The sequence below is a fragment of the Pedobacter duraquae genome (assembly GCF_004362245.1).
In the GTDB taxonomy this organism is placed as follows: domain Bacteria; phylum Bacteroidota; class Bacteroidia; order Sphingobacteriales; family Sphingobacteriaceae; genus Pedobacter; species Pedobacter duraquae.
In genome coordinates this window covers 403,094-460,764 of the sequence record NZ_SNWM01000003.1, presented here as the reverse complement: position 1 = coordinate 460,764, position 57,671 = coordinate 403,094, and the positions used below count along the sequence as shown (strand labels likewise).

The following is a 57,671-nucleotide window of genomic DNA, read 5'->3' as shown; positions in this document are numbered from 1 at the left end:
TTTTCGTCTTGCCGAGATTATTCAGTTTCCGCAGTGAACCTGCTGCAGCTTCTTCAGCAGAAGCGTGAAAAGGCGGATTACATAACGTTATATCAAACCGGTCAGTTGACTTAACAACATTCTTAAAAATATGGTTTGGATTAGGCTGTAACCTGATCTGTATGGCCGTACTTAATTCAGGATTGGCACTAACGATGTTACGTGCGAATTGTATTGCTTTTTTATCAACATCGGTACCGATAAAGCTCCAACCGTAAGTCTGATGTCCGATAATTGGATAAACGCAATTTGCACCAGTACCTATATCTAAAACTTTGACACGCTTTCCAGTAGGAATTATTCCTCCGTTACCAAGAGCCAGAACATCTGCCAGATAATGAACATAATCTGCCCGTCCAGGAATAGGCGGACAAAGATATCCTTCCGGAATATCCCAGAATGTTATCTGATAGTCCATTTTCAATAAAGCCTTGTTGAGTGTCTTGACAGCCGACGGATCTGCAAAATTTATTGACTCGTCCCCATAAGGATTTAACTTCACAAAATCCCGTAATTCAGGCAAATGCTTAACCAACGCGGCAAAATCATACCTGGATTTGTGTTTATTTCTGGGGTGTAAAAGTTTCTTTTCTTCTGCCATACTTAAAGATGTGTTCCTATCTTTACACTGCAATAAACGTTTTGTTTAGCGAATGCGTCCTGCAAAGGTAATATAAAAAGATATGTCCAGATTGACAAAGAGTTTTGGGTTTGCAGCAGCGGGTATCAGACACACCTTTAAAACGCAACCTAATTTTAAAATTCACACCATTTTCTGTATCCTAGTGATATCGGCCGGATTATTTCTAAAGTTGGCTACCATTGAATGGCTTTGGATTCTAGTTGCAATATCTATGGTTCTTGTTTCTGAACTCATAAACACTGCGATTGAAGTTCTGGTAGATCTGGTTTCTCCCGAATACAATAAGAAAGCAGGGATTGTTAAAGACGCAGCAGCCGGTGCAGTACTTGTTGCAGCTATTATTGCCGTCGCCATTGGACTGACTATTTTTCTTCCAAAAATTTTCTAATGCTTCATAAAACACGTGGCATCGTCTTAAAAACAACACTCTACAGCGAAAGTAGCGTTGTGGTACAAATTTTCACAGAAAAATTTGGCATTCAATCGTACCTAATTAACGGTGTTAAAAAGCCTAAAGCCAAGATCAGGATGAACATGCTGCAACCTCTGCATCTAGTAGATATGATTGTCTACCATAAAAACAACAGTACTATACAGCGCGTTTCCGAATTGCGCCCCTCACCTATTTTCAAATCTATCCCCTACGACATTATTAAGAGTACTATTGTGATGTTTTTGAATGAAGTGTTATACAAAAGCATCAGACAGCAGAATACCGACGAACGACTATTTGACTTCATCTTTAATGGAATTTGCTGGTTTGACGAATCAGAAACTAATAATGTAAACTTTCATCTCGCCTTTTTGCTCAAATTGACGCGCTTTCTAGGTTTTGCTCCAAGCACCCAGACAAGGAGCGACCAAAGCTATTTCGATTTACAGGAAGGAGAATTTAGCTCAAGGGTACCGGTTCACTCAAATTATATCGAAAAAGACGATGCATTTCTTTTTATAGCACTATTAAATTCCCCTTTTGAAAAAATATCTGAAATAAAATTGAGCAATATGAGCAGAAGGAATATACTAGATAAAATATTGGTTTTCTACAGGTTACACACCGCCTCATTTGGAGAAATACGCGCTCACCAGGTACTAGAAGAGGTATTGTCTTAAAAAAAGTTGAAAATATTTTTGCAAAACTAAATTAAGGATGTATATTTGCACTCCCAACAACGAAGAAGTCTTCTAAAAAACTTCAGCGAGAAAAGGAAAGAACCAAAGGGAGATTAGCTCAGCTGGTTCAGAGCACCTGCCTTACAAGCAGGGGGTCACTGGTTCGAACCCAGTATCTCCCACCAAAAAAAGCCTTTCAGTACATACTGAGAGGCTTTTTTCGTTTACCGTATATTTCGGAGTGGCGCTCGCCGCTGGAAAATGGATCAAGTCCAAATGTTGTGGAGCAAGGGTAAAAAATAGGATCAAGTCCAAATATTGCATTAAAGATAGTGCACAGATAGTATACGAAATGAAGACCGTTCTTTCTTTTGTATCTGAAAAACATTAAGAATTCCGCCTGATCCAAAAAACTATAACATAAAAAAAGACCCTGCCGCTAGACGGCAAGGTCACTATATCGTATCTATAATTCTATTATTTACCTTTGAATTGCTTATTAATTCCCGCTTGCACTCTTACAGCGTCCGCTTCTATTGCTGATTGTACAGCAGCATCAAGCGGCTTATCAAAAATTGGACTCACAGAAATCCGGTCTACTCCGTTTACAACCACAACCTCAAAAAGGTGATCACCAAACTTCAATCTGATCTTCATTTCCTGAACCTTACGTTCAACCGCTCTTACAAACTCATAACTGCTGCTGGCTTCGTCAAAATGATCCCTTACTGCATAGAGTACCAATTCTGCTTCAACATTTAAACCATTGATGATAAATGAGGCCGGCGCTTCATTTTTTTGAATCCTCAACAAAGTCTCCAGTAAATCTTCACTGTATATAATGTCTTTTTTATCTGTAATAAGAATAACAGCTGTATCACCGTCAAATTCCTGCTCCAGACGGATAAAATCATTCCCATCTTTCAAAACCGATGTATTTTCTGATTCCTTTTGAACTTTTGAATCAGCTATTGATTCTTGAAGCACACTCACTACTAATTCCAGAACCTGGTAATCTTTATTTTCAGCCATTGATATTATTTTTTTTTGCAAAGGTACACCTTGTCCCCAATTCATAAAGGATCTGCTTAAGAAATATTAATGTTATTTGCACTGACGGGATTTATAGCAGAAAAAACAAAAAAACTATAACCTGTTCAGTGCAAGTGACCTGCGAAATATAAGATCAAATGGTTTACAAAAAAAACATCCCTGAAATAACAATCAACAAAAAATAAAAAAAGATTTGGAATGTGATTTATAAAAGTGTTACTTTATATCAGAGCGTTAATTCAGGCGAGGTTCAGGGGATGAGAGTCCTGACCTCGCCTACCTTTTTTAAAAGACCTTAGTCTTTTCTTGACTCACCAAAATATTGGGGTATGGTCAGTTGCCAGTCGATCACCCGAATGTGAAAGAAATTCAAACACCAGCCAGCCAAAAATATTTGTTTTAGTCCCCTCGCTTAGTAAACGAATAATATTTTCCAGTTGGTAGTTATGTCTTTTAGTATGGCATACAATAAAGTAAACAGCTTCCATCCGTGTCAAAAAACCATATCCAGGAAGCTCACACTCCACACAAGTCTTGGTCAGATCCAGATTTTCAATCACAAATCTTAAACCAGCGTAAATGTGCTGCACCTTCTGGAGTAAAACCGCTGGCTCATACAGTATATTTTCAGGAACAAGAGATTCAGGCGCATCCATTTTAGTACTGAAATCCAGAAAGTCAGATGCGATCCTTGGAACTATCAAATCGGACGGACGGCCGGTATCTGTCATCTCCCCGTTTAACATTTCCAAAAAACCGCCATTAGCCATGATGGTATGTTGTACAACCTGCCCCGCAGTCCAGCTTCCATCAAACGGAATACTATTCACATGTATAGTATCAAAAGCAGCGACTAATTTTTCTTGCTGATCAAACGCTTCGCTGCATGCCCTGCAAATTTCTATCCTGTCCATCGTTGATCCTCCAACATCTTGTGTCTAGCAAAAACTAAGTTAGCACAAAACAGCAGCAGCTTAAACGCCCAAAAGAGTCAATCTTAGGGGGTATTTAGGACAATCGATACAACTAACTGATGGTTTGCTCAAAGAAATAGACAATCAGCATCACCGCCTTCACAGCTGTCGGATTCTGCGGTGTATGCGGCAACCGCCCATCGAAAAGCATAGAATCACCCTCATCCAGGGTATATTTTTCATTTTCGAAAAGATAATCGACTTTCCCCGACAGTATGTATTTATATTCAAAAGCCTCCGTGACAACCATAGGACGACTGGCACCAGGCTCCAATTCCAGTATTACTATATCTACAGTAGACTCTTTAATTGTTTTAGTTAAAATACGGTGATAAAGAAAGCCCATTGCTTGCTCTTTTTCAAATGCCTCGTATGCTGTCCTTCTTTTAATTAAAACCGGTGGTAAAGGATTAGCAGAAATGTCTTTAAAAAACTGATTCAAGTCAACTTCCAGTGCCCGTACGGTGTTCACCAACACCAGTAACGACGGCACAGTACGGTTATTCTCAATCTGCGAAATCAGCCCCTTGCTTACACCAACACGATCTGCCAATTCCTGAATCGTAATGTTTTTCTCTCTTCTAATCTCTTTTATCCGTGCACTGATTTCAATCAATGTATTCTCTTCCATATTCTTTTCTTACCCCGAAATTAACAAAATCTGTTAATTCCCAAAGATTTTGCCAATGCTGTATTCCGCATACCCCGCGCTGGCCGTCATCCCTTTTCCACCAATACAGGTGCGGATGTGGATGCGCTCGTCTACTTCATGCTCGATAATATTCTTTGTTGGATGTTGCGGATAATAACCAGCCCAGGCCGTATCAATTTTGCGGACAGGAATAGCTACAATTCGCTCAGCCTCCATCAACATCAGCTTATTAATTGATGCGTTGATCTTAAAGCCCAGATCGTCAAAATGGTTAACATCGGCATATTCGTGCGAATCACCGATAATAATACTTCCATCAGGAGCCGTCTTGAACAGCATATGGATGCCATTAGCTTTCAGTTCGGCGTAATGCTCAGGTGTAGCAATACTTTTAAACGACGGACAATATTCCTCGAAACTCTCGTATCTCCTTATTGTTAATCCTGTTAAAATATTTCCTTCCAATCCACCAATAGGCAATGGTACAGTACGCATCATCTGAAGCTTACTGATCACCTGCCCGCTGGCAGCGAAAATATCGGGAAATAACAGCTTAAACTCATATCCGTTACACAATACAGCCTGATCAGCAGTAAAAGTTTTACCATTGGTTAACTTTACACATACCTCATTTCCGACGGTTGCGCAATCGATTACCGGTGCATTATAGTGCTGGGTAAATTCTAAAAATTTTGTACGCATGTATTCATGCACCTGATGAATCATCAATGTGGGCTCTACACTAATTTCCTGCTCAAAAAAAATAGCCTCCTTTGCATAACTTTCCTTTACTGAGGTGTAGTTTTTTAATACCTCTTGTTTACTCAGCATTTGATGCGCATAACCACGCGTATCATAATGTGCGCTCAATTCATGAATTAACAGTTGTTCGTCAGGGTCCGAAGCAATATAAACACTTCCATTTTTTCTAACAGTGATATCAAACTCCTGTTGAATCTGCTGATAGATTTCCGTTGAACGAACACCATAGTCAAACCATTCCTTGCTCATACCAGATGCAACAACCTGCCCGAAATTCCGTACTGTAGCGCCTACTGGATAATTGTCTTTTTCCAGCTGCAATACCTTTTTCCCCATTAATAAAGCATGATAAGCATGAAAGGTTCCGAGAACACCACCTCCGATTACCACAAGGTCATATTTTTGTGTCGACATATTTAAGTATAGTTAAGTTGAGTTGGCCCCGCTACAGCGGCCACCGGTTTCTTTGTTAATGTTTCGTTACTATTTGGATAATTTCTTCGCTTTCTAAAGAAATAAATCATTGATATTACACCGCAAACCGCGCCCACAATTGCGACAGTATAAACCGTTTGCTTAAAAAACAAGCCCCAGCTGAGCTCAGTATTATGAAATTGTTTAAACACCAATATTGACGCACTGCCAAGGTAGCCCATAGAATCTGAGATATACATCGCGAAACCTATGTTGTTCTGGAGGTGAAAATTAGCGATCATCCTTTCATAAAAAATGGCATTGTAAGGTATGTAACCCATGTAAAGCCCCATACCAACTATACACATCCAGGATATGGGACCGATATAATGCTGATCAAAAGCCCAGGTGGCCACACCTGCCATTAAACAGCCACTGATGATAATCAGATGAATTACCATAAAGGCTTGCTGATTATTGCGGATTAGAATTAAAAGTCCCATAATCACAAGCACAACTAAAGATACGATTGTGTCGATCTGTGTATAAATATGGTTATCATGTATATCAAATGCCGCCCAAATCTCTACCTCAAAATTATCGCGCATGTCCCTTAATATGGTCAATAAAACATAGATGATTAACGTGACCAGAATACCAGGCAAAAAACTCATCAGGAAATTCTTGCGTTCCATCGCATTCATAGGCACCCGTTTAGTTCTAAACTGCTCATCTTCATTACTCGGTGCAGGAATCAGCTCCAAACAATAAACACTTAATAAAAAGGGAATAATAAAAAGCAGCCCGGTACAGAAAGGCATCCAGTATTCATTAACCGGCAATAAAGTCATCATTGTCCGCGCAACAGTTTTCACAAACCCTGAAGCGAAAATCAGGCTGATAGACATTACTGCTCCCATAAACTCTGTCGTCTTTCGCCCTTCCAGATAGCTAAAAACCAAACCCCAAATCATTCCCAATGGAAAACCATTCAATAGAAAGAAAAGAATGTTCCATGGCGCAGGCACCAATGCAAAGGCCAATAAGGCAGTCCAGGAGATCAGAATTAATCTGACCAGATAGATTCCTCTTTTTTTTCTCGATGCTTCCGCAATAAATCTAATTCCATAGAACTTACTCAGGGTATAACCAACCATTTGCGTTAATACCAGCCATACTTTCAAATCAACATGCAGAAAAACCTGATCATCAAAGGTTCCAGCCGCAAAGGCTTTCCTAAAAGCATACATACTGGTGTAGCAGCAAAACGCAGCAATTGCAGCAAACAATGTTACGGCTAATACCGGCCAGTTAGTCAAGTTTTTCCGTCCGCGCTCAATTAATTCCATACGATCTAACCACAATATTGTATAGCAAAACTATACTTTGTTTATTAAATGTATACTAAATCGATGTTAAGCATTCATAAACTTATCTGGAAAACAACGGAAATAATTGCGCATTACTGGTACAAGGAACGGTTCTAAATTACCATCATTTCCCAAGGTTTCATTCCATTAGCTTATTTTTGCTCGAAATAACAATACATGTCAAAAACAAAACTTACAATTAACAATAACGGATCAGTGAAGATTGAGGGCGATTTTGAAATCGTAGATAGAGATGGGAATGAATATGGCCTTCAGGGTAGGACAGTGTTATCTATCTGCAGATGCGGCTTATCAAAAAACAAACCTTTTTGCGATGGTGCACACAACGGACATTTTGAACACAACGCTGTAGCGTTTGACCTTCCTCCCAAAAAAGTATAAATTACTTTTCTTTGTTCCGGGAATCTTTTAATTAAGATTCCCGGTTTTGTTTAATACCGATTATTGGCAATACCTGTTAAACATCATTAATTCCCAGACAGTTCCCTGATATATTGATTAGATTTTAAAAAAAACACAAACAAAATACGAGAATAATTCAAAAAAAGCATATGATAATTAGTTAAATCATAAAATATCAGCAGGAGATCACCCTACCAATCTAATTTTCAATCAACAATAACTACCTAGAAACAAAAATTAATTCAAAAAACAACAAATTTCACTGGAAATCCACAAAATTCTCCTGAATTTATGTTATTAAAAAAGTTTTAGCTAGTAGCAAAGGTGATCTTAACCTAAAAATTTTCGTACAATACTAAAAACAGGCCTTTAAATTATCACGAAAGGCCTTTCACATGTAAATCATTGCCAATTTGGCAATTCGTTATAGTCATAATATTGTCATATTCAAGTACATGCTCGCGTTACAATTATTGATTCTGAGATAAAGTTATAAATTAGATTTATTAACACTAAACACTAAATTAACTTTTATGAAAAAACTACTACTCAGTATGTTTGCCGTACTGCTATGGGCTAATCTCGCCCTGGCGCAAGAGCGGACGATTTCAGGAACGGTTATTTCCCTTGGAGATAACCAACCCGTACCAGGAGCAACGGTACGTCTCAAAGGAACAAAAGTTGGCACCCAAACCAATGCCAGCGGTAAGTTCAGCTTGTCAGTTCCTAATGGAGTTCGTTCTTTAGACATTTCATCAGTGGGCTACACTGCCCAAACTGTAGCCATTACAGGATCAGAATTACGAATTTTGCTGGAAAGCGAATCCCAAACCCTAAATGATGTTGTCGTAGTTGGTTACGGCACTCAAAAGAGAGGTGAAACTACTGGGAGCACATCTTCTGTTAGTGGAGCTGCCATCGCGCAAAAACCTATACAAAGTTTGGAATCAGGTCTTGCTGGTAGAGCCTCAGGAGTACAAATTACTGTTCCCGCAGGTGTATTGAATACCCCGCCTGTTTTTCGTATTCGCGGAACAAACTCTATTTCATTGAGTTCACAACCACTTTTCGTGATTGACGGAATTGTTGCAACTACTGGAGACCAGGGACTAACCGCTTCGGCAGGAAATGCTTTATCAAGTATCAACCCAAATGACATCGAAAGCATCGACATCGCTAAGGACGCTGCTTCAACAGCAATCTATGGTAGCCGCGCCGCCAATGGTGTTGTTTTCGTAACAACGAAACGTGGTAAAACCGGTGCCCCAAAAGTAAATTATGACACCTGGATAGGTTGGTCCAAAGCATACCGTTTACCAGAATTGCTTAACGCCTTCCAATATACCGACTACAAAAACGAAGCTCTGGCAAACGCCAACGCAATACGTCCCGGAAGTGTAAATATCACCGTCAATGGAGTTTCTCAATTACCTAAATTCGCGTTACAAAACGGACCTGATGGTCAACCCATCAACACCCGTTGGTACGACTATGCCTATCGTACAGGCTTTTCGCAAAATCACAACGTAAATGTATCTGGCGGTACTGAAAACACCAAATATTACTTAGGTGCTGGTTATACAAATCAACAAGGTATCTATCAGAAAAACGATTTTAAAAGAATGAATGCGCTATTTAACATCGATAGTAAGTTAAACAGCTACATCACAATCGGTGGTAAACTCTCATTCTCAAATGAAAAAAACTTGGCAGCCATATCTTCCGGATCACTTAACGGTGAAGCCTACGGAACAGCAGGTTTAGCAAGAACGGCACTAGTTAATGCACCAAACGTATCCCCTTTCAATAATGATGGAAGTTATAACCTAGGCGCAACATTTGTTGGTCCAGGAAACAACGTGGTTAGTGGAAATCAGGTGGGCTTCTATAACTTCGCGCAAGTATTAGCCAATAACAGAGAAAACAATGAACTGGATCACACACAGTCCAATATCTACCTGGCCGTAAACCCCTTCAAATGGCTTACCGTCAAATCCGTTTATGGTATAGACTACATTAATAGCGACAATGATATTTTTTACAATCCTATTCATGGACCGGGTCAGGGTGTAAGCGGCGAAGGCATAGGCATCTTCAGAAAAAGAAAAAACTGGACATGGACAAATACCGCACAAGCTAACTACGACATCAATAACCACAATTTCAATTTATTGATTGGACAGGAACAACAAAGAAATACCGTTACAGGTTATGGAATAGACAGACAAGGTTTAACTGACCCAGCTTATGATGTTGTACAAGCGGGCTATACATTAAATAACTCTACTGGTGCTGCCTATGGCGAAAATTACCTATTATCTTATTTCGGTCGTTTAAATTACAACTACTCAGGTAAATACTTTCTGAGTGGAAACTTAAGGCAAGACGAATATTCGGCCCTGGGTGTTAAAAAAGGAACTTTCTGGGGCGCTTCGGCAGGATGGGAAGTCACCAAAGAAGACTTCTGGGCAACTTCTAGCCTCAGCAATATTTTCAGTAGCCTTAAGTTACGTGGAAGTTACGGTAAGGTGGGTAACATATCCGGAATTGGTGATTATGCCACCTTTTCCACATTTGGTTCAGGATTATACGGCGGTATTGCCACTTCAATCTACTCTGCCGCAGGGAATAAAGAACTGACATGGGAAACTAGTAAAAAAACTGACATAGGTATCAATTTTGGGTTACTAAAAGACAGAATCACTTTGGAGGCCGCTTACTACAGAAATAACATCAATGGCTTAATTCTAAATGTTTCTCAATCTCCTTCAACTGGTCTGCCATCAAGTGTACTGGCCAACGTTGGTTCAATGTACAACAAAGGCTTCGAATTTAATTTGAACTCAACGCCTGTACAAACCACCGAGTTCACATGGAATAGCAATTTCAACATCTCATTCAACAAAAATGAAGTTACGGCACTGGCGCCTGGGTTAACTGAAATCATTACAGCCACAGGATCAACAGCCACTGGCGAGAATGTAAACAGAACTGTTCCTGGATATTCGGTTGGGTATTTATATGTAGTTAGAACAGCAGGTGTTGACCCGGCTACAGGACGTAGGATATTCCTGAACGGTGCTGGCCGTGCTGTTGCTTATCAGCACATTGTACCAACAGGGGCATCAAACTGGACTTATCTTGATAACGGCGCAACTGCACCAGCAATCACACAAAGCGCTGATGCGAAAATGTATAAAAATAGTACACCAAAAATCTACGGTGGTTTTGACAATACATTTCGTTACAAAGGATTTGACCTAAATGTAATGTTGACTTACCAACTTGGTTTCTATGTATCATATGGAACAAATGCAGGTCTACATGATCAACGCTATTGGAATAACGCCGTTGACGTGTTGCAACGCTGGCAAAAACCAGGTGACATCACCGACTTCCCTAGAGCAATCTATACAGATAACGTTTCTTATGGAAATACTATTCCACTTGACATTAATGTTTTTAAAGGAGATTTCCTGAAACTTAGAAACGTTGGCTTAGGCTATACCATCCCTAAATCAGTTTTTGGTAAAGCCAAAATCAATAACTTAAGGGTGTATGCTGCGGGTCAAAATCTGGCCATCTGGACCAAATACCCAGGACCAGATCCAGAGGTTTCTTCTAACGGAACAAGTGCAACTGGTCAAGGTTCTGACAGGAACTCTGGCCCTAACGCCAGAACATACACAGTTGGTTTGAGTCTGGGCTTTTAATTATTAATACGACAATCATGAAAAGAAAAAATTTATATAGCATTCTATTATGTGGCGCAGTGGTCTTTTCAGCTTCTTCCTGCAAAAGGGAATATCTGGATCCTACACTTAAAACATCAGTAGCGGCAGATAACGCATTTGACACACAGTTCAGAATAGAAAGCCAGGCCCTATCTCTATATGGATCATTAAAATCTGGATCATTCTACGGAGGACGGTATATTGTTTATGGTAACCTCAGGGGAGAAGATTTCTTCAACGAGACAAGTAACCTTGTTACGGCATCAGACGTTTGGAACATGAACCTTGCCAACAGTGCCACCTCCGTAAAAGGAGCGTGGGCACAAGGCTATGCAACAATAAACAGGTGCAACGTTTTCATCGATGGAATGAACGCTAAAGGCACCTCTATTGTAGGTGCTACAGCCGGCGCTAAATATATCGCTGAAGCAAGACTGATCAGAGCACTCTCTTATTACAGTTTATTACAATTGTACGCTCGTCCTTACGCCGACGGTGCCGGAAGCAAACCCGGCTTACCATTACGCTTGAGTGGAATTACTGGCCCGGGATCTTCAGACCTTGCAAGAAGTAGTGTTGCGCAAGTATACACTCAAGTTCTGGAAGATCTGAACTTTGCAGAAGCAAATCTTGCTTCAACAAATGCAAATGCACTAGCCAACACCACCAGAGCCCATAAAAATACAGCAATTGCGTTAAAGACGCGCGTATATCTGAGTATGGGAAGATACGCTGATGTGGTGACTGAAGCAAATAAGATCGTTCCTGTTGCAGCCCCGTTCAAGGCATCTGCCAATGTTCCTAACGACTTGGTTACAGATATTACAACAGTTTTTAAAACACCATACACTACCGCAGAGTCAATTTTCTCATTACCAATGAGTACCTCTGCCAGTCCGTTGGATTACCCGGGAACACAAAATTCTCTGGCATCGTATTTTTATTTCACCAATAACACACCAGGAACTACAGAATATTCTTTGATAGCTACAGGAATTGTTGGTAACGCCGGATGGAAAAGTACCGATAAACGCAGATCGTTGTTGTTTACTGCGACTGGCGGAAAGCAATTTTTGGCTAAGTTTACAGCGCCAAGTCCTTATACAGACTACGTTCCTGTGATCAGATGGGCAGAAGTGCTGTTAAACCTTTCAGAAGCACTGGTGAGAAGTACGAACACGATAGACACCCGTGCATTAGCCTTGTTAAACGCTGTTCGTCAACGTTCTGATGCAACCACCACACTTGCTCCTGCTAGTGTTGCTGATTTTACAGATGCCATCCTTACAGAAAGACGAATAGAGTTCTTAGGCGAAGGCTTGAGAGGTCCTGACCTCACGCGTTTATTGCTGACAATCCCTGCTAAAGGCGGCGCACCAGCAAAAGCTCCAACTGAAACTGGCTACATTTGGCCAATCTCATCCGATGAGCTATCGCTGAATAAACTAATGACCGACAATTAATCACCATTACTACAACAGACGCGTTAAGCCTAAAGCTTAACGCGTTTTTTTCATAATCAAAAAATATCTGATATCTTCATCATCTTAACTATTGAAGAGGTTATGAAAAAAATAGTACTCCTACTTTGCCTGCTTAGCTCGACACTGACACAGGCTCAGGAAATCTGGCCATTATATCCAGGGGCAGCACCTGGCAACAACCCTTGCGACATTCAGGAAACCGGCCAATTAGGCCTAACAGCAGCCAACGTTACAACCCCAACATTGGCTATTTTTAAACCCGCAAAGCAGGATAAATTTAAGGGAGCTGTATTGATTATTCCCGGAGGCGGATATCAGCACCTGGCAATGGGTCATGAAGGTTACGCAGTTGCCAAAGCTTTTAATGATTTGGGAATTACTGCGTTTGTGCTTAAATACCGTCTCCCTAACAACAGCAGTTGTTTTGACAAAAAGGAATTGGTTCCTTTAATGGATGCCCAACGGGCAATGCTAATCATCAGAAATAATGCAAAAAAAACGAATATTAATCCGCGCAATATCGGTATTCTTGGCTTTTCAGCAGGAGGGCACCTTGCAGCAACACTGATCACTAAGTTTGACCAGCAAGTCATAAAAAGTAATGGCACAAGCCTTAGACCCGATTGGGCAGTACTAGGGTATCCGGTAATCAGTATGCAGGATAGTATTACACATGCCGGTAGTAAGAAGAATTTACTCGGGGAACACCCAGATCAAAAACTTGCCGACCTTTATTCTGCAGATTTACACGTCACCAAAAAGACCCCACCTTGCTTCATTTTCCATGCTCAGGATGATAAAGTGGTTCCAATTAAAAACAGCATTGCTTTTTATGACGCATTGCGGAGCAAACAGGTTGCTGCAGAGCTGCACATTTTTCAAAACGGAGGCCATGGCTTTGGATTAAACAACCCTACTACCAAAGAATCCTGGCTTGAAGAGTTAACAAGCTGGCTCAACAGCAACCATCAATTGAATTATTTAACCTTAACAAAGCGGTAACGACAGCCTTCAAAACAAACACCCTCAATTTCCAGGGTATTTCCAGCCAATGCGTAAACAAATGTGATGATCTGCTCAGTGTGTGCCCCTTTAAGCTGCACCTGTAAATGGGTACTATCTACAACAGTAAAACTTTCTACTTCTGTAAACATATCTCCAGATACCGAGCCATTCTGGTTGATGGTTAATTTTACCTCTGGACTTTCGGGTACTTTACCCCAATTGCCTGTTCCATTGCCTATACCCGACCATACTTCAGTAAGTTTCCAGGTACCCGGTAACGTACCCCGTTCAGTTCCAGGATCTTTTTTACAAGAAAAGAACGACGAGCTGATCGTTAGCAAAAACAGGAATGCAGCAAATAATTTTAATGATCTCATGACAGCGTTTTAATGGTTTACACAATGAACGCATCAAAGTACTCAGGTGCTACAACCAGCTGATTTATTTAGTTATTTAACCATATCGAGATCAAACAACTTTGTAAGCCCGGTGTTTTAACTGTAGAAATTAGAAACTATGGAATCTTTACAATTAAAAGAACTGCTAGAAATGATCGATACCCAGGTAAGTTCTCCAATATTAGGTGGAATGGAAGCTGAATATGAAGAACTGGAAGCTATGGGATATGTACATATTAATCGTGATGAGATCCAGCATACTGGCACGCTTACGCCAGCGGGACTTACCCATCTTGAAGAGCTCCGCCATCAACATTAAAAAATGAAGCTGGACTAGCAGTAGGCGATATGTTAACGCTTACTGTTGTCCAGCAAATTAACAGCAATTACTTCATCCGCATTCTTTAATAACAACTGAGACTCGGGGCTCAGCTGGGTAAGGTATAATGTCTTTCCAAGCGCAGCATATTTACCGGTAAGTGCATGTAAGGCATCTATTGCCGACATATCTGCTATCCTACTCGCTTTAAAATCAATAATCACAATAGCAGGATCGTCAGTCACATCGAATTTTTCCGTAAAAGTTGCAGCAGACCCGAAAAACAAGGGCCCATGGAGTTCGTAATGTTTCGCTCCCTCTGCATCGATAAAATGTTTAACCCTGATCCGTTTTGCACTATCCCAGGCAAAGACCAAGGCCGAGATAATTACACCAATCAAAACTGCAAGCGCCAGATTATGTAGTAAAACTGTGATTACAGCAACCAATATGCCGACTACAATATCTTGTCTGGGCATTTTATTGATGATGCGGAAACTTGCCCACTCAAAAGTACCGATTGCAACCATGATCATTACTCCAGTTAAGGCTGCCATAGGCACTAAGCCAATCACCGGGGCACCAAAAATGATGATCACCAAGATCGTAAGCGCCGCAACAATGCCTGATAGCCTTGCCCGGGCACCTGCAGAGATATTCACCAATGTTTGTGCAATCATCGGGCAGCCACCCATGCCGGTAAAAAATCCATTTAATATATTGGCCGCACCCTGTGCGATGGATTCTCTGTTTCCATTCCCTTTAGTTGCTGTAAGCTCATCAACCAGATTCAAAGTGAGCAATCCTTCGGTAAGCCCAACGCCCGCCATAATTAACCCGTAAGGAAAGATAACCTGTAAAGTAGCTAAAGTTAATGGAACTGATGGAATGTGAAAAGGGGGAAACCCACCACTTACTGAAGCGATGTCTTTAACCGTTCTGGTATCAATATGAAATCCTAAAACAACCGCAAATACAATAATGATAGCCGCCAGTGAAGCCGGTATAACCTTAGTTACCCGCGGCATCAGCACAACTAATCCAATGGTCAGCAATACCAAACCTCCCATAATCCATAATGGCGGACCTGTCATCCAGCTAAGCTGCCCGTTAACAACAGTCTTAAACTGTTCTAACTGGGCCATAAAAATTACAACGGCCAAACCATTGACAAAGCCATACATTACAGGTTTTGGCACCAGCGTAATAAATTTCCCGAGCTTAAATAGACCTACTATAATTTGAAAAAAACCTGCCAACGCCACCGCAGCAAAAACATACTCTATGCCATGCGACTTCATCAGGGCGATGAGCACAATCACAGTTGCACCTGCACCACCAGAAACAAGTCCCGGCCTGCCACCAAAAATAGCGGTAACCAAGCCCATAATGAATGCGGCATATAGGCCGGTCAGGGGTGGAAATCCCGCAAGGATCGCAAAAGAAAGTGACTCTGGAATCATCGTCATCGCTACCGTAAGCCCTGCCAAAATCTCAGTCCGGTAATTCATTTTTTGCTTAAAATCAAAGAGGTTCAGAAATACCTGCATGTGGGATAGATAGAAATTATGTTGCGCGAAATTAATTAATAATCCATGAGTTAGCGGATCCTAATTAATATTTCAACAATCAGACTTCTCCCTACCTGCCCATAAATGGATCTGTATGACTGGATTTACCTGTTTCAACACGCCCTGCAAAGCGATATTCGAAGGCGTCATACCCAGAGATAAATACGCTGAAATCATACCAGCCGTAACTTTTGCCAGTATTCCATACTATGTTTTTTGGTTCACGTGCTAAGAGCTCCAGCTGCATTGGCTCCGCATGGTAGGCATTATCACGTATCAACACCTTTAAAGGCTGATCCACTGAACCCATCAATTCAAGCAAAACATGACCGGTTAATTGGTTCAATTGACCAGACAATTCATATTTGCATCGGATCTGTACATCAGGATCACTTCCCAAGCCACTAAATTTTCGATAAAAACCATTGGGTCCATGTACTTCAAAGGCATAAGCACGGTCAGCAATTTGATAAGCATCTTTTAGCCATTCACCAGCAGAAACAGCATAACTGGCTGGCGCAAGCCCGCTTCGGTAAATGGTAAAGGGAACACCTGAACTTGTTTTGCCAAACAGTTTATTTCCCGCCGTTAACGTTAAATCAAACTTCCCTGTATCCCGGTTTACAAATCCGTCAGCATATATTTCATAAGGCAGCGCAGTAGATTTCCTGATCCCAGGCTCCTGCTTGGGAAGCACTGAAGATATTGATGGATGCGCATTGGCCTCAGCGATTTGTGCAGCACTCAACTGAATATATCCCAAAGGATCTGGCTTAAACTGACTGTTGTAAATCTGCTCCATAAAGCGCTCCTTTACAGGTCTGACTGGAAATTTAACGGACTCGCCATGGTAGGGCTGAAACACAGACGATAAATCCCCGCAAATCGTTCTTCTCCAGCTGGAGATATTCGCTGCCTCAATTTTCTTTCCTGTTCTATGGCTCAGCAGTTTCTCCATCAACTGCAAAACAGATGTATGGTCAAAAACTTCAGAACATACATTTCCTCCCCTGCTCCAGGGCGAAGCAATAACTAATGGAACACGATATCCCAGGCCAACCGGACCACCACGATGTGACGATCCGGGATTCCATTTCTGATCTTCCGCCAGACTGCAGAATTCTACACCTGTGTCAATCCCAGCGGATACTTTACCTGTCGACGAATCCGCCGGATCAGGTGCTACAAATGGAGGTACATGATCAAAGTATCCGTCATTTTCATCATAACACAAAATAAAAATGGTCTTTTTCCAAACCTCAGGATTCTTTGTCAATATATCCAAGGCCTCAGAAACATACCAGGAACCATACCATGGTGCCCCCGGGTGGTCAGAGAAATTCTCTGAAGCCACAAGCCAGGAAACTGCCGGAAGTTTACCCTGAGCTACATCTGTCCGAAACTGATATAACGGGTCTCCTTTTGGAACCAGCATTTTCCGATCTTCGGCACCATCTTTATAAGTCAGTTTCGTTAGTGAACGGTAATCAGGATCATTTTTATTAGTCGTAAATGCTTTATCATGCATGTTCTTTTCTTTCTGAGAAAGTTTTGCATATTTTTCGGCTGTCCAGAATTGGATATCCTTACGTACCTGAATCAATTGCTGCTGCTTCTCCCCGATTGCTTTAAGTACACTGTCTTTTTTCTTACCGGCATCCATCGTAGTTAACGAACTTTCCAGCGCTGCAATCTCCGTTGGTAATACCAGATCCAGTTTTTTCAGGTTTTCCCGATAAGCCGCAGCATACCGCACATTAAACTGACTGAACCATTCGATCGGATTATCTGTAAAATTGGCCAACCAGGCATCTTCATCTCCGTTCAACCCCGTTGGCAGACTCAGCTCGTTCTGGTAAATCTTCCAGGAAACAGCATGATCTTCCAGCACCTCCGGAAAGGTTTTCCAATGTGCTTCACGGTCATAATCCAGATTTTCATTCCGCAGAAAAGCCGGCGCCTTTGCTGATTGCTCTGGACGCACTGTTCCAGTCCACAAAAACAACCTGTTTGGCGTAGTACCGGTAAGCGATGAACAGAAATTCTGATCGCACACCGTAAATGCATCAGCCATGGCATAATAAAAAGGAAGGTCTTCCCTATTGTAATAGCCCATGGTTAACGGTACCTGCTCAAATCCTTTCCGGCCCGAAGCCTTCGAATCTAGCCACTTGTCATAATGCCCGTTATTACGTGCATCAACCTGATTGGTCCAGGAATGTGGAAGCGAGCCCAGCCAGGTAGAACGCGTTTCTTTAATATTAAGCCTGAAAGGCGCATAGGTATGTCCTTTGGCATTTTCCTGCATCCAGACCAGGTTTTGATTCGGCAAACGGATCGCCCGCGGATCGTTGAAACCACGAACGCCCTGCAATGCCCCGAAACAATGATCGAACGATCGGTTCTCCTGCATTAAGACCACAATATGCTCAGCATCCATAAAGGTACTGCCTGCTGCGGGATTGATTGTCATCGCCCTGAGTACTGAAGCTGGAATCATGGCAGTAGCACCTGCCGCTCCGGAAAGTATTGCCGCTTGTCTGATGAAATCCCTTCTGGTCTGCATATCTTATATCGCTATCTTTTTAAAGTTCTGATAATTTTCTTAAAAATCTCTGTGTTCGGATAAACACCAATGAAATTTGCTGCTCCGGGTCCATACGCAAAAACAGGAACCATAATATTCGTATGATCGTCAGTACTGAAATTACCCCGTACCGTACCCTGCTTCGCATTTGCATCCAGCAGGCTAAGTCCCCCGGTCTCATGGTCTGCGGTAACAATGACCAGTGTCTCACCGTCTTGATCGGCGAAACGCAAAGCCTCAGCAACGGTCTGATCAAAATCGTGTAGTTCGGTCACGGCATATGGCAAATCATTGGCATGACCGCCATAGTCAATTTGCGCCCCCTCGGCCATAATAAAAAAGCCTCGCTTATTAGCCGACAATAGGTCAATAGTTTTCAGCAAGGAAGTCCGCAGCATTATACCCCGGCCCGCTTTAACCGGCCTGGTAACCGAATCATCAAGTAACACCAATTGTTTGCCGGATTTAGCAGCCTCAAATTCCTTTAACGTTCTTGATAGCGTAAAGCCTTTTTTTGCGAGGGTATCCAACAGGTGCTGATTTGCACCTTCCATAAAACTCCTGCGATTGGATCCAACCAAAATGTCTACCTTGCTTGTGCCCAGGTCGGCAGCAATCTCCCTAGACATAGACCGCTCGGGCTGATGCGCATAAAACACTGCTGGTGTAGCATCGGTTATATCGCCACTACTAATAATTCCCGTTTTCATGCCATAATCAGCAATTACTTCCGGGATAGATTTCAGTGCTTTACCTGCAGGATCTACACTGATGTATCGGTTATTAGTTTTCTCTCCGGTACCAAAAGCAGTTGCACCAGCCGCGGAATCTGTAATGTCAGAATTTGACGCTTCGGTTCTGGACAGCCCAAGGTGTTTGAAAAATGTAAGATTTAACAGACCAAAGTTTGCCGTTAGCGCTGCTTGAATCTGCGCTAAACCCATCCCATCACCGATCAGTAAAATCACATTTTTCACCTTCCCAAGTCCCCCGTCAGATTTATATGTAGGACGATAAGGGGCGTAACCTTTAGTTGGATTGATAAAAGTTGTTTTGGCGCGCTCACTGTAAAAGTGCTGCAGCTGTTCCGGATGATCTGTACCAATCCAGTCGGCACCCAACTTCTCCAGTTCAATCCAGGTATTCGGACTGTCTTTGGTAGCCCAGAAGCGGAAAGGCTTCTGCTGGTGATGTGCTTGTTGTATCAGTGCGGCCAACTTGACTGCGTCTTGTGGTGTCGGCGTACCTTTACCATTCCATTTGGTATAATCGCTCAGCGAACCACTGATCATGGCCACGCGTTCCAGCTCAGCGGCAGTGTATTTCGTTTCAGGCCTCCCGTCAAAATAAATATAATCCGGATATTTCTTAAAATCTGCAGGGGCGGGCATATCTCCGCTGATTACAATTTTAACCGCGTTTGCATTGTGCTTGGCGTCGAAGATTTCCAGGTACGGTTTGAGCGCTTCAATCAATGCAGGGATTGCTGCCCCGTAGTTTTCCTTAATATCAATAACCAGCTGTAGCTTGCTTTTTTGATCTGGATAGACTGAACCCTTATGTTTGGCGAAAAAGCCTGCAATGGGTTCCAGGTACATCTTTTGCAATGTGCTGTTCGCTGTTACTTCCTTAATATCATGCGCAACGAGCAGTTTGCCGTTCTGCAGAAATACATCGGCTTCAATAGAGCCCATTCCTGCGTAATAAGCCCGCAATAGCGGAATATTTTGATTGTAGTCATTATGACTGTGCCCATTCAGGGCAGAATGTATTGCCGTTTGTGCCTGAGTGCTTAAAAAAGACAACAGGGAAATTAAGGTAATCAGTATTTTCTTCATCAGTATTATATAAACAAGTACTGCCGGCATAACCGGCAGTACATCAATCATTAAAATCTACCAGCCCGGAGTTTGTTTATAAGCTCCATTGCTGCGCGATATCTCGTCAGGACTAATTGGCCATGCGGCATGTTTGTTTGGATCAAACTTACGTGCAGGCCATACGGTCTGAATCGTATAAGCTGAGTTTGGGTCTGTGCTGTTCGCATGGATTCTGCCGTGTAATGGAGCATTGATCTTGGCAACATCTCCCCAGCGTTTCAAATCCATAAAACGGTCAGTCCACTCACAGGCAAGCTCCACCCTGCGCTCATGTTTCAGGTCGTTCATCGTCGGACTTGCAATAGCGGCCAGTCCGGCTCTGCTTCTTACTTCGTTTAGTGGAGCCGCAGCTTCTCCATTTTTACCCTGTTGAATCAAGGCTTCGGCCTTGAATAACAGAATCTCAGCATACCGCATCAACGGCAGGTTGAGCGACGTAGTCGGATAATCACCACTTGGATTGATATAGGTATTGCTACCTGCATTACCATTGGTACCGTAGGTATACGGTTCCATGTACTTGGCAATCTGGAAACCAGATAAGCTGTTTGTAGAGAAGAAAGTACGCTCCTGACCGAAGAAAGTAAACTTATCGCCAAACTTGAGGATGGTCACTTCTCTTCTTGGATCATTGGCTTCATATTCCTCATATAGTTCTTCTGTAGGTTGGAAATATCCCCAGCCGTTGTAAATGCCCCAGCCTTTATTTTCTAAAACTACACCAGGAAATTCCGATCCACCGGTAATGCCCGAAGTTACAGACCAGATGTATTCAGAACTCCAGTTATTGGCTACTTTAAATACAGAACTATAGTTTTCTTTGGCATTGGCCTTACCCGTAATGAGGGCCCTGTGTCCTTCGTTCTTGATTTTGTCCGCTAGTTCCGGAATCTGCGCCCATTTACTGGCGTCATATTGTGCCCAATAAGCAAGCGTTTTAATCATATAGCCCCATGCTGCAGCCTTGTGTGCACGACCACGATCGGCAGCACTATAACTTTCGAATAAAGGCAACAGGTCTGCCGCTTTCTGGAAATCACCTACAATCTGTGCATAATTATCCATTACGGTAGGCAACTGCGGTGGCATGCGTTTTTCGTATTCCGGATTCTCAGGTTTATCAAAAGGAACACCCTGCGTTTTGGTGCCGTACATATAAGCAATCCAGAAGTGTGAGAAGCCGCGGATAAAATAAGCTTCACCAAGGGCACGGTTACGTACCGCATCAGAAACGTTTACCGCCGAAGGAGCAAACTGAATCACCTGGTTTGCCTTGTTCAACATCCAGTAGAGATCATTCCAGCCACTGGTCAAATAACCTTCCCGACCAGTAGGAATAAAGTTTTTGATATTCTCTGCGTCTGCCTTTACACGGCCAACAATTAAATCGTCACTTGCATTCTGCGTCCAGAAGAGATCCCTTCCCCAGGTAGATTCGTAACGCATTGGCACATAAATAGCCGCCACCGCTTTGTTAACGTCCTCTTCGCTCTGCCAGAAATAAGCAGTAGTTGGTGCTCCATTGGGTTTAGTATCTACCCAGGTTTCTTTACATGCGCCTAAGCTGAGCACAGCCATAAGCATCGGTACAATATACTTTAGTTTCATCTTTTTTAAATTAGAATTTAACACTTACACCTACTGAATATACTCTTGCCAATGGAAACTGACCGCCGTCAAAACCTATTCCGCCAACCTCAGGGTCCATGCCCGAATATTTGGTGAATGTCAACAGGTTATCTCCGCTGAAATACACACGGAAGCCTGAATTCCATTTCATTTTAGGCAATGTGTAACCTAGTAAAAGGTTTTTCATCCGTAGGTAGTTTCCATTTTCCAGGAACCAGTCTGATGGCTGCTGAAAGTTTTTGTTCGGATCGTTGGCTCTGATTCTAGGAATATTTGATCCGGTATTCTCTGGCGACCAGGCTTCAAGGATTTTATCCCATCTGTTATAACCTTGTTCTGCGCCATTTAAAGTCGATTCTTTAAAGGCATGGAAAAGTTTAACCCCGCCAACACCTTGCATAAATATGCTCAGATCGAAGTTCTTCCAGGCAACATTAGCCGTAAAACCATAAGTCAGTTTAGGAAATGCGCTACCCATATAAGAGCGGTCACCATCATCAATTTTTCCATCGTTATTTAAGTCGATAAATTTAAGATCGCCTGCTTTAGCCTGCGGCTGAATTCTGTTGCCATCTTTAACATAGGCGGCAGCCTCTGCATCAGATTGGAAAAGTCCATCTGTTTTAATCAACCAATATGAATATAATGGTTGGCCGACAGTTGACCTGTAAGGCGCTAAAACGCCTCTCCAGCTATCCCCATCACCCCATGTAGAGGTAGGGTTTTCATCAATATATTGAATTCTGTTTTTCAGTGTAGCGATGTTTCCAGAGATTCCATAGTCAACACTACCCACGCGGTCTTTCCAGGCCGCAGAAAATTCAAAACCTTTATTGCTGATCTGTCCCTGATTGATGTAAGGCCGTCCAAGTCCGTATGTATTTGGCCAAAGGTTATCCTGTTGTTTGATCAGGTCGTACGTAAGCTTATCAAAATAGTCAGCCGTAAATGTCAGCCTGTTCTTCATCACGCTCAGGTCCAAACCAATATCAGTTTGTCTCGATGTCTCCCAGGTAAGATCCAGGTTTTTACGACTATCGATATACAAAGCAGGGGTCGATAATGCACCGTCACCAACCTGACTGGTTCCATTGGTGCTTAAAGTAGCATAACCGTAATACCTGCCTATAGAGCCCAGGTTTCCGATTTTACCCCAGCTGGCACGGAGTTTCAACAGATTGATTGCATCAACCTGGAAGAACGGCTCCGAACTGATTTTCCATGCTGCAGTAACACCCGGTAAGCCTTTAGATCTGCGTCCTGCAGGCAACCTTCCCGCAATATCAAAACGATAACTTCCAGTCAGGAAATAGCGGTCTGCCCAGCTATAGGAAACACGACCAACGTACGATGTATTCCTGTCTTTCCAATCATCACTACCCGGTCTGTCAATCCCAAACGCCGCAGCATTCTGGAAAAATTGCGCCCAGTCGCTCTCGTTTTCAAATCCCTGTGCCCGTGCACTGAATGATTTGGAGCCCTCTTCCTGAGAAGTGGTAGACAACATAGCACCGATTGAATGTCTGTTAAATACTTTACTATAGTTCAATGTATTTTCCCAGATGTATTGATAGCCTTTATTTGTGCTATATGACAAGTAATTCTGACTGCTTGGTTTTCCTGGTTCTGTTCTTTTTGGCTCGAAGTTCTTGTATAAATTATTACTCTGACGATAAGAAAAACGGGAAACAAAGGATAATCCGTCAATAATATCAGCAACACTTAATTCAGTTACTGATTGGAGATCGTTTGTTTTATTAAAGGGCTGATTTCTCAACAACGAAGCTACCGGATTGATTGCATCACCGTGGATACCCAGGTAATTGGAATCTCTCGGGCCAACACCGCCAAATGATCCATCGGCATAATATACAGGAGCCGAACTGGGCATATAAATCGCAGACAGGATTGTTCCACTGTATCCGCTTGAAGTTGAAGTACCACGGTTATCATTATTATTCCAGAACACATTTTCAGAAAGCTTGATGTGCTTGTTAAACTCGTAGCTAGTATTAAAACGTAATGACGCATTTTGGTTGTAGGTATTTAACAGCGTACCTTCTTCCTTTTCATAGCGCCCTTGCAGCAAGGTTTTGAATTGCTCATTTCCAGCGTTAATACTCACATTGTGTCGTTGAATAACGCCAGTTCTGAAAACTTCATCTACCCAGTCAGTGCGCGTCACCTGTGCATAGGGATTTTTCGTAATGTCCCATCCTGCAAGTGGCGTAAGCCCAGCATTTGTATAAGCCAGGTTTGACACCTTCGCTTCATCCGCAGCATTAAGTGCATGTGGCAATCTCCACGCCGTCTTAGCACCAGTAAAAGCAGTATATTCTACTGTCGGTTTTCCTGCTGCCGCCTGCTTAGTCGTAATTAACACAACACCAGCAGCACCGGCAAAAGCACCGTAAATGGCTGCAGAGGCAGCATCTTTCAACACGGTAATAGATTCCACATCCGCTGGATTGTATGGTGCATTAGGTACACCATCAACAACGTATAATACGTTCTCACCAGACCGTGATCCCATTCCTCTGATGGTTAAGGATGGGCCGCCGTTGGGGTGTCCTCCATTGTTCACAACAGTAACTCCGGGAACCTTTCCCTGAATCATTGCAGGTACATTAAGCACTGGTCTGTTCTTTACCTGATCCATGTCAGGAACGGTAGACACAGCTGCGGAAAGATCCTGCTTTTTTACCGTACCATAACCGATTACTACCACTTCATTGAGATCGTTCATCTCTGCTTTCAGCACGATATTGCTGCTTGCAGCATTGCTGGCTGAAATTTCCTGAGGGGCATAACCTGTGTAAGAAATAACCAGAATAGCTTTAGCATCAACATTATTGAAGTTGAACGTGCCGTTTTCATCTGTCGTCGTCATCATTGTGCTACCCTTTACTTTCACCGTTGCACCGCGCAAAGGACCTCCTTTTTCGTCAGTTACCTTCCCGCTTACCCCAACGAGGTTCAGAATAACGGCTGTGATTACTGCATTCTTTTTGGTGATAATAATGGTTTTGTTTTCGATCACATAGTCGAACGGCTGACCTTTAAAAGCTAGTTTCAGGGCCTGATCTACATTTACGTTTTTCAGGTTCAAACTAACAGGCGTACCTGTTTTGAGTTCGTTGTATTTATAGAAAAAGTAGTAACCACTTTGTTTTTCTATAACCGACATCACTTTTTCAAGTGCAATGTCTTTACCCGAAATACTAATATTCTGCGCAAAGCTGTTGGCACTAAGCTGTAGACAGAAAAGGGTTAAAAATAAAACCGTTAGTTTCATGATCCGAAACATTTTAGTTAATGAAAATGGCGCGTCATACGTCATTTTACAATGAAAATTTAATTGCATACTTTTGTACAGTTGGGTTAATAGCGTTTTCGTTAAAAGAATTTTAGAGATCCAGCTTCCCGTTTCGGGAGCATGTCCGGAAGTGTTGCAACCACTTTCGGATTTTTTATGGATATTGATGTGGCTGAAGTAATTATGTGTCCATAGTTTTCTTTTTAGATGAATACCTGATTATTTAACAATGATCTTTTTTCCTGAAAATCTAAAGTTGACTTTGCTGATTTCAAGCACGCGAAGTACATCCGCAATATTTTCACTCCGTTTGATTTTACCCACAAATAAGTCTGACGACACTGCTCCTGCATAAGTCACATCCACATCATACCACCTGGAAATCTGCCGCATGATTGTTTTAAGGTCTTGCTTATTAAATTTGAAGTACCCATTCTTCCAGGCAACGGCAGATTCAAGGTCTGCTGCTTCAACATCGATATCAGCCTTGTTTTTTGAGACCAGTGACTGCTGACCGGGCGCCAGTATTTTAGCCAGCTGCTTTGAGCCTCCTGCAACCTTCACTTTGCCTTCCAGCAGTGTTGTTCTCGTTTCTGATTCATCGGTATATGCATTGACATTAAAATGTGTGCCCAGAACCTCTACTTCCTGATCCGCCGTCCGAACGATAAATGGCAGTCGCTCCTGCATAGCCATCTTGCTAGTCACCTTAAATACTTTAGCCACCTCAAAATAGGCTTCGCCAGTAATTTCCACTACCCGCTCATTCCCGTCAAATTCAGCAGGAAAGCGAATAGAAGAAGCAGAATTTAACCATACCCTGGAGCCGTCGGGTAATGTAAGCTGATATTGCCCGCCACGTGGGGTGGATATCATATTCATTGGAGCGCTACCATTAACCTTTGCAGATTCACGCTGATCAGGATCGAGGTAAATAATTTGTCCGTTACTGGTTTTACGGATAGCGGTATTGCCCTGCATGGCAAGCACGCCATTCTTGGCACCTTCCAGAATAATGGTCGATCCATCGGCCAGGGTCAACGTAGCCTTATTACCACCTGGAACAATTTGCACCGGAGCATCCTTTGCCAACACTTGATTTTTTTGTTTTACCGGACTAACGGCAAGAAAAGTTGCAAAAAGGATCATGGTTACACTTGCTGCAATGGCGATAGGCTGTAGATACCAAGCCTGGTTCTTGTGTGCTATCCGGGCCTCGATTGCCGGTTTCATGGCGTCACGCATGCTAACGCGCAGTGTTTCTTTAGCCGACGCGCTTTCCAACTGCGGATCTATTCCCGCAGTTTCAGAAAGCTCATAATATGCATGCAGGAATTGTATTTCTTCCGGAGAAGCAACACCTGCATTATATTTTTGTACGAGCTTAAGAAAGTCTCCTTTATCCATGTTCATTAGCAAGCCATTTATAACATGACCGCCGAAACCGAAAAAGTCCCATGGAAAAATTTATTTTTTTTCGTACATTAGTGATCAGCTTGAATCAGAAAAGTAATCAACCCTGCGTTACTCGAGCGAGAGCTGCCCTCAGCTAATTTTATCGTGTAGTATCCTATCTTGTAGAGGCGCCTGAAGTTTGTCTTAGAGGCTTTTAAATTATTACGCCTTTAATTCAGCTTTTGTAGGGATCATTTACGGTGATCATACGGCCCGAGCCGAAGAGAAGGCGAAGGAAAGCCGAACAGAAGCCGAAGAAAAGGCGAAGCAATTACGAACAACTTAAAAAGCCTTATAGACCATTATTATACTTTAAATGCACTTTGTTGGTGATTGTCCTGATCAGCGTCCTACAGAATTTGTAGGGTCTGGGTACCCCTACTTGTAGGGCCAATTTTATTTGGATTTCAGCATTTCGACACCAATAATATTTAGTTGCTTAACCGCTGAAAATTAGGCCATCAGGAAATTGTATGCTGCAAGATACGCAATTTGACTGGCTACTTAAAATAAAAAAGGCAAGATCAATATTACGGTAAAAGCCAGGGATGCTTTTAAAAAAGCGATGCTCCGGCCCAATTGATTTTGTACCGTTTTGCGGGATATTCCCAATTGGGCCGAAATCTCTGTTGTAGACTGATCCTGATCAAAGCGCATTCTGAAAATCTGTTGTTGGGAGGCTGTAAGCTGGTTAAGTAACTGATCATAACTATAAACAAAGTCTTTACGCAATAAAGCAGCATCTGCCCCCTCAATCGCGCTTTCAGATTCTGTCATAAGTTCTGGTATTGGCGTATAACGTTGTTCTTTTTCCAGCAGTTTAAACACATTATTACGTACCGAAGTGTGCAGGTATGCAGGAAGATTGAGAATGGTTGTTTTATTACGCCCTGACCAAAGTTTAAGAAAAATATCCTGAGTGATATCTTTAGATAGATCGGAATTTCTAAGTCGTTTATAGGCCGCACTATAAACCAGTTCCCAATAACGTTCATATATGGCATCAAAGGCTGCTATGCTGTCCGCTTGCATTTCCAGCAACAGTACCCTATCATCGGTTGTATACTTTTCGGCTCCAGACATGGCTCAAAAGTACCCTGGCCTTATTAAGTCAAGATTACCTGATTATTATTTTATAAGAAAACAAATCTTACTTTTTTGTCAATACTATAAAATATACCTACACCTGAAATAATAATCACTACATTTATCGCTATACTTATTCAGATATGAAATCAGGAAAAACAACAGCAATTCGGTTCGCAGCGGTTCTTTTAATCATGGTTGGTGGCACTTTTGTAAAGGACATTTTTAAAATCGGCATTAAAGATGGTGCCCAGCAGAAAGCTAAAATAGCTTCGCATCAAAAGTAGTCGCCCGGTATCTGCGGTTAAACTGCGCCTATTTACAATAGCTTAACCTGTTGTTAACAATTGCTTCTGCAAGCTTCCGTAATTTTGACCAACGGATGTACAACAAATTTCTATTCAAATCTTTCAGAGCCAGATTAATTTTAAGCTTCCTTTGTTTTGTTCTGGTCATACTGATCTGGGTAATAACCTACCTGTTTATTGATATTAAACAACAGCGGCTGCGCCTTTTCTCCGAACAGCTTACCTATATACAAACTCAGTACCTAAAAAGCACCAATCATCTGCATCGGTTTATGCTATCTGGGTTTCATCAGGAAGCATTTTATCAAACAACCAAACAAGCGGATATTGATCAGTTTATTGATTTGCAGGGTACTATCCCGCAACATATTCTAGCATTACAATTACTTGCCAAACAGAGTAATATAGCGGTAGATGCTGAGCTGGAGCAGTTGATTGTGCTCAGTAAATCTACTTTATCATCCGGAAAACAACTTAAAACACTCTATTTTAAAAAAGGATTTGAGGACTATGGACTGGAAGGACGTATGCGAAAGTATGCACATTGGATAGAACAGTCCAGCACCGTTACCAAATACGAAATCCTTCAGTTACGGAGACATGAAAAGGACTACATGCTGAGGGGTCGCCTGGAATATGCCACATTGTTTGTGAGCCAGATCGATTCTATTCGCAATCTTTTCCCAAAATCCGGTACGAGCTATAAAGCCCTATCCAACTACAAAAATGATTTTGAGTTGCTTGTTAGCTACACTGAAAAACTGGGCATCAACAATAACAAGGGCCTGGTGCCAAATACCTTAAATGGAATAGACCTGTTCAGCCGTATTTATCAGTCTACTTTTGACATCGCTACCCAGCAAACACTCCAGTTACAGCATAACTTCACACAGTTACTCCTTATCGTTTCTATATGTTTACTGCTGCTGATGATTGGGCTGTCTTTCCTGGTCACCAGCCTGCTCACCAGCGATCTGCAGGAACTGAATAAACGCATGGGGCATTTTATCCACTCCGACTTTAAAGACATACAGCTCTCACAGGCCGACCGGGGTTTTGTTCCTAATACATCAGAAATTGAGCGTTTGTTCAGCGACTTCAACTTGCTGAAAACTACCTTGCGTGACTATATCCAAAACCTGAACTCCCGCACTGTAGAATTACAAAATGCCAATGAGGAACTGCAGGCCCAGTCTGAAGAACTGCAGGCTCAATCTGAAGAGCTATACGCTGTAAACGAAGAATTACATCTGCAAAGTAAACAGGAGCTCGATGCCAAGGAAGAAGCTGAACGCGCCAATGAAGCAAAAAGTGTTTTCCTGGCCACGATGAGTCATGAGATCCGTACACCAATGAATGGCGTACTCGGAATGGCGGCTCTGCTGTCTGAAACAAGCCTGGACACTGAGCAGAGCAGCTATCTGCAAACTATAAAAAACAGCGGAGAGACACTGATCAATGTGATCAACGATATCTTAGATTTCTCTAAGATCGAATCTGGGAAGCTTGAGCTAGATATCCATGATTTTGATTTACGACGCTGTATCCGGGAGGTAACAGATTTATTCAAAGACCGGATTGCACAACTTGGATTGGTATTACATACGCACATCGCACCAGAAATTCCAGCACTGATTTCTGGAGACCAGATGCGGTTGAAGCAGGTATTGACCAACCTGCTGGGCAATGCAGTCAAATTTACACAGGAAGGAAAGATCTGTTTGGATATTACGCTGGTCTCGGCTAAACCTGCCGGTTTTCTTGAGCTTGGATTCACCATAAGTGATCAGGGTATAGGCATCCCCGCCGACAAGTTATCCAAACTTTTCAAAGCTTTCTCTCAGGTAGATTCTTCAACAACAAGAAAATATGGGGGCACCGGATTAGGATTGGTGATTTGCGAGCGGCTGGTACATTTAATGAAGGGTACAATCACTGCTGAAAGTGTGTATGGTGAAGGAACAACCTTCCGCTTTACTATTCAGGCAGGACTACCAAGAGCAGTACATCCACTACCTGTAGTGCTCAGCCCCGTACCCGATAAAAAAGTTTTGAATCCGGAGTTTGCACTCCGTTTCCCTTTACGAATATTGGTTGCAGAAGACAACATGATTAACCAGAAGCTGATCATGACTATTTTACGCAAATTAGGCTATACACCTGACCTTGTAGAAAATGGAATCGGCGTTTTGAATCAGTTGCAGGTTCAGAAATACGAACTGATCCTGATGGATATACAGATGCCTGAAATGGGCGGTGTGGAAGCAACTCAACTCATCAGGGCAGCGCATAATTACCATCCTTCCATTGTGGCGATGACGGCCAATGCCATGCCTGAAGATAAAGAGGCTTATTTAAAAGCTGGTATGGATGACTACCTACCTAAACCGATACAGTTAAATGATTTATTGGATCTATTAACAAAAATTGCCCGTCATGCTGGGCAAATTGTTGAGAAATGATATTCATATTCCTGAACCATTTTAGTCCAGCCAAATTGAGCAGCTGTATAGGCCATGGCTTCTTCGCGTAAAAAAGCGGCAGCGCTATTGGTACCGATAGCGTTGATGTGCCTTGCCCAGATCTCAGCATCACCGGAGGGCAATAAAAAGCCGTTTTTACCGTTATGGATTACATCCGTAATTCCATCTATAGCGGCGGCATAAACCGGAACGCCACACAAAGCCGCTTCCAGGCAAACCAATCCAAATCCTTCCATATCGCCTTTGATGGCTATATTGGGCATGACAAAGGCATCAGCAGAGCGCATGATTTTTAGGATATCCTCGTATGCCATCGCACCAAGCTGTTTAACAACAGCTGCGGTATTGGGTTTATTCACGAGTTTTGTAATCTGCCTGGCATCAGAAGGCATACCTAGAAAAAGTTCTATGGGTTTTCTTAATGTTTCTGGAATAGCTGACCAAAGCCCGCTTTTAACCGGATGTGTCTGTTGACCAGGCCCGATAAGCAATAACATGATATCAGGATCTAGTTTGGGAACTACCTGAGCGATAAACCAGGAAAATCCTTTTCTGGTTACCGGCCTGCCCATGGCCACAATAACCCGCTGCCCTTGCGTGTCTATTCCATACTGACTACTCAATAGTGTTTCCATCTGCGCTTTGCAAGCCGGAGCCTGCATCGCGTGGTCCACTCCATTGTGTACCACAACAATTTTATCTTTATTAATTCCGCGTGCAATACAAGCCTGGGCAGTAGCAGTGCTCACGGCAAAAATCAGACTAAAACGGTTAAACTTTTTGAAGATCCAGGTACGGTAGATCCAATTCGGGAAAACAACATCCAAGCCATGCACGGTCATGGTGTGTTTTAAATGCCTGTACCTTTTATGACGCAGGCAGGCAGCAGCAACCAGTGCATCATTAAAGTGAATAATCGTGATGAGCGGGTGTTTGATGCACATCGCAATGATCCTGTCTTCCAGATTTAAAAAAAAGTGGAGCCGGCTTTCCTTCTCGGCATCCAGAATAATGCTGTATACCTTCGCATGCTTCTTCATGCCCGTAATTAATTCGAAACTCTGTTTTTCCATACCACCGATTACAGGTGGGTACTTATGACTTATAAATAAAATTTCCATTGCGCTTTTTGTCTGTAAGTTTAGCGGTAACCTGCACCAGCATCCAGGCACAACACCCTATAATAATCCAGAATAGCTGCCTGCTCCGGCGAAGGATGGAGGCAGCAACCCAGAGTGTTGTACTTTGAATGCCAATTACCGCGATCATAGTTTTATTTCCATATTCCTCTACCCCTAACTGTCCTGGTACAAACGCCCCTGCAGATTTGAATACTACTACCCCCAGGTCTACAAGCAGTCCGCGGATCAGACTCACATTGAAGCCCAGAAAACGGATAATCAGGTAGAATTCCAAAGCACCACATATCCAGTGCAAGAGGGCAAAGAGAAAAGCTAGTCCAGTTGCCTTTCCGCTGTAGGTAGTTAATTGACGCCAGGAAATGGTGACAGCGCTGAGTTTTCGTTTGATATTGAGCATCCATTGCGCATTTACCGTTTGCCGGTACAGCAATAAACAGATTCCTGCAATGAGTAGAATTGCTGCGACTGCCCATATGTAAAAACGATTAAATGTGAGCAAATCCCTGCTGTATAAAAATGGTATCAAGACACCAACAAGCAGCGTCAACTGACTGATTATCAACAGCAAACGGGAAATCAAAATTGAAGCAATCACTACCGGACGCTCAATACCGTTATTCTTTAGCAGGAATACCTTGGCTGTTTCTCCTGCGATAATACTCGTTGGGTTAACCAGACTTAAGGTTTCACCGATGTGGCGCACTACAAACAACTGGTAAATAGACACTGATTTGCGGTACTCCCCCAGGCAATACCACCAGCTTAAGGTTCCGAAAACATAAGCAACCAGCGTAATACCGATCAGATATCCGAAGCGTAGCCCTGTTTTTCGCAGCAAAATGCCAACCGCTGAAAAATCTGTAGCCCGTACAAAAAGCCATAAACAGATCAGCACTGCAGCGAGGCCCAGCCATTTTATCCATTTCATCATCAAGCAGAACAGTTAAGCTAAAACCATTGCATCTATTTTGCTCAGCTCCTGTAATTCTTGAAAATAAGTTGCCGCTAACCTGTTCCAGCAAAAACCTCTGCTATGTTCCAGTCCGTTATTGCTAAACTGATGAGCTAAACGATTACTTTCCAGCAGCAGGCTAATTTTATTTACATAATCCTGCTCCTGATAGGGACTGCAGGTAAAACCATTGAAGCCTTGCTTAATAAAATCCTTTGATCCACCACCATCGGCGATGATGCAGGGCAGACCTGATGCCATAGCCTCCAGCACTACATTGCCACAGGTTTCGGATACTGAAGGGAAAACAAAAATATCTGACGAAGCATATAATACCGATAGTTTTTCGTGACTTACCTTGCCGGTAAATATTGCGCTTTTCATGCGGAGCTCACAAGCTTTGCGGGCAATGCCCTCACCGGCGATTACGAAATTACATTTGATGTTTTGCTTTTGTATCAGGTCGTAAATACGAAATAAGGTTTCCAGGTTCTTTTCCCAGACAAGGCGACTGGCGAAAAGCAATGTTGGATGGTTATTGCCGGTAAGTTCGCGCATCAATCCAGGGTCTCTTTTTGCGGGGCTGAACAAAGCAGCATCAATACCGCGTTTCCAGATTTTCATCCGGCGCTGTGCGATGCCCATTTGCAGGAGTTCTCCACAAATACTTTGCGAAGGGACATAAACCACATCGCATTGGTTATAAAAGACCTGTTGACTTTCTGCCAGACGCTGTTTTACCGGCTCGATCAGAAAAGGTGTATATTTAAAATAATAATCGATATAAGAAATAAAGTGGGTATGGTAAATACTAATTACCGGCACCTGCGCCTGTTTTGCATGCTTAAGGGCAAAATTCCCAAGCCATGAAGGTGTAGCAATATGGACAATATCAGGGGCGAAGTGATTCAACTTTTCTCGAAGCTCCTGTTGCACCAGAAACGGAACAGCCATTTTATAAGTTGTATTCAGGGGAAGAGTGACAGATGGAATGCGGAAGCATTCGAAGCCGCGGAGCAATCCGGGGCCGAGGCCACAAATAAACAGGAATTCAAAAATCTCAGGATCGATCCTATTAATCAGCTGGAACATCGTTCGTGATGCGCCATCGAAATCTTCCACCAGTATTTCCGCAAAGAATGCAACTTTAATCCTCTTCATCTACTCGTTTTTCAGCAAAATAGGATACTGCTATTACCTGTTAATCACTATACTATTAAGTTTTTAACTTATTGGGTAAAATCTGCACGCGGTTCGGCTTTTGCAAAGCGTAGCACCTCTTCCAAGAGGAATGTCTTTAGTCTTAAAAGCTGGTCCGTATTGATGAGGTCTATACCGCAGCTCAGTAACTCTGCCCAGACCGTTCTGTTTTCGGGCGAAGCCCAGAGCCGTACTTTCTTGCCTGTGCTATGCGCCTGCTCAACGAAAGCACATAGCTGCCTGCGTTCCTGTGCAGGCATAATGCCCTCGCCTGTCCAGGAAAGTACGTTTGAATATTTACAACTTGCGGTTTGAAACAAGGCATTAAACCTGGCATTGGCGGTGGGGTTAATCAAGTCGTCATCTACAAAAGCCCAACCACTGGTTTGGTTCTTTAAAAACTGAAAAGGCTTATGTCCGGTAAGTACAATGGTTACTTTACGTTTTGTAATGACGCCCGCTGTATAGGTTGAGATGAGTCCTTGATAGTTCTGAAGCAGTTGCTCCAATGCCTCATAGGTAGGTTGAGCCTTTGATTTGACATCAATCATTAGCGTTATCGGCTGACTGTCGGCTGTCTGTGCGTAGGCCATCAGGGGCTTAAGGTACAGTGACTCGAGTGTTCTTTTTTTACTGAAGAAGGGTGGCAGGTGTGAAACCAGGAGTTTACCACGCCGCAGGTACACATCGGCTTCGATGTGCGTGTAGCCGTTGTCGAGCGCATCGTAAAGCGGGCGTTTATGCCAGTAATCATTATGGGCAAAAGCTTTACTTAGTGGGAAATCCTGTGCCGACATGAGCTTGGGCAGCAACATGAACAGGAAAAGAAAAACCAATTTCGGGTGCCTGGTGCAGATTTTAAATGCGAGCATCTGTTATCGTTTTGTTTCTGCAAGTTACCCTCGCTATATTGTCAAATCATTAGTTTTCAATTAATGAATCAGACAAAAATGACCGGGGGATGTTAATTTAACCCTGTCTTAATAAGCATTTTGGTATTTTTGCAGCAAGCTTAGTGTTATGTCGATTATTCCTTCTCTGAGAGTTGTCAAACCCGTATTTAAGAAAAACCAACCTGACGATTCTTTCAAGTTCCAGCCGCTCCCAAAACCTACAGGCAAGTATCCGTACCAGCTTAAATTAGCTGAGGTGATTCCTGAATTTACTGCAGATAAAATGGTATTCCATTTGGTTGGTGATACCGGCGGTATTAAAAGTCCGAGGTTCCAGCAGCTCATCGCTTCCGAGATGGCGCAGCAGTATACAGAAGCCATGGATTCCGATAGTACTCCGAAGTTTTTGTTTCACCTGGGGGATATTGTCTACCATTTTGGCGAAGCCGATCAATATTACAATCAGTTTTTTAAGCCCTATGGTGTGTATCCCGGGCCCATTTTCGCCATTGCAGGGAATCACGATAGTGATGTTAATATTTTGAATCCGAAGCCTTATGCCAGTTTATCAGCCTTTAAAGAGGTATTTTGTGCGGCAGAACCATTAACAGTTCCATTTAGCGGGGGTGCAGCACGGAAAAGCATGATCCAGCCTAATGTATATTGGAGTTTGGATACACCGCTTGCTACCATTATAGGGTTACATAGTAATGTCCCAAAATTCGGTGTAATCACCCCAGAACAACGGGAATGGTTTGTGGAGACTTTAAAAAAGGCAGACCAGGAAAGACCAGACAAGGCGGTTATTGTTTGTATTCACCATGCCCCTTATTCGGCTGATACCAATCATGGGTCGAGCATTCCAATGATTACTTTTCTGGAGGGTGTTTTTGAGGAGACAGGGATCAAGCCTGATGCTGTTTTTAGCGGGCATGTGCACAACTACCAACGTTTCAGTAAACATTATGCGGATGGAAGTACGGTACCTTTTATTGTTTGCGGTGCAGGTGGTTTTGATGAGTTACATAGTCTGGCTTTAACCACAGATCCGAACTTTACTACAGTCAACCCACTATTTGATGACGTGGAACTGGAAAGCTTTTCAGAGCTGAAGCACGGCTTTTTAAAAATAAGTCTGGAGAAAACCGATGAGGGGTTAACCCTGACAGGTTCTTATTACACTATTCCACATGATGAGCGGCCTGACGAATCTGAAAAGAGTGTGCTTGCCGATGAATTTGTGCTGGAGCTGGGGAAAACTGTTTAAACAAAAAAGGAGAACCTTGTCGCTCTCCATTTTTTTTCAACTACACCTAAATTTAATGAATAAAGAACGTTCTACAAGATCACATAAAGATATTGACCCAAAGATCGTTTGTTGATATCACGCGGGGGTTAATAGCATATTAACTTTTTGAGCAGGACTACCCGAAATGCCCTTTAACATAATTAGCGGTCAGTTCATTCTTAGGATGGTTGAAGATATTGTCTGTCGTATCGTGTTCTATCACCTCTCCGAGGTACATAAATACTGTTTTATCCGCCGTACGTTGTGCCTGTTGCATATTGTGGGTTACGATGACGATGGTATAATCTTTCTTAAGTTTAACAATAAGTTCTTCGATTTTAGCTGTACTAACGGGATCCAACGCAGAGCAAGGCTCATCCATTAAAATCACTTCCGGGCGCAGTGCCACAGCGCGGGCAATGCAGAGACGTTGCTGCTGCCCGCCTGATAATCGCGTTGCCGGTTTCTGCAGTTCGTCTTTCACCTCGTCCCAGAGGTAACTTTCCCTGAGTGCATTTTCCACTATCCCCGGACGATCCGCTTTGGGTACATCGTTGATGGCAAGTCCATAATTGATATTTTCATAGATACTTTTAGGAAAAGGGTTTGCCTTTTGAAAAACCATACCTATCCTGCTGCGAACTTGTGTAACAGAAAGTCCTTTCTGATAGAGATCAAGATTGTCCAGCGCAAACTTACCTTCAATGCGCGCATCAGGAGACAGGTCGTGCATCCTGTTGAATGAGCGCAACAAGGTACTCTTGCCGCAGCCCGAGGGGCCGATCATAGCAGTTATTTCGTTTTTAGGAAAGCTGATGTTGATATGCTTAAGTACTTGTTTGCTACCGAACCAAAGGTTAACATCTTTAGCTGATAATTTAATCTGATCACTCATCTTTACTGTGTTTATACCGGATGTAAAATGCGGTTAGATTTAAAAGAAATACGACAATAATCAAAACCAGGGCGGTACCATAGGCTAATGGCCTCACCTGTTCAATCGCCTGATGTTGCGTAGAGAGCATGTATAAGTGGTAAGGCAGCGACATAAATTCCTGATTTAGATAACCTGAAGGATTATTGATATAAAAGGCTACCCCTGTAAAAAGAATTGGTGCTGTTTCTCCCGCTGCGCGCGAAAGTGTGAGTACAAGTCCGGTGAGCATGCCTGGCACCGCCGAGGGTAGTACCACATCACGGATTGACTCCAACTGCGTAGCGCCGATGGCCAGGGCTGCTTCACGTGTACTTGCCGGAATACGGCGCAGCGCTTCCTCGGTGGTAATAATAATATAAGGCAGGGAAAGCAGGCCTAATGTTAATCCAGCAGAGATCAGGGAGGTACCCATGTGTAGTCCCTGAACAAACAAGGCGAGGCCAAATAATCCGTAAATGATCGATGGCACACCGGCAAGGTTTCTGATACAGGCCCGAATGATACGGGTAAGCCAGTTATCAGCAGCATATTCATTCAGATAAATGGCACAGCAGATGCCGAAGGGGGCTGCCACAAGCGCCGTGATCATAGTGAGTAATACTGTGCCGATGATCGCCGGTAGAATTCCTCCTTTAGTCATGCCCGCCCGGGGTAGCGTGCTTACAAATTCCCAGGATAAAGAAGGTGCACCTTTGCTAATGAGGTCCCAGAGGATAACGACCAGAAAGAAACAAACAGCGCCTGTGCTCAACAGCAGCGTGCCCCATTCCAGAAGCGGAGTTAACTTTTTCATCATGCTGCCTGGTATTTTCTAAACTTGTTGACAAAATGTTCGCCGATCAGGTTGACGGCAAGCGTGATTAAAAAAAGCACTGCAGCGATAGCAAAGAGGGCGTAATAGTGGGTGGTTTGGTAAGGCACCTCGCCCATTTCGATGGCAATGGTAGCGGTGATGGTCCTTACAGAATGGAAAAAGCCTTTGGGAAAGGCCGATGCGTTTCCTGTAGCCATGAGCACCGTCATGGTTTCCCCGATAGCACGACCAACGCCAAGCATAACCGCAGCGAGAATTCCGGGGGCTGCGGCAGGAATTGTTACTTTAATCAGCGTTTGCCATTTGCTTGCCCCTACCCCATAGCTCGCCTCTTTATAAGTTTGGGGCACACCATGCAGGGCATCTTCTGCGACGGTAATAATTGTAGGCAGTGCCATTACAGAAAGTAAAATTGCACCGTTAAGGGCGTTCAACCCATTGGGCTCACCAGTGAGACTGGCAATGCCAGGCCCTAACACCACGATGCCAAGAAAACCAATGGCTACCGAAGGTACTGCAGCCAGCATTTCTATCATCGGCTTGAGGATATTCTTAAGCTTCTTTCCGGCATATTCAGAGAGGAAAGCGGCAGTGCCAATTCCTAAGGGTATGGCAATGGCCATTGCACCAAGCGTTACCAGGCAGGTGCTCACCAGCAAAGGAAGGATGCCATAACTGGCTTTACTCCCCGACGGGTTCCATTGGGTGCCGGTAATGAAATCCATAGGTTTCACTTTCAGAAAAAACGCTACGGTGTTCCAGAGCAGCATAAAAAAAATGCCACCCAGAATGGCAATTACCAGCAATCCCGTAGTTCGGAAAAGCAACCTGGCACTATGGTCTATTTTTTCTCTTAAAGCTAATTTCATTTTGTTTGTTACTGAGCAATAATATAGTATCCGGAATCCGTAATGATTTTACGCCCCTTAGGCCCTTTTTCAAAGTCGATAAATGCGGAGACTTTATTCCAGGATTTCAGGGGGATAAACTGATATAAAGGGCGTTGAAAATAATAACGTTTTTCCTGAATGGCCTTTTTGTCCATCGGCGATATGGCGGGCTGCCCCTGCTTTTCAGTAATCTTCAATACTTTTACCGACTGGTCTTCTACACCGTGGAGAATATAGCCGGCACCTACATAACCGATTCCCGAATCATCCATCTTAATAGCCTCCATGATCTGAGCATTGCCATTCATCTCCTTGGCATCTCGACTAAATTGTATTTTCAATTTTTTGCTGACAAAAGAATGCGTACCCGAGTTGCTCTGGCGACCATAAATATTGACAGGTGTACTTTTACCTGTGATGGGCTTCCAGGTTTTATACTCACCAGTTAAAATCTTTCTAAGGCTGGGTACATCGATAGAATCCAGTGGAAAACGCTTACTTACGATAAAGGCTGTGGCATCTTCAGCAAAGATGACCGTCTTGATTTGAATGCCTCTGGTCTTAAACAGACTGTCTTCTTCAGCATTAAGCGGCCTTGATGAGTTTGCAATATCTACCTGTCCGTTTAATAAGGAAGCAATACCTAAACCGGAACCACCGCCAGAAATCGCGACACTAAAGTCATCATTAACTTTATAGAAATTTTCAGCCAGGTCTACAGCTAAGTTAACTTCTGTATCAGAACCTTTAACTTTAATTGCTTTATTATTACTACTGCAGGCGCATAAACAGACCACGCATAAAAGAAACACATACTTCATAAAGCCGCAAGGGTTATTCACCAAACGTACAACATCCAGGTTAGCAACATGTTAAAGCTATGTTATCAAGTAAGGTTTATTTAACAGAAAACAGGGCGGTTAAGCAACTTTATTAATCCGTATATTTATAAAACGATACTATAAATTTGTGATTCAATGTTAAGGATCGTATATTTATTAACATAATGATAATATTATAATAACAATTATTTTATGGTATTTTGCATTATAGATATTCCTCTTAAGCGCTATCCAGGCTCAAACTCTAAAAAGACGGTATCTGCATCAACATTTATATAAGAAGAAACCAGCACATAATGAACAACAAAAAGAAAAAAGCCGCAGTTAAGTCAATCAAAAAAGATATCAATATCGCATTACAGGATCAGTTACAAGAGGCAATGATTCAGGTTGTTGCAGGTTTAGGATTCGACTCTAAGAATACCATTAAGGAACTCAAAAAAGCATCTATCAAACTAGCCACAAAAATCACGAGCAAAGTTAAAATCATCATCACAAAGGATGAGGATTTCCCAGCTGAAGAAGTTGTAGCAGAAGAAGCTCCGATTGAAGAGCCGGCCGTTGTTGCACCTGTTGTAGTAGAAAAGAAAACGGCTACACCGAGAAAACGTGCTGTAGCAAAGAAAACAGTTTAAGACAACACTAAACTAAACATAGTAAAGGGCGTGATATATTTTATCACGCCCTTAATTGTATCAAATGGAATATCTATTAGTTTCCATTAATCAGCACCGGTGCTCCCTTGCTATTACCCATGATAATTACTTTTGCATTTGCCGACAAAGCAATTTCTTTCTGGGCCTTTATACTTTCATATTGAAGCTGTTTATCGCTCAATCCAGTAGATAGAATTTTCTGATAATCGGCAATACCTTGTGCTTCCACACGCTTACGCTCTGCTTCCTGTTTTTCTTTCTGCAGTACAAAGATCATCTTTTGAGCGTCCTGCTCTGCATTGATCTTGGACTCAATGGTTCTCTTTACAGATTCTGGCAATGTGATATTCCGAACCAGGAGTTGCTCGAGAATAAGGCCCCGCTTTGCAAAGCTTTTGTTAATGGTCTGGAAAATCTTATTTTGAAACTCTTCCCTTTTTGTCGAGTATAAAGCAACGGCTTCGTAAGAAACAGCATTATCACGTATCGCAGTTCTGGCTACCGGCCTTACGATTTTATCCAGATAATCGTCGCCAATCTGACGCAGAATCTTTGGCGCCTCACTTGCACTTACTTTGAACAGTACCGAAAGATCTATAGTTACTTCCAGTCCGTCGGCAGACAACACCCTGATTGCGTCGTCCCCTGATTTCGTACCCTCGTCATGTACAGCCGACATGGTATAATTCTGTGTTTTGGTATCAAATGGCGTAATCTGAATGAGTGGATTTACAATATGCAGGCCGCTGTACAGCACATCTTCGTCAACTTTACCGAAAAGTGTCTTTACGCCTACCTGTCCAGTCTCAATGGTTTTGAACATGCTGGTAAAAGCGCCAAGGCAAATCAGACCGAGGCCACCAATCCTAACTGCAGTCCCGAAACGCGCGCCGTCATTGTCTTGTTTTGACAGTATAAATCCGGCTAAGAAAACGAATAGTCCTAAAATGATGAGTATCATGTAATAAAGATTTAAAAGTTTATTTCTGTTAATTTATTTTAACAGAAATAGATGATCAAAGGAAATGCCCACCTTTTTACGCAGACAGAAATACATGTAAAAACATAAATATCAACGTCTTACTGTATGGCCGAAAAAGTGACCATCTACGAATGCCTTTCATAACGGAAGGCTTTTTTTCATTATGGAAGGGTAACCTGATGCGAAATTTCAGCAAATTGTGTACTATTGACTAAGTTCTAAGCACAAACGTTGAAAGCATCAGCAGAAATACCAGTACACCGGCTTGAGGACGCCGACTTTTTTGCCGCCTATGCGGAGGGTATCAGTCTGGGAGATTTCAAAAAGAACCATCGGATAGATTTCTTCGCAATGATCTGGTTTGAAAGTGATGAAGGCATCCACCTGATCGATTTTGAAATTTATCCCATTAAAAAGAATACGGTTTACCTGTTGGCACCCAATCAGGTTCATGCCATTCCCGGTGCTATGCCTGCCGCAAAAGTATTCCTCTTTAACATGTCGTTCTTCGAAAATATTGCCGAAGAAGCACTCCGTTTTATGTTCGTACCTTTTCAAAATGAAAGTTTCGAGCTCCCAAAGTACCTAATCCAACCCCTAAGTAAACTTTTCGAGTTGATTCTGCTCGAAAATAGAGGCAACAACAACGGAGCCCTTATTCAGCATTACATAAGCGCATTCCTAACGCATCTATACAGGATCAAGGCTACGCCTGAAACACATGCATCAGACAATGAAGAACGCTTACGTAAGTTGTTTTTATTGGTCAGCACAAATTTCAGGACACAAAAAATGGCTGGCTTTTACGCCGATCAAATTGGACTTACTGCACGCCGGCTAAATCAAATCCTAAATGATAAAATGGGTATATCGGTGAGTCAGCTGATCTACAGTTATACCTTAATCGAAGCCAAGCGCGAAATCAGTCACGGACTCAAACCCCTTAAAGAAATTGCCATTGAACTGGGCTTTAAAGACCAGTCGTACTTCAGTAGGTTCTTTAAAAAACATGCTGGGGTAAGCCCAGAATTCTTCAGGCAACAGGGCAGTTAAATTGTTTTTTCGCAATTGTACCAACACTGGCGACAATAGTACCAGTCATTTTCCGGATGCTTTATCGCTTCAAACGTTATACCTATAGTTATCAACAGATAATTATGTTTAGCATGAAAAGATTAGAAAACAAAACAGCTTTAATTACAGGCGGCGCAGGCTCTATTGGTCTGGTTACTGCAAAGAAATTTATTGAGCAGGGTGCACGCGTTGTTCTGGTAGACCTAAATGAGGACGCACTGAAAAATGCCGTAGCAAGTTTGGAGAGCAGCCAGGCAAGCTACATTGTTGCAGACGTGTCGCAATCATCCCAGGTAGAGAACTATGCTAAAATTGCGACAGAACGCTTAGGCAAGATCGATATCTTTTTTAACAATGCCGGCATTGAGGGAGTGGTCAAACCTATTACGGAATATCCGGAAGACGTGTTCGACAAAGTAATCGCAGTGAACGTAAAAGGCGTATTCATGGGTTGCAAGTATATGCTGCCCTTGATGCGTGATGGCGGAAGCTTAATCATCACCTCATCCGTAGCGGGATTACAGGGCTCGGCAGGAACCAGCGCCTATAACACCAGCAAACATGCCGTTATCGGGGTGATGAGAAGTGTGGCCCTAGAAGCGGCGCCACGGAAAATAAGAGTCAATTCCGTACATCCTTCACCGGTAGACAACCGGATGATGCGTTCCCTGGAGTCGGGGTTTAATCCCGATGGCGCCGCAGCGAAAGCCCAAATGGAAAAGGTAATACCTTTAGGCAGGTATGCTGAACCGGCAGAAATTGGCGACCTGGTGCTATTTCTTGCTTCAGATGAAAGTAAATATATCACGGGCACCACACAGGTAATCGACGGCGGCATGGGTGCGTAGCTTTATTTTTTGAATGCCTCAGTAGCAAATCCTTATATTTGTAAGGATGATATCGAGCATGCCCATTAAACACCTAGGTTTCCCTGACTCTCCTTTTCAGGTAATCTTCTCTTTTGAGGATGTTATTGAGAATTTGGAAAGGGATGCCCTTGATAGCGATGCTTATGTTGCTGACGCTGCAAAAGGAATTCTGGAAGAGATCTCTTCTTTTCCAGAATTAAAAACCGGCATTACAGACTTTGGTGTTTTTGAAACGTTAAAAGAGCCGATCAACAAGCTCCTTGCACCCTATTTCCCTAAAGCGCTAACATTAAATGAGATTAAGGCGGTGAGCATTCCTTATATGGATATCATCATTAATCCTACCCAACGTTTTACAAATATCCTGGAAGCTGCCGGTCCTGAACTGGATTTTAACATCAGAGATCTTGACGATCATCAGTTTTATGTGTTGAGCTCATGCCTTGTACTCAATGAGTTTTACGGCGCTAAGATTAATTTCAGTAAGCCTTTGCTTTACGATATCCCCGATGCGGAAGGAATCAGTAGACACTACCGCATTCTATACAACGCCGATTTTCTTGACATCCTGAAAACGGAAAAGTCGTTACCACTTACACCTGAAGATGTAGATCTGTTGCTCGACAATTACGAAGACCTGGAACTTTGGAAAAGCAAGATACCCCCGGAAAGCTATATCCTGAAAGGATTTGCTATCGTTACACTGTATGACGCTACCATAGACAATGCGGTTTCTATGCTTAAAGAGAAGCTATTGAGCGTAAACACTCCAATGTTTCAACAAAGCGTAGCGTCTATTTTCAGAACTATCTATAGAATCCCTGACCTTCAGGTTGGTTTTACGTTGTTTATCCCGGAAGAAAAACGTTTCAAAGTAGCGGCCTTCGGTCAGGCTATGAAAAGTTATATCCTCGGTCAGCAACACACACCTGATTCTATGCCACTCTGCACGTATTCTTACCAGACTTTAGTTAAGGACCGGAACTATTTTGCGATCTCCAATCTTGAACAATTTTATGCTGCCAATCCAAACAGCCATCTTGCCAAAACATTCAGTGCAGCAGAAATAGGCAGTTTCATCCTTGCTCCTGTAGTAAAGAACGGTAAACTGATGGGCATCCTGGAAATCGTTTCCCCCAGGAAAAAAGAACTGAACAGCGTAAATGCGCACAGGCTGGAAGTAGTTATGCCATTCCTCACTGAGAGTATTGAGCGTCTTGTTGCGGAATATCAGAACCAGGTTTCTGCCATCATCCAGTCAAACTACACAACCATTCACCCCAGTGTAAACTGGAAATTCAGGACTGAAGCACAGCATTATTTGGAAGCAAAAAACACCAAAACGCCGTATGTGCTAAAGGAAGTTTCGTTTGATCATGTACACCCGCTATATGGACAAATGGACATTAAAGGCTCTTCCGATAGCAGGAATGAAAGTGTACGTAAAGACCTCCAAAATCAACTTCATGCCTTGCTGGGTGTTTTTGATGATTTGTCGAACCTGAAAAACCTCGAACAAGAAAGGTTACAGGTAAACAGTTTCCTGAAGGAATTGGGATTAACCATCCAGGCGAATACAGAACAATACATCACGAATTACCTGGACGGATCTATCCATGCCTGGCTGCGCCAACAAAAAAGTACGACCATATTAACAGCTTATTTGTTAGATCTTGATGAACAAAGGGGTCGTTTCTTTACCTACCGCAGAAAATATGAGAAGACCATTTCATTGATCAATGATGAACTGGCACACGTGATTGATGTAAGTCAGGAAGATGCCCAGGCGATCTTTCCGCACTATTACGAACGTTTTAAAAGTGACGGCATCGATTTTAATCTATACGTTGGGCAAGAGATTTCGCCAAACCAGCAATATACGAGCGAAAAGTTATCAGCATTAAAATGCTGGCAGCTGGAGGTGTTGTGCTTGATGGAAATGGCTCATCAGCGACTAAAGCCCCAGCTTCCCTATCAGCTCGACGTTACTACCCTGATATTAATCTATCACTCAACTATTGCAATACGCTTTAGAATGGATGAGAAAAGATTCGATATTGACGGGACCTATAACGCACGCTTTGAAATCGTTAAAAAACGCATTGACAAAGCACATATTAAAAACACAAATGAACGGATTACGGAAGCTGGAAAGATGACCATTGTTTATTCCAGTGAAGTTGAAGAGATGGAATATCTTGGTTATCTGGCAACACTCCAGCAGCGCAATCTGCTGGACACTGAGATTGAGCATTTCGACGTCGAAGACCTTCAAGGTATTTCTGGACTGAAGGCGATCCGGGTCAGGTATGTAAAACTCCCAGATTTAACAAATGCCTAATCTCAATTGACCACTTGCTTTTTAAAGAAGTTAGGACTTACACCCACCTCCTTTTTAAATAATCTAGAGAAATAGGATAAATTTTCGAATCCCAGCGCATAGGCAATTTCTGATACAGACTTGTCTTCGCCCATTAATTTATTCTTGGCCTCGGAAATCAAATAGATATGGATATGCTCCAGCGCAGTCTTCCCACTTTCCTGTTTTAGCACATCGGTCAGGTAGCCTGCGGATATATTTAACCGATCCGCGATATCATGCACTGACGGCAGCCCCTTAACATCAAGCATCCCGGCAGCAACATATTTATTCAGTTCCTCATTAAACTTAGTAACCGTTTTTCCCGATAGCTCTCCACGGTTGATGAACTGTCTTTTGTAAAAGCGCTGACTATATTTCAACATGGTATCGACATTGGCAAGGATTAACTCGCGACTGTATTCATCCTGGTTGTTCTGATATTCAGTTTCGATTTTATGGTAAAGATCCCAGGTAGTTTTTTCTTCTCCGGGCGATAGGTGCAGTGCCTCATTTGTCTCATAATCGAAGTAGTGATATTTCTTAATATCGTTATACAAATTATGGCCGTTCAGATAATCCTCATGTATAAACATCAGAAATCCGTCTTCGTCCATTTCAAGATTTTTCATTTCAATAATCTGACGCGGCTTAAAAAACATCATAGAGCCACTTTGATGATCATATTGGGTACGTCCATACAAAATAACCCCCGCGATTAACTTCTTAAATCCAATCATATAGAAGTCGCTCGTAAACTCCCTGTCGCCAATTGAGCAGGCATGGTTACACTGATAAATACTGAACAGCGGATGTTCTGGTGGCGGAAATCCGTTATCCCGATGTAATTCAATCAAACTTTTATAATGTTTCATCTCAGTAAACGCTAATTAACCACAATCTACACAATAAGAATTGGCAGATTGTGGCTCAATTTATTATATGATTTGTTAATGACCGTGTGCTTCCGCCGATACTTCAGCCCATGCTTCAAACTCGGCCAAACGCCCTTCATAAACCTGCTTCACAGCAGGATATGCTACTTTTCCTAATAAAAAGTGTAATGGTGGATTTTGGCTATCGATTAATTTCAACACTGCTTTAGCTGTAGCTTCCGGCTTGCCCCAGCTCTCTGGCGTAGCCGCTTCAAAAAACGCCTTTTTTACCGGCGCATAAGCCTCATTATCCACAGTTTGAACTGCAGATGCACCAGACCAATCTGTTGAAAAACCATTGGGCTCAATCAGGCTAACCTGGATGCCAAAACCTTTTACTTCTGCTGCGAGTGTTTCGCTCAACCCATTGACTGCATATTTAGAAGCATTGTATAATCCCAGCACAGGCAAGGCTACTAAGCCTAAGAAACTGGATACCTGAATGATGTGTCCGCTGCCTTGTGCACGCATAACGGGAACAATAGCTTGTGTTACCCATAGCAAACCAAAGAAGTTTGTTTCCATCTGCGCACGTGCCTGTGCTTCAGTTGTTTCTTCAATCGCACCAAATAAACCGAAGCCAGCATTATTGATCAACACATCGATACGTCCAAAGTGTTTGTTTACCTGATCTACCGCAGCAAAACAAGCGTCACGATTGTTTACATCCAGTTGCACAGGAAACACCGCATCGCCGTAAAGCGCTACCAGATCGTCCAGGTCTGCAATATTCCTTGCTGTTGCCGCAACTTTATCGCCGCGTTCTAAAAGGGCCTTCGCCCAGATTTTACCAAAGCCTCTCGAGGCGCCGGTTATTAAAACTATTTTTGACATTTTTTCTTTGTTAAATATTGATAACAAAGTTATTTGGATAGACTCCCATAGATTTATACAAAACACGGGAGGATTAGCACATTTCCAAGATTGGCTGATTTAGCTTTTTCTACGCGCATAGTACCGGATCGGAAGACCGGGGATAACAGCTAAACAAAAAGGGGAAACTCTGATGAACAAAGTTTCCCCTTTTACCGTGCCCGAAGAGAGACTCGAACTCTCAAGGATTGTACTCCAACGGCTTCTGAGACCGCAACGTTTACCAATTTCGCCATCCGGGCATCAATGATAGCTGTTACGCCAGGCCGCAAATCTAAACAATAGTTTTATTTTTTACCACTATTTTTCTGAATTGACATTTCTTATCCTATGTTATCTGAGTCCAGTGTTTAAACACATAAATTTGTGCTAATTAAAAATCAAACTTAAACATCTCATTTTCTGCAATAACCGTAGATGAGGATAAGTTTAACATAACAGCTCAAATAAAATGAACAATAAACAAAACCGTGATTTGATCAAAGGACGATTGATACAGATCTATACAGTAGCCTTTGAGCTGCTAACTGTCATTTACAGATAAGAATATCCAATTCCGAAATATTTACTTCGCTCCTGCGCAATTTATTTCGTAATTTAGTGTAAGCATAGACGAAGATCTTTGCCAAACCCATGAAAGAGCTCGAGAAAAAGTTAAGCGACAAACAGATTAATCCAACAGCTATGCGTTTATTGGCGCTGGACTACCTGACCAAACGCTCTGCAGCTGTTAGCTTAACAGAGATGGAGCTTGAAATGGATCGTAGTGATCGTGTAACGCTCTACCGCACAATCAAGACTTTTGAAGAGCACGGATTGGTACACCGCATAGAAGATGGTACCGGCATCACGAAGTTTGCGCTTTGTCAACAGGGTTGCGATCCGGGACATCATCACGATCTTCACGTTCACTTTTTCTGTAATAGCTGCAAGGAAACGCATTGCTTACCAAAAACAATTATTCCCGAAGTAGTATTACCTGAAGCATATCAGGCTCAGGAACGTGAGCTGATTGTCAAAGGAATTTGTGCCGCCTGCGCAGTATAACTTTGCAATACCATTGCACCGCTTAAGCAGTACCTTTGGGTATTATGACTGTACTGCCTAAACATAATCACCACGACCACTGCTGCGGCCCAGATGCCGCCAAACCTAAACATATACACAATAACGAACACGATCATGACGATCATGATCATGATCACGGCGATAGCGATGCCGGATGGTTATCACACTGGCCATTATTATTGGCTTTAGTTATCCTGCTGATCATGCAAGCACTTGATCTCGGCTTTGGAATCCGATTCAACAAACTGATTAGCTTGATTATCTATGTCCCGGCATTCTTGTTATCGGGATATCAGGTCCTGGAGCTGTCCTATCGCAAAGCAATGCGGCTTGATTTTTTCAATGAATTTTTCCTGATGAGTGTCGCTACAATCGGTGCCTTTGCCATTGGATCCTATAGTGAAGGTGTAGCCGTTATGGTTTTCTATTCCATAGGCGAATGGTTTCAGGACGCTGCAGTATCTAAAGCCAAAAACAACATCAAGGCACTACTGGATATCAGGCCAGACCGCGTAGACATAATCAGAGATGGTAAAGTTCAAAGTATCAATCCTGCAGAAGTACAGGTAGACGATATTATAGAAGTAAAACCTGGTGAAAAAGTGGCGCTCGACGGTGTATTGCTCACAGATAGCGCGGCTTTCAATACTGCTGCCTTAACTGGCGAAAGTGTACCCGATACGAAAGAAAAAGGAGAATCAGTATTGGCTGGAATGATTAACCTGAATCAGTTGGTACAAATTCAGGTTAAAGCCTTATTTAAGGATAGTAAACTCAGTAAGATTCTGGAAATGGTTCAGGATGCAACAGCGCGAAAATCACAAACTCAGTTATTCATATCCAGGTTTGCTAAAGTATATACGCCAATAGTCTTTGCGCTTGCGGTGCTTGTTGTACTACTTCCCCTGCTTTTTCTGCCAGATTATCATTTTAAGGACTGGCTATACCGCGGTCTCGTATTTCTTGTGATCAGTTGCCCTTGTGCCTTGGTTGTTTCTATCCCTCTTGGCTATTTCGGAGGAATTGGCCTGGCTTCTAAAAACGGAATCTTATTTAAAGGATCAAACTTCCTGGATGTAGTCACCAAAGTTAATACCGTAGTGATGGACAAAACGGGTACTCTTACCATGGGCGTATTCAAAGTACAACAGGTGGTACCTGAAGGCATTGAAGAACAAGAATTGGTGCAGCTCGCCGCAGCTATAGAAAGTAAATCTGCCCATCCGGTAGCGAAAGCCGTTACTGCTTATGCCAACCTGGGCGATCATTTACCAGAGGTTGCCGCCCTGGAAGAAATTCCTGGTCACGGATTGTCAGGCACCATTAACGATAAAGTAGTACTGGCCGGAAATGCACGGTTGATGAAAATGAAACAAGTTGTTTATCCGGCCGCTATAGACCAGTTGGAAGATACAGTTGTTCTATTTGCAGTTGACGGGAAATATGCTGGCTATATGACGATTGCTGATGAGGTGAAACCAGATGCACTGCAAACGATTAAGGACCTGCATGCTTTAAACATACAAACTGTAATGTTGAGTGGTGACAAGCAGCATGTAGTTAAAAAAGTGGCAACATATCTCGGCATAGATCAGTTTTTCGGCGATTTGCTTCCAGAAGACAAAGTTACCCAACTTGAGCAGATTAAGGCTGCAGGCAGATCCGTTGCCTTTGTAGGCGATGGTGTAAATGATGCCCCTGTCATAGCCTTGGCTGATGCCGGATTTGCCATGGGCGGACTGGGAAGTGATGCCGCAATTGAAACTGCGGATATTGTAATCCAGAATGACCAGCCAGCAAAGATCGTTACCGCAATTCGTGTTGGTAAGCTCACCAGGCAGGTGGTTTGGCAAAATATCATACTAGCCATGGCCGTCAAAATTTTGGTGCTTATTTTAGGCGCCGGAGGCATTGCTACCCTTTGGGAAGCCGTAATTGCAGACGTTGGCGTGGCACTACTGGCAATTTTAAATGCGGTTAGGATTCAAAGGATGAAAGTATAAGGGCTGCAGTGCTGTAAGCACTGGTAATTGCTGCTTCTACTGTTCCCTGATCTGGCCCATCGTAAATCGCTTCCCCACAAAAATACAGGGTATGCGCTATTGGACATGCCAGAAGCTTTCTGGCAGCCTTACTTGCCGGAGTGGCGTAACTGTAGGCACCGGTGCTGTACGGATTCTCCGTCCAGTTCCTGATAAAAGCGGCACGCAGATTTCCGCTGACCTCCTCTTTTGGGATATCGAAGATCTCGGATACGGAAAAAATGGCACTATCCAGCAGTTCTTTTTCTGAAGCCCCTGCAAGAGCGTCCGCATGCGCACCTCCGGCCCAACCCGTAAGCGTCAGGTTATCATCGGGAAGCTGTGTCCACCATGTTGGAAAAGGCACCTCGCCAAATACAAAACCCATATCCTTTTTCCAGAAGGCAGTGTTAAACTCAAAAACTACTTTGACCACCGTACCATAGCCTATAGCATTAAAAGCAGTGTGGTAGCTTTGAATCCCGGGCTCAAATGAAAGCGCCAGTTCACTGTCATTCCCGTGTTGCTGGAGCAGTGGCAGGGGAAGTGTTACGATACACTTTTCCGCCCGGAAGGTTGGTACTTTATCTGTTTGGACCGTAACTTCATCTTTTGCCCAACTGATTTTCTTTACAGCAGAATCCAGAATAATAGTACAACCCATTTTTAGACATTCCTTTTCCAGAAAATCAACAAGCAGACTATAACCGCCATTGATCCTGTATTCCGGGGTTTCGTCAGACCATTCCTGATATAGCGTTTTTGCACTTACCTTTTCAGGATCCGCAAGATCAAACCCTCCTGCGTACGACTGCGCCTGCAACCTGAGTTCAGCATATTCCGCCCCCGGAAAAAAACGATGTAAAAAATCGTCAAGCGTCATATCATTTTCTAACGCTGAAAGACGTTCTAGGAGTGTATCCCAACCTGCTACCATTTCGTTCTGCACCCGAAGTCCTCCCTCTTTTTCCCGGTAAAACTCACCTGACACTTCCGTATAGCCAATTCCCGCAGCTTTCAATAGAGCGTAGGTATTTTGTGCATTGCCATGAATAAATTCTGCTCCTGCCTCAATCCTTCCAGAGAAATTATCTGCTTTTAAAGTATTGATCCTCCCCCCGATCCTGCCTGACGCTTCAATAAGGGTAACGTCAAAATGACATGCTAATTTATAAGCTACCGAGAGGCCGGCGATACCCGCACCTATAACAACGATATGTTTTTCTGACATAGAGTTCTGTTTGCCACAAACAACAGATAGCGGGTACCTAAAGTTATAAAATTTCTCTTTTTACTGTAACTGTTCTAATGGCACCATCGGCATCCTTTATCTTCAGGACAGCACTTGTCAATCCTTTAAACACAGAAGGACTGGTTAGCATCTGACAGAGACTTACTGCAGGATATTCCTTTTCATTGATAGCCAGGATTTGTTCTCCTTGCTTTAACTGTCCAGCAGCACTTTTCCATACCGCACCAAAAATCAGCTTGTCGCCATCCAGAGAAAGCTCAAACGGCCAGCGTGTTTCGTTCAGATCCGTTATCTCCTTGTAAGGTTCAAAATAGAATTTTTTATCCATGTAATCCAGAGTAACCAATCCATACTCCAGCAATTTTGTGCCTATCCCAGGAATACCGTTTTTGTCAGTATATGTTACCACATTGCTGAATTTACCTGACCCCAGCTCGAAGTTTGCAAAACGTAATAAGAATTTATCAGCTGCTTTTTGTTCTCCAAATGCGCTGATCCTTGTTGCACCATAACCTTCCGAAAGGACTTCAAATACTTTGGACTTGCTAAGTTGGTTCATGAAATCTTCGGATAAACGTAAGAAGCTGTTATCACCCGTATCAAAACCCATTGTCATGCTTACCTTTTTAGCGAGCTTAATCTGAATCCTTGGATCACTTTGCCCTTTAGAAAGCAGCAGCGGGATCGCGTTCTTTGGATTGAGATTTAACTTTTCAGGCTGATCGGTCAGGATGATACGTTTCTTTACTGCGTCAATCTGCACAACACTATTTCTAAGCAAATTGCTCCCAATGATCCCTGTAACGCCCCAACATTTAAAAAAATCGGGCACCAGCGTAACGGCAGGAATATCATTAAACTCCACTTCACCCAGTCGTATCGATTTTGGCAACACCACAGATGTGGAATCCTTTAATCCCCCGGCGTCCGTTACAGGTGCATTACGCAGGAATGTTGCTCCCGAAGCCTTCGCAAGCTCTTTACTGATAGAAGTTGGTGCCCCCGTGTCAAATAAAAAATTTGCTGTTTGCCCACCAACTTTAACTTGCACAATCATCTTCCCATTTATATCCTGATAAGGAAGTTCCTGATAGTAATTTTTGCCTGCGGCACCACCTGCATTATAAGTAAAAGTCTGTGCCTGGGTTATCAAAGTAACCGACATCATCAGAAAAAAAAGAGAAATACGCTTCATAAAGATTTAGGATGAAGCAAGATATTATTTTTTGCCCTATGGGCACGCATTGATGGAATCGAATTAACGTTTTTTAACAGCTTGAAAAAATATTTGGAGCTTACTATCATATAGATGTTTATCCCCAGACGGGTTGAGCTCAAGAAAGGTTGCAGGAATTTAAAATTAAGGCAACCGCACACCTTCATCAGCAACCGGTGAAGGCTCTTCAGAGTCCGCCTCGGGATCAAGTTCCGGATCCAGCTCAACACATCCCGCGCTGTCTTTACGTGCAAATAAAATGGGATACATGAATAAGAAAGCGCCCAGCATCAGGAATACACCGGATGCCTCCAGCATATAAATACTGGAATCATTCTTTTGTCCGCGTAAAATGAGATAGCCCACCAGTAGAAGTACGCCGATGATAATAGAGATGAGTGCTTTTTGAAGTTTGAGTATTTTTATCATGGCTTTGGATGTTAATGATCTCCAGGAAACATTTCTTAAAGAACAAAAATCAAACCAAGCTGAGTAGCGTCTGATTTTATGCACAAAGCTACTATTTTTCATTTCAAAACCTTAACTTTGCATCCTTAATTTTTGAAGATACTGGATTGATGTATAGGGAATTTAAACAATTAGAACTGGCGAATATAGGGAAAGAGATCCTTGAGTTTTGGAAATCGGAAAACATCTTTGAGAAAAGCATTTCGAGCCGACCAAAATCTAATCCTTTTACTTTTTATGAAGGCCCGCCTTCAGCCAATGGTATGCCTGGTATTCACCATGTGATGGCCCGTGCCATAAAGGATATCTTTTGCCGTTACAAAACCCTTAAGGGTTACCAGGTTAAACGCAAAGGTGGATGGGATACACATGGTCTTCCTATCGAGCTTGCTGTTGAGAAAAAATTAGGCATTACCAAGATCGACATTGGTGTCAAGATCAGTGTTGAGGAATATAATGCGGCATGTCGCGAAGAGGTAATGCGTTACACGGATATCTGGAATGACCTGACTGAAAAGATGGGTTACTGGGTAGACCTTGAAAATCCTTACGTTACTTACGAGAACAATTATATTGAAAGCTTATGGTGGATCCTGAAGTCGTTTTATGACAAGGGGCTTCTCTATAAAGGATACACTGTACAGCCATACTCGCCTGCTGCCGGAACGGGACTAAGCTCGCATGAGCTGAACCAGCCAGGTACTTATAAGATGTTGAAGGATACGTCTATCACGGCGCAGTTCTTTTTAAGACGCGATCAGGAGCACCCATTATTGTCGGTAGTATTTGACAATGCTGAAGAAGAAACAGCGATCATTGCCTGGACAACTACCCCATGGACATTGCCTTCTAATGGTGCTTTGGCAGTAGGAGAAAAAATCGACTACGTTAAGGTAAAAACCTTTAACCAGTATACTTACCTCCCGCTAAACGTGATTCTGGCGAAAGACCTTGTGGCTAAACACTTTAAAAAAGAAGCACAGGATCTTGATTTCTCTACTTATAAAGGCGGTGATAAATTAATTCCATGGACAGTCGTTGCCGAATTTAAAGGTGCTGACCTGGTAGGCTTAAAATACAACCAGTTGCTGCCTTATGTAACCAGCGATGAACTCACAGAAAATGCTTTCCGTGTGATTCCTGCAGATTATGTAACTACAGAAGATGGTACGGGTATCGTTCACATCGCTTCTGTTTTTGGAGCAGACGATTTCCGGGTTGCCAAAGAAAGTGGCATTCCTGCCGTAATGATCAAAGACGAAAATGGTAACGAACTACCCCTTGTAGACAAGCAGGGTAAGTTTGTTGCAGAGGTCACTGATTTTGCCGGTTACTATGTAAAAGAAGAATATTACAGCGACGAGCAGCGTAAAGATCCTGAATTTAAGTCGACAGATGTGCTCCTGGCCATCAAGCTTAAAGAGGATAATAAAGCGTTTGATGTTAAGAAATACGAACACAGTTACCCACACTGCTGGAGAACTGACAAGCCACTTTTATACTATCCATTAGACAGTTGGTTTATCAGGACCACTGCAGTGAAAGAAAAAATGGTTGCATTAAACAAAACCATCAACTGGAAACCAGAATCTACAGGTACTGGTCGTTTCGGCAACTGGCTTGAAAACCTGGTGGATTGGAATTTATCACGCTCAAGATACTGGGGTACACCCCTACCGATCTGGCGTACCGCAGACGGCCTGGAAGAAAAATGCATCGGTTCTATCGCTGAGCTGAACGAAGAGATCAAAAAGGCTGTTGATGCTGGTTTTATGGATGCTGGCTTTGAGCTTAAAGACATGCACCGCCCATATGTTGACAATGTGATCCTCGTTTCAAATACCGGCGAACGCATGGTTCGTGAAGCTGACATGATCGACGTTTGGTTTGATAGTGGGGCCATGCCTTATGCACAATGGCACTTCCCTTTTGAGAACCAGGAGGAATTTGAAAATGCATACCCTGCAGACTTTATAGCTGAGGGTGTGGATCAGACACGCGGCTGGTTCTTTACCCTGCATGCTATTGCAGTGATGCTGAGCGAGAGCAGTGAAGAGATCAAAGCAGTAAATGCCAAGACTGGTAATGCCGGTGTAGCATTTAAAAATGTCGTTTCAAACGGCCTTGTGCTCGACAAAAACGGCAATAAAATGTCAAAACGCCTGGGTAACGGCGTTGATCCTTTCAGCACAATCGACACCTATAGTGCCGATGCTACCCGTTGGTACATGATCAGCAATGCATCGCCATGGGATAACCTGAAATTCAACATGGATGGATTAGATGAGGTTAGAAGGAAATTTTTCGGCACCTTATACAATACCTATTCTTTCTTTGCGCTATATGCCAATATCGACAAGTTTGAGATCGATCCTGCCAACGAAACACCGGTAGCAGAACGCAGTGAACTTGACCGTTGGATTCTTTCCATGTTGCAAACCCTGATCAACGAAGTTGACGAGAGTTACAATACCTACGAGCCTACTAAAGCGGCCAGGGCAATACAGAACTTCGTTGACGAACATCTGAGTAACTGGTATATCCGTTTATCACGCAGACGCTTCTGGAAAGGAGAAATGACCGATGATAAAAAAGCGGCTTACGAAACGCTATATACTTGCCTTACTTCAATCGCTCAACTGATGTCGCCGGTAGCACCTTTCTTCGCCGACTGGCTATATCAAAACCTGACAGTTAACGCTGTGGAGAAATCAGAATCTGTGCATTTGACCTTATGGAAAACCGCGGATGCGACCCTGATTGACACGGAGCTGAATGAAAGAATGTTGTTGGCACAAGATATATCATCAATGGTGTTATCGCTTCGCAAAAAGAGCAGCATCAACGTTCGTCAGCCTTTAGCTAAGATCCTGATACCTGTTTTGGACCAGAAACTTGCTGACCGCGTAGAATTGGTAAAAGAGCTGATACTTTCGGAAACGAATATCAAAAATATTGAGTACATTACAGACACGGCAGGTTTCATTAAAAAGAAAATAAAACCTAATTTCAAGGCGTTGGGACCGAAGGTTGGTAAAGACATGAAACTTGTTGCAGATGCAATTACAGGACTTGACCAGACACAGATCGCGGAGCTTGAGAAAAATGGTGAAGTGACTATAAAAATCAGTAATGCAGGTACAGATTCTAGCTATGTGGTTTCGAATACCGACCTTGAAATCATCGCCGAAGACATCCCCGGATGGCAGGTAACAAACCTGGGCAGCCTTACCGTTGCACTGGATGTAACCGTTACTGAGGAGCTGAAGCAGGAAGGTCTTTCGAGAGAACTGATCAACAGGGTTCAAAACCTACGTAAGGAATTGGGCTTTGAAGTTACTGACCGCATAACGGTGAGTTTACAAAAGGATAATTTGATTGAGCAGGCGGTGGCTCAGCATAAAGCATACATTTGCTCGGAAATTTTAGCTGAAAAGCTGGAGTTAACCGACACCTTAACTAACGCAAACAAAATTGTAATCGATGATGTTGAACTACAAATTTCGATTACCAAACTATAATTAAACATGGAAAAAGCTACAAAAACTCGGTATTCAGATAGTGAGCTTCAGGAATTCAAAGACCTGATACAGGAAAAAGTGCGCATGGCACGTGAAGAATTTCTGTCATTAACAAACTCTTTAAGCAGCCCGAATTCTAATGGTACCGAAGATACTTCAGGAACCTATAAAACGCTTGAGGACGGTTCTGCAACTTTAGAGAAGGAGCAATTGAATCAGCTTGCTGCCCGTCAAAAGAAATTTATTGACAACCTTGAAGCTGCCCTGGTGCGTATCGAGAACAAAACATATGGCATTTGCCGTGAAACTGGTAAACTGATCCAGAAAGAACGTTTGCGCGCGGTACCGCATGCTACGTTAAGCATGGAAGCTAAACTGAAGCAGGCATAATGAAAGGGTACACTAAACCTGTATTGGTTATTTTTTTAGTATTACTAATTGACCAGGTCCTGAAGACCTGGATTAAAACAAACATGTTCATTGGCCAGGAATTTAAAATTCTTGGTCATTGGTTCATTATCCACTTCACAGAAAATAATGGTATGGCCTTTGGCCTCGAGTTCGGTGGAGAGTTTGGCAAACTTGCCCTTTCTCTTTTTAGGATCGCCGCTGTTGCAGGTATCGGTTACGCACTGTATTATCTGATCGACAAAAAATATCACCGCGGACTGATTCTTAACGTTGCACTGATCTTTGCTGGTGCACTCGGAAATATCATTGA

At 42.7% G+C, this 57,671-nt stretch carries 47 protein-coding genes and 2 tRNA genes (2 of these 49 running past the window's edge); 20 read left to right on the top strand and 29 right to left on the bottom strand.

Going from position 1 to position 57,671, the window contains the following annotated elements:
- Positions 1–640, bottom strand: the 5' portion of a protein-coding gene (rlmF, locus tag CLV32_RS13475; RefSeq protein WP_133556356.1) for a 23S rRNA (adenine(1618)-N(6))-methyltransferase RlmF. The gene continues 263 nt to the left of window position 1, outside the view; 640 of the gene's 903 nt are visible here — the first part of the coding sequence; its start codon is at positions 638–640; the stop codon falls past the left edge of the window.
- 82 nt (positions 641–722) lie between these two features.
- Here rlmF and CLV32_RS13470 point away from each other — a divergent pair, with 82 nt between their 5' ends.
- The 3 genes from CLV32_RS13470 (at position 723) to CLV32_RS13460 (ending at position 1,980) form a co-directional block, all read left to right on the top strand.
- Positions 723–1,070, top strand: coding sequence for a diacylglycerol kinase family protein (locus CLV32_RS13470; protein ID WP_133556354.1), 348 nt, complete (start codon positions 723–725; stop codon positions 1,068–1,070).
- Positions 1,070–1,795, top strand: coding sequence for a DNA repair protein RecO (gene recO / locus CLV32_RS13465; protein ID WP_133556352.1), 726 nt, complete (start codon positions 1,070–1,072; stop codon positions 1,793–1,795). The genes CLV32_RS13470 and recO overlap by 1 nt, the downstream gene beginning before the upstream one ends.
- Positions 1,796–1,902: 107 nt before the next feature.
- A tRNA-Val gene (locus CLV32_RS13460) sits at positions 1,903–1,980 on the top strand.
- A gap of 292 nt (positions 1,981–2,272) precedes the next feature.
- On the opposite strand, the gene CLV32_RS13455 is transcribed toward CLV32_RS13460, so the two are convergent.
- From CLV32_RS13455 to CLV32_RS13435, 5 genes are all read right to left on the bottom strand, one after another.
- Positions 2,273–2,827, bottom strand: a complete 555-nt coding sequence (locus CLV32_RS13455) for a hypothetical protein (RefSeq protein ID WP_133556350.1) — start codon at positions 2,825–2,827, stop codon at positions 2,273–2,275.
- A 332-nt stretch (positions 2,828–3,159) separates the two neighbouring features.
- Positions 3,160–3,762 carry a DinB family protein gene (locus tag CLV32_RS13450; protein ID WP_133556348.1) on the bottom strand — a complete coding sequence of 201 codons (603 nt, stop codon included), beginning with the start codon at positions 3,760–3,762 and terminating at the stop codon, positions 3,160–3,162.
- Between the two features lie 112 nt (positions 3,763–3,874).
- On the bottom strand, positions 3,875–4,453 hold the full coding sequence (locus CLV32_RS13445; protein ID WP_133556346.1) for a helix-turn-helix domain-containing protein: 579 nt from the start codon (positions 4,451–4,453) through the stop codon (positions 3,875–3,877).
- A 33-nt stretch (positions 4,454–4,486) separates the two neighbouring features.
- On the bottom strand, positions 4,487–5,650 hold the full coding sequence (locus CLV32_RS13440) for a TIGR03364 family FAD-dependent oxidoreductase (RefSeq protein ID WP_133556344.1): 1,164 nt from the start codon (positions 5,648–5,650) through the stop codon (positions 4,487–4,489).
- Between the two features lie 2 nt (positions 5,651–5,652).
- Positions 5,653–6,999 (bottom strand): DUF5690 family protein, encoded by a 1,347-nt coding sequence (locus tag CLV32_RS13435; RefSeq protein ID WP_133556342.1) that lies wholly within the window; start codon positions 6,997–6,999, stop codon positions 5,653–5,655.
- A gap of 198 nt (positions 7,000–7,197) precedes the next feature.
- On the opposite strand from CLV32_RS13435, the gene CLV32_RS13430 reads away from it, so the two are divergent.
- From CLV32_RS13430 to CLV32_RS13415, 4 genes are all read left to right on the top strand, one after another.
- A complete protein-coding gene (locus tag CLV32_RS13430) occupies positions 7,198–7,422 on the top strand; it encodes a CDGSH iron-sulfur domain-containing protein (protein WP_133556340.1) in 225 nt (74 codons plus the stop codon).
- 554 nt (positions 7,423–7,976) lie between these two features.
- A complete protein-coding gene (locus CLV32_RS13425) occupies positions 7,977–11,156 on the top strand; it encodes a SusC/RagA family TonB-linked outer membrane protein (RefSeq protein WP_133556338.1) in 3,180 nt (1,059 codons plus the stop codon).
- A gap of 17 nt (positions 11,157–11,173) precedes the next feature.
- A complete protein-coding gene (locus CLV32_RS13420) occupies positions 11,174–12,640 on the top strand; it encodes a RagB/SusD family nutrient uptake outer membrane protein (protein ID WP_133556336.1) in 1,467 nt (488 codons plus the stop codon).
- Positions 12,641–12,742: 102 nt separating this feature from the next.
- The gene (locus CLV32_RS13415) at positions 12,743–13,663 is read left to right on the top strand and encodes an alpha/beta hydrolase (protein ID WP_133556334.1); all 921 of its coding nucleotides are present in this window, start codon (positions 12,743–12,745) and stop codon (positions 13,661–13,663) included.
- Here the strand turns inward: CLV32_RS13415 and CLV32_RS13410 are convergent.
- Positions 13,639–14,043 carry a hypothetical protein gene (locus CLV32_RS13410; RefSeq protein WP_133556332.1) on the bottom strand — a complete coding sequence of 135 codons (405 nt, stop codon included), beginning with the start codon at positions 14,041–14,043 and terminating at the stop codon, positions 13,639–13,641. The genes CLV32_RS13415 and CLV32_RS13410 overlap by 25 nt on opposite strands.
- 139 nt (positions 14,044–14,182) lie before the next feature.
- Here CLV32_RS13410 and CLV32_RS13405 point away from each other — a divergent pair, with 139 nt between their 5' ends.
- Positions 14,183–14,383 (top strand): hypothetical protein, encoded by a 201-nt coding sequence (locus tag CLV32_RS13405; RefSeq protein WP_133556330.1) that lies wholly within the window; start codon positions 14,183–14,185, stop codon positions 14,381–14,383.
- Between the two features lie 32 nt (positions 14,384–14,415).
- Here CLV32_RS13405 and CLV32_RS13400 read toward each other — a convergent pair whose 3' ends face one another.
- The 7 genes from CLV32_RS13400 to CLV32_RS13370 form a co-directional block, all read right to left on the bottom strand.
- Complete coding sequence (locus tag CLV32_RS13400; RefSeq protein WP_133556328.1) at positions 14,416–15,933, bottom strand: SulP family inorganic anion transporter; 1,518 nt, start codon at positions 15,931–15,933, stop codon at positions 14,416–14,418.
- 91 nt (positions 15,934–16,024) lie between these two features.
- Positions 16,025–18,520 (bottom strand): phosphocholine-specific phospholipase C, encoded by a 2,496-nt coding sequence (locus CLV32_RS13395; protein WP_133556326.1) that lies wholly within the window; start codon positions 18,518–18,520, stop codon positions 16,025–16,027.
- A gap of 11 nt (positions 18,521–18,531) precedes the next feature.
- A complete protein-coding gene (locus tag CLV32_RS13390) occupies positions 18,532–20,379 on the bottom strand; it encodes an alkaline phosphatase (RefSeq protein WP_133556324.1) in 1,848 nt (615 codons plus the stop codon).
- A 57-nt stretch (positions 20,380–20,436) separates the two neighbouring features.
- The gene (locus CLV32_RS13385; RefSeq protein ID WP_133556323.1) at positions 20,437–22,029 is read right to left on the bottom strand and encodes a RagB/SusD family nutrient uptake outer membrane protein; all 1,593 of its coding nucleotides are present in this window, start codon (positions 22,027–22,029) and stop codon (positions 20,437–20,439) included.
- A 10-nt stretch (positions 22,030–22,039) separates the two neighbouring features.
- Entirely contained in the window at positions 22,040–25,345 is a 3,306-nt protein-coding gene (locus tag CLV32_RS13380) for a TonB-dependent receptor (protein ID WP_243732314.1), read from the bottom strand.
- 240 nt (positions 25,346–25,585) lie between these two features.
- Positions 25,586–26,779 carry a FecR family protein gene (locus CLV32_RS13375; RefSeq protein WP_133556321.1) on the bottom strand — a complete coding sequence of 398 codons (1,194 nt, stop codon included), beginning with the start codon at positions 26,777–26,779 and terminating at the stop codon, positions 25,586–25,588.
- Between the two features lie 546 nt (positions 26,780–27,325).
- Positions 27,326–27,904 (bottom strand): RNA polymerase sigma factor, encoded by a 579-nt coding sequence (locus CLV32_RS13370; protein ID WP_133556319.1) that lies wholly within the window; start codon positions 27,902–27,904, stop codon positions 27,326–27,328.
- Positions 27,905–28,050: 146 nt separating this feature from the next.
- Between CLV32_RS13370 and CLV32_RS23105 the strand changes: the two genes are divergently transcribed.
- Together CLV32_RS23105 and CLV32_RS13365 are read left to right on the top strand one after the other, a co-directional pair.
- Positions 28,051–28,194, top strand: coding sequence for a hypothetical protein (locus CLV32_RS23105; RefSeq protein ID WP_166641942.1), 144 nt, complete (start codon positions 28,051–28,053; stop codon positions 28,192–28,194).
- A gap of 95 nt (positions 28,195–28,289) precedes the next feature.
- Positions 28,290–30,677, top strand: a complete 2,388-nt coding sequence (locus CLV32_RS13365; RefSeq protein WP_133556317.1) for an ATP-binding protein — start codon at positions 28,290–28,292, stop codon at positions 30,675–30,677.
- Here the strand turns inward: CLV32_RS13365 and CLV32_RS13360 are convergent.
- The 4 genes from CLV32_RS13360 to CLV32_RS13345 all read right to left on the bottom strand — a co-directional run bounded on the left by CLV32_RS13360 (position 30,650) and on the right by CLV32_RS13345 (position 34,864).
- A complete protein-coding gene (locus tag CLV32_RS13360) occupies positions 30,650–31,819 on the bottom strand; it encodes a glycosyltransferase family 4 protein (protein WP_133556315.1) in 1,170 nt (389 codons plus the stop codon). The two genes, CLV32_RS13365 and CLV32_RS13360, sit on opposite strands and share 28 nt — an antisense overlap.
- On the bottom strand, positions 31,794–32,771 hold the full coding sequence (locus tag CLV32_RS13355; protein WP_133556313.1) for a lysylphosphatidylglycerol synthase transmembrane domain-containing protein: 978 nt from the start codon (positions 32,769–32,771) through the stop codon (positions 31,794–31,796). The genes CLV32_RS13360 and CLV32_RS13355 overlap by 26 nt, the downstream gene beginning before the upstream one ends.
- A 12-nt stretch (positions 32,772–32,783) precedes the next feature.
- On the bottom strand, positions 32,784–33,953 hold the full coding sequence (locus CLV32_RS13350; protein ID WP_133556311.1) for a glycosyltransferase family 4 protein: 1,170 nt from the start codon (positions 33,951–33,953) through the stop codon (positions 32,784–32,786).
- Between the two features lie 68 nt (positions 33,954–34,021).
- A complete protein-coding gene (locus CLV32_RS13345) occupies positions 34,022–34,864 on the bottom strand; it encodes a phosphatidylinositol-specific phospholipase C/glycerophosphodiester phosphodiesterase family protein (RefSeq protein ID WP_133556309.1) in 843 nt (280 codons plus the stop codon).
- A gap of 148 nt (positions 34,865–35,012) precedes the next feature.
- Between CLV32_RS13345 and CLV32_RS13340 the strand changes: the two genes are divergently transcribed.
- Positions 35,013–36,152, top strand: a complete 1,140-nt coding sequence (locus CLV32_RS13340; RefSeq protein ID WP_133556307.1) for a metallophosphoesterase family protein — start codon at positions 35,013–35,015, stop codon at positions 36,150–36,152.
- Positions 36,153–36,309: 157 nt separating this feature from the next.
- Here CLV32_RS13340 and pstB read toward each other — a convergent pair whose 3' ends face one another.
- Genes pstB through CLV32_RS13320 form a run of 4 tightly spaced genes read right to left on the bottom strand, consistent with a single transcriptional unit; the run spans position 36,310 to position 39,635 of the window.
- The gene (gene pstB / locus CLV32_RS13335; RefSeq protein WP_133556305.1) at positions 36,310–37,068 is read right to left on the bottom strand and encodes a phosphate ABC transporter ATP-binding protein PstB; all 759 of its coding nucleotides are present in this window, start codon (positions 37,066–37,068) and stop codon (positions 36,310–36,312) included.
- Positions 37,061–37,906: a phosphate ABC transporter permease PstA gene (pstA, locus tag CLV32_RS13330; protein WP_208111006.1), complete on the bottom strand. Its 846-nt coding sequence runs from the start codon at positions 37,904–37,906 to the stop codon at positions 37,061–37,063. Before pstA ends, pstB begins: the two co-directional genes overlap by 8 nt.
- The gene (pstC, locus tag CLV32_RS13325; RefSeq protein ID WP_133556303.1) at positions 37,903–38,793 is read right to left on the bottom strand and encodes a phosphate ABC transporter permease subunit PstC; all 891 of its coding nucleotides are present in this window, start codon (positions 38,791–38,793) and stop codon (positions 37,903–37,905) included. Before pstC ends, pstA begins: the two co-directional genes overlap by 4 nt.
- 8 nt (positions 38,794–38,801) lie before the next feature.
- Complete coding sequence (locus CLV32_RS13320) at positions 38,802–39,635, bottom strand: substrate-binding domain-containing protein (protein WP_133556301.1); 834 nt, start codon at positions 39,633–39,635, stop codon at positions 38,802–38,804.
- 317 nt (positions 39,636–39,952) lie between these two features.
- Between CLV32_RS13320 and CLV32_RS13315 the strand changes: the two genes are divergently transcribed.
- Positions 39,953–40,291, top strand: a complete 339-nt coding sequence (locus CLV32_RS13315; RefSeq protein WP_133556299.1) for a hypothetical protein — start codon at positions 39,953–39,955, stop codon at positions 40,289–40,291.
- Between the two features lie 76 nt (positions 40,292–40,367).
- Here CLV32_RS13315 and CLV32_RS13310 read toward each other — a convergent pair whose 3' ends face one another.
- The gene (locus CLV32_RS13310) at positions 40,368–41,273 is read right to left on the bottom strand and encodes a prohibitin family protein (protein WP_133556297.1); all 906 of its coding nucleotides are present in this window, start codon (positions 41,271–41,273) and stop codon (positions 40,368–40,370) included.
- A 252-nt stretch (positions 41,274–41,525) separates the two neighbouring features.
- Here CLV32_RS13310 and CLV32_RS13305 point away from each other — a divergent pair, with 252 nt between their 5' ends.
- The 3 genes from CLV32_RS13305 to CLV32_RS13295 all read left to right on the top strand — a co-directional run bounded on the left by CLV32_RS13305 (position 41,526) and on the right by CLV32_RS13295 (position 45,578).
- Positions 41,526–42,347 (top strand): helix-turn-helix domain-containing protein, encoded by an 822-nt coding sequence (locus tag CLV32_RS13305; protein WP_133556295.1) that lies wholly within the window; start codon positions 41,526–41,528, stop codon positions 42,345–42,347.
- Between the two features lie 113 nt (positions 42,348–42,460).
- Complete coding sequence (locus CLV32_RS13300; protein ID WP_133556293.1) at positions 42,461–43,216, top strand: SDR family NAD(P)-dependent oxidoreductase; 756 nt, start codon at positions 42,461–42,463, stop codon at positions 43,214–43,216.
- Between the two features lie 58 nt (positions 43,217–43,274).
- Complete coding sequence (locus CLV32_RS13295; protein WP_133556291.1) at positions 43,275–45,578, top strand: GAF domain-containing protein; 2,304 nt, start codon at positions 43,275–43,277, stop codon at positions 45,576–45,578.
- Positions 45,579–45,580: 2 nt separating this feature from the next.
- Here CLV32_RS13295 and CLV32_RS13290 read toward each other — a convergent pair whose 3' ends face one another.
- From CLV32_RS13290 to CLV32_RS13280, 3 genes are all read right to left on the bottom strand, one after another.
- Positions 45,581–46,471 carry a helix-turn-helix domain-containing protein gene (locus tag CLV32_RS13290; protein ID WP_133556289.1) on the bottom strand — a complete coding sequence of 297 codons (891 nt, stop codon included), beginning with the start codon at positions 46,469–46,471 and terminating at the stop codon, positions 45,581–45,583.
- A gap of 75 nt (positions 46,472–46,546) precedes the next feature.
- The gene (locus CLV32_RS13285) at positions 46,547–47,365 is read right to left on the bottom strand and encodes an SDR family NAD(P)-dependent oxidoreductase (RefSeq protein ID WP_133556287.1); all 819 of its coding nucleotides are present in this window, start codon (positions 47,363–47,365) and stop codon (positions 46,547–46,549) included.
- 197 nt (positions 47,366–47,562) lie between these two features.
- Positions 47,563–47,646 (bottom strand) — tRNA-Leu (locus tag CLV32_RS13280).
- Positions 47,647–48,037: 391 nt separating this feature from the next.
- Here CLV32_RS13280 and CLV32_RS13275 point away from each other — a divergent pair.
- Both CLV32_RS13275 and CLV32_RS13270 read left to right on the top strand, forming a co-directional pair.
- On the top strand, positions 48,038–48,451 hold the full coding sequence (locus tag CLV32_RS13275; protein WP_133556285.1) for a Fur family transcriptional regulator: 414 nt from the start codon (positions 48,038–48,040) through the stop codon (positions 48,449–48,451).
- A 44-nt stretch (positions 48,452–48,495) separates the two neighbouring features.
- Positions 48,496–50,475 (top strand): heavy metal translocating P-type ATPase, encoded by a 1,980-nt coding sequence (locus CLV32_RS13270; protein WP_133556283.1) that lies wholly within the window; start codon positions 48,496–48,498, stop codon positions 50,473–50,475.
- On the opposite strand, the gene CLV32_RS13265 is transcribed toward CLV32_RS13270, so the two are convergent.
- The 3 genes from CLV32_RS13265 to CLV32_RS13255 form a co-directional block, all read right to left on the bottom strand.
- Positions 50,450–51,724: a flavin monoamine oxidase family protein gene (locus CLV32_RS13265; RefSeq protein ID WP_133556281.1), complete on the bottom strand. Its 1,275-nt coding sequence runs from the start codon at positions 51,722–51,724 to the stop codon at positions 50,450–50,452. The genes CLV32_RS13270 and CLV32_RS13265 overlap by 26 nt on opposite strands.
- A 43-nt stretch (positions 51,725–51,767) precedes the next feature.
- Positions 51,768–52,940, bottom strand: a complete 1,173-nt coding sequence (locus tag CLV32_RS13260; RefSeq protein WP_133556279.1) for a retropepsin-like aspartic protease — start codon at positions 52,938–52,940, stop codon at positions 51,768–51,770.
- A 165-nt stretch (positions 52,941–53,105) separates the two neighbouring features.
- Entirely contained in the window at positions 53,106–53,390 is a 285-nt protein-coding gene (locus CLV32_RS13255) for an isoleucyl-tRNA synthetase (protein ID WP_208111005.1), read from the bottom strand.
- 149 nt (positions 53,391–53,539) lie between these two features.
- On the opposite strand from CLV32_RS13255, the gene ileS reads away from it, so the two are divergent.
- The 3 genes in view from ileS to CLV32_RS13240 are tightly spaced (at most 6 nt apart) and all read left to right on the top strand, a layout consistent with a single transcriptional unit that may run on beyond the window.
- Entirely contained in the window at positions 53,540–56,950 is a 3,411-nt protein-coding gene (gene ileS, locus CLV32_RS13250; RefSeq protein WP_133556277.1) for an isoleucine--tRNA ligase, read from the top strand.
- Positions 56,951–56,956: 6 nt separating this feature from the next.
- Positions 56,957–57,340 carry a TraR/DksA family transcriptional regulator gene (locus CLV32_RS13245; protein WP_133556275.1) on the top strand — a complete coding sequence of 128 codons (384 nt, stop codon included), beginning with the start codon at positions 56,957–56,959 and terminating at the stop codon, positions 57,338–57,340.
- On the top strand, positions 57,340–57,671 hold the 5' portion of the coding sequence (locus CLV32_RS13240; protein ID WP_133556274.1) for a lipoprotein signal peptidase. It continues 271 nt past the right edge of the window; 332 of the gene's 603 nt are visible here — the first part of the coding sequence; the start codon lies at positions 57,340–57,342; its stop codon lies off the right edge, out of view. Before CLV32_RS13245 ends, CLV32_RS13240 begins: the two co-directional genes overlap by 1 nt.

Coding starts and splice junctions, on each gene's coding strand:
- CLV32_RS13320 (WP_133556301.1), bottom strand. CDS start 39,635: ATGAAGTATGTGTTTCTTTTATGCGTGGTCTGTTTATGCGCCTGCAGT.
- CLV32_RS13455 (WP_133556350.1), bottom strand. CDS start 2,827: ATGGCTGAAAATAAAGATTACCAGGTTCTGGAATTAGTAGTGAGTGTG.
- CLV32_RS13345 (WP_133556309.1), bottom strand. CDS start 34,864: ATGCTCGCATTTAAAATCTGCACCAGGCACCCGAAATTGGTTTTTCTT.
- CLV32_RS13380 (WP_243732314.1), bottom strand. CDS start 25,345: ATGAAACTAACGGTTTTATTTTTAACCCTTTTCTGTCTACAGCTTAGT.
- CLV32_RS13400 (WP_133556328.1), bottom strand. CDS start 15,933: ATGCAGGTATTTCTGAACCTCTTTGATTTTAAGCAAAAAATGAATTAC.
- pstC (WP_133556303.1), bottom strand. CDS start 38,793: ATGAAATTAGCTTTAAGAGAAAAAATAGACCATAGTGCCAGGTTGCTT.
- CLV32_RS13265 (WP_133556281.1), bottom strand. CDS start 51,724: ATGTCAGAAAAACATATCGTTGTTATAGGTGCGGGTATCGCCGGCCTC.
- CLV32_RS13445 (WP_133556346.1), bottom strand. CDS start 4,453: ATGGAAGAGAATACATTGATTGAAATCAGTGCACGGATAAAAGAGATT.
- ileS (WP_133556277.1), top strand. CDS start 53,540: ATGTATAGGGAATTTAAACAATTAGAACTGGCGAATATAGGGAAAGAG.
- recO (WP_133556352.1), top strand. CDS start 1,070: ATGCTTCATAAAACACGTGGCATCGTCTTAAAAACAACACTCTACAGC.
- CLV32_RS13260 (WP_133556279.1), bottom strand. CDS start 52,940: ATGAAGCGTATTTCTCTTTTTTTTCTGATGATGTCGGTTACTTTGATA.
- CLV32_RS13435 (WP_133556342.1), bottom strand. CDS start 6,999: ATGGAATTAATTGAGCGCGGACGGAAAAACTTGACTAACTGGCCGGTA.
- CLV32_RS13405 (WP_133556330.1), top strand. CDS start 14,183: ATGGAATCTTTACAATTAAAAGAACTGCTAGAAATGATCGATACCCAG.
- pstA (WP_208111006.1), bottom strand. CDS start 37,906: ATGATGAAAAAGTTAACTCCGCTTCTGGAATGGGGCACGCTGCTGTTG.
- CLV32_RS13375 (WP_133556321.1), bottom strand. CDS start 26,779: ATGAACATGGATAAAGGAGACTTTCTTAAGCTCGTACAAAAATATAAT.
- CLV32_RS13450 (WP_133556348.1), bottom strand. CDS start 3,762: ATGGACAGGATAGAAATTTGCAGGGCATGCAGCGAAGCGTTTGATCAG.
- CLV32_RS13350 (WP_133556311.1), bottom strand. CDS start 33,953: ATGAAGAGGATTAAAGTTGCATTCTTTGCGGAAATACTGGTGGAAGAT.
- CLV32_RS13315 (WP_133556299.1), top strand. CDS start 39,953: ATGAACAACAAAAAGAAAAAAGCCGCAGTTAAGTCAATCAAAAAAGAT.
- CLV32_RS13410 (WP_133556332.1), bottom strand. CDS start 14,043: ATGAGATCATTAAAATTATTTGCTGCATTCCTGTTTTTGCTAACGATC.
- pstB (WP_133556305.1), bottom strand. CDS start 37,068: ATGAGTGATCAGATTAAATTATCAGCTAAAGATGTTAACCTTTGGTTC.
- CLV32_RS13245 (WP_133556275.1), top strand. CDS start 56,957: ATGGAAAAAGCTACAAAAACTCGGTATTCAGATAGTGAGCTTCAGGAA.
- CLV32_RS13295 (WP_133556291.1), top strand. CDS start 43,275: ATGCCCATTAAACACCTAGGTTTCCCTGACTCTCCTTTTCAGGTAATC.
- CLV32_RS13425 (WP_133556338.1), top strand. CDS start 7,977: ATGAAAAAACTACTACTCAGTATGTTTGCCGTACTGCTATGGGCTAAT.
- CLV32_RS13370 (WP_133556319.1), bottom strand. CDS start 27,904: ATGTCTGGAGCCGAAAAGTATACAACCGATGATAGGGTACTGTTGCTG.
- CLV32_RS13415 (WP_133556334.1), top strand. CDS start 12,743: ATGAAAAAAATAGTACTCCTACTTTGCCTGCTTAGCTCGACACTGACA.
- CLV32_RS13290 (WP_133556289.1), bottom strand. CDS start 46,471: ATGAAACATTATAAAAGTTTGATTGAATTACATCGGGATAACGGATTT.
- CLV32_RS13430 (WP_133556340.1), top strand. CDS start 7,198: ATGTCAAAAACAAAACTTACAATTAACAATAACGGATCAGTGAAGATT.
- CLV32_RS23105 (WP_166641942.1), top strand. CDS start 28,051: ATGAAATCAGGAAAAACAACAGCAATTCGGTTCGCAGCGGTTCTTTTA.
- CLV32_RS13270 (WP_133556283.1), top strand. CDS start 48,496: ATGACTGTACTGCCTAAACATAATCACCACGACCACTGCTGCGGCCCA.
- CLV32_RS13385 (WP_133556323.1), bottom strand. CDS start 22,029: ATGAAACTAAAGTATATTGTACCGATGCTTATGGCTGTGCTCAGCTTA.
- CLV32_RS13255 (WP_208111005.1), bottom strand. CDS start 53,390: ATGATAAAAATACTCAAACTTCAAAAAGCACTCATCTCTATTATCATC.
- CLV32_RS13440 (WP_133556344.1), bottom strand. CDS start 5,650: ATGTCGACACAAAAATATGACCTTGTGGTAATCGGAGGTGGTGTTCTC.
- CLV32_RS13365 (WP_133556317.1), top strand. CDS start 28,290: ATGTACAACAAATTTCTATTCAAATCTTTCAGAGCCAGATTAATTTTA.
- CLV32_RS13390 (WP_133556324.1), bottom strand. CDS start 20,379: ATGAAGAAAATACTGATTACCTTAATTTCCCTGTTGTCTTTTTTAAGC.
- CLV32_RS13395 (WP_133556326.1), bottom strand. CDS start 18,520: ATGCAGACCAGAAGGGATTTCATCAGACAAGCGGCAATACTTTCCGGA.
- CLV32_RS13420 (WP_133556336.1), top strand. CDS start 11,174: ATGAAAAGAAAAAATTTATATAGCATTCTATTATGTGGCGCAGTGGTC.
- CLV32_RS13360 (WP_133556315.1), bottom strand. CDS start 31,819: ATGGAAATTTTATTTATAAGTCATAAGTACCCACCTGTAATCGGTGGT.
- CLV32_RS13300 (WP_133556293.1), top strand. CDS start 42,461: ATGAAAAGATTAGAAAACAAAACAGCTTTAATTACAGGCGGCGCAGGC.
- CLV32_RS13340 (WP_133556307.1), top strand. CDS start 35,013: ATGTCGATTATTCCTTCTCTGAGAGTTGTCAAACCCGTATTTAAGAAA.
- CLV32_RS13285 (WP_133556287.1), bottom strand. CDS start 47,365: ATGTCAAAAATAGTTTTAATAACCGGCGCCTCGAGAGGCTTTGGTAAA.
- CLV32_RS13275 (WP_133556285.1), top strand. CDS start 48,038: ATGAAAGAGCTCGAGAAAAAGTTAAGCGACAAACAGATTAATCCAACA.
- CLV32_RS13470 (WP_133556354.1), top strand. CDS start 723: ATGTCCAGATTGACAAAGAGTTTTGGGTTTGCAGCAGCGGGTATCAGA.
- CLV32_RS13310 (WP_133556297.1), bottom strand. CDS start 41,273: ATGATACTCATCATTTTAGGACTATTCGTTTTCTTAGCCGGATTTATA.
- CLV32_RS13355 (WP_133556313.1), bottom strand. CDS start 32,771: ATGATGAAATGGATAAAATGGCTGGGCCTCGCTGCAGTGCTGATCTGT.